Genomic DNA, 55,751 nt, shown 5'->3' with positions numbered 1-55,751 from the left:
GCGCTCGTTCTCCAGCACCTCCTGCCGGGCCTTGAGCGCCTGGTTGACCGCGCCGCGGGCCTGGCCGACGCGCTTGCCGGCCTCCGCCTTCGCGTGCGGCGGCAGCGCGCCGATCTCACGGTTGGCCAGGGCGAGCGGCGAGCGGTCCCCGGTGTGGGCCACCTTGACCTCGCGCAGCGCGTCAAGGTCGGCGGCCTCGGCGATCGCGGCGAGCGCCTCGTCGCGCCGGCGCTCGATCTCTTCCGGTTTCAGTGCCTCGACCTCGACAGGGTCGTACGACTTGTTCGGTGCCGACATTTCTTCCCGTTCCGATGTGGGTGATGGCGTGGCCGACCTGCCTGCCCGACCGCTGAATGCCAAGGGTCGAGTCTATCGGGGCCACGGGGAGCGGCTGGTCACGCCCGTCGGGGCCGGTGGATCACCACGCGATGCTCAGGCCGTGAAGGCCGGCGCCCCGACGGGCAGGATAAATCGGAACTGGGCGCCCTTGCCGGGCGCGCGGCCCACGGTGATCGTGCCGCCGTGGGCCTCGACGATGCCCTTGACGATGTACAGCCCCAGGCCCGTGCCACCGCGTTTGCTGCCCCGCCAGAAGCGGGTGAAGACGCGGTTCATGGACTCCTCCGGGATGCCGGGGCCCTCGTCGCTCACGGTCACTGCCGTTCCGGACCATCCGCGCTCGCGCGGCGACGACGAGGGTGCTACGTCAATGGTGACAGTTCCCTCGCCGTGGCGCACGGCGTTTTCCAGCAGGTTGCCCAGGATCTGGTCGACCTTGTCGGGGTCGGCCCACAGCGAGGGCAGTGACTGCGTCACCCGTACGGCGAAGCGGTCCGCGGGCTGTCCGGCGGCGACGAGGGCGTCCACGTGGCGCCGCACCGCGGCGGCGATGTCGACCGGCTGGCGGCGTACCTCCAGGCGGCCGGAGTCGATGCGGGAGATGTCGAGCAGCTCGGCGATCAGCCGGGTGACGCGGCCCGCGTCGGCGTGCACGGTCTCCAGCATGAGCTTCTTCTGGTCCTCGGTGAAGCGTTCCCACTTTGCCAGCAGGGTGGCGGTGAAGCCCTTCACGGAGGTGAGCGGGGAGCGCAGCTCGTGCGCGACGGTGGCGATCAGCTCGGCATGGCTGCGCTCGGTGCGCCGCCGCGCCTCGGTGCCGCGCAGCGCGACGACCAGCCGGCGCACCGGGCCGGTGGGGTCGTCGCGGACGTACCTGGCGGAGACCAGCACCTCGCGGCCGCCGGGGAGCAGCAGGTTACGCTCGGGCTGCCCGGTGCGGGTGGCCAGGCCCTCGTAGGGGTCGGTGAGCTGCCACCAGCGGCGTCCGTCCAGGTCCTCCAGGGGAAGTGCCTGCTCGATGGGGCGGCCGACGACGTCGGCGGGGTCGAGCGCGGTGATCCGGGCGGCGGCCGCGTTGAAGCAGAGCACGAGGCCGTGCTCGTCGGCGACGACGAGGCCGTCCGGGAGCTCGTCGGGTGTGATGCCGAAGTGGGTCAGGACAGTCGGCCAGCCCTCCGGCGCGCTCGGCGGCGTGCCGCCGGTCGTCCTGACGTCCATCCCCGTAACCCCCTCTCCAGGGCGGTCCCCGAGGGCGTCACATTACTAGCTCATGGTTACCGTGCGGCACCCTCCGGGAGCGCGCTGCGCGCGGGCGGAGGCGTAGAGGCACACGGCGGCTGCCGTGGCGAGGTTGAGGCTCTCGGCACGACCGTGGATGGGCACGCGCACCACCTCGTCCGCGAGTGCGCGGGTCTCCTCCGGCAGGCCCCAGGCCTCGTTGCCGAAGATCCAGGCGGTGGGGCCGCCCATCGTGCCCTCGTCCAGTTCGGCGTCCAGGTCGCGCTCCCCCGCGCCGTCGGCGGCGAGCAGCCGTACGCCGGCCCCGCGCAGGCCGTCGACCACGGTCTCCATGGGGACGCCGACGGCGACGGGAAGGTGGAAGAGACTGCCGACGGACGCCCGGACGGCCTTGGGGTTGTACAGGTCGACGGAGGCGTCGGTGAGGACGACCGCCTCCGCCCCGGCGGCGTCCGCGCAGCGCAGCACGGTGCCGGCGTTGCCGGGGTCGCGCACGTGGGCCAGCACGGCGACGAGCTTCGGCCGGGCGCGCAGGACCTCCTCGAACGGGGTGTCCAGGAAGCGGCACAGGCCGATGACACCCTGCGGGGTGACGGTGTCCGACATCTCGGCGACGACCTCGTCGGTCGCGGTGAACACGGGCACCCGGGCGGCGCGGGCCGCGGCGACGATGTCGGCGTGCCGGGCGGCGGCCTCGGGGGTGACGTAGACCTCGACCAGGTGGGCCATGGCCTCGCGCACGGCCTGCGGGCCCTCGGCGAGGAAGCGCCGCTCCTTGCCGCGGAAGCTGCGCCTGGCCAGCCGCCGGGCGGCCACGACGCGGGGGGATCGCAGGGAGGTCAGCTCGGGGCCGGGCATGGGGGTGCACTCACTTCGGTCGGGGTCCGGCCGGACGCGCGGCGCGGCGCTCCGGAACACAGCACGGACCCGCAGGCACACGGGCCTGCGGGTCCGGAAGAGCGTGGGTCAGGCCGCCTTGGGGGCGTTGACGTCGCTCGGCAGGGCCTTCTGGGCCACCTCGACCAGCGCGGCGAACGCGTTGGCGTCGTTCACGGCCAGCTCGGCAAGGATCTTGCGGTCCACCTCGACGTTGGCGGCCTTCAGACCCTGGATGAAGCGGTTGTAGGTGATGCCGTTGGCGCGGGCAGCGGCGTTGATGCGCTGGATCCACAGCTGACGGAAGTCGCCCTTGCGCTTCTTGCGGTCGTTGTAGTTGTAGACGAGGGAGTGGGTGACCTGCTCCTTCGCCTTGCGGTACAGGCGGGAACGCTGGCCGCGGTAACCGCTGGCCTGCTCGAGGATCGCCCGGCGCTTCTTCTGGGCGTTGACTGCCCGCTTGACGCGTGCCACTAGATAACTCCTTCTGGGGGGCCGTGGGGGTGCTCACACGGCCCGAAAACGAATGGGTCCCGGTCCAGCATCGCGCCCCCTGGTCGAAGGGGGCGTGCCGTCACTTGCCGAGAAGCTTCTTGATCTTCTTGGCGTCGGGCTTGGCCAGGACGACAGTGCCGGTGAGGGCACGGGTCTTCGTCGACGGCTTGTGCTCAAGCAGGTGGCGCTTGCCGGCGCGCTCGCGGATCACCTTGCCGGAGCCGGTGATCTTGAATCGCTTGCTCGCACCGCTGTGGGTCTTGTTCTTCGGCATGCGCCGTAGTCTCCTCGTCGCTGGCCCTCCCGTCCGCCCTGGAGCGGACGGAGAGCGTCAGTCCTTCATTGCGTTACCCGGAGCGGGACTCCGGGTCCTGGCAACGCCGTCAGACGGCGTCAGCTGGCGTCGGCGGGAGCGTCCTGCTCGTGCTCCTGCTCCTGCTCATCGGGGTCCTTCGGCAGGCGACCGGCCTTGCGGGCGGCCTGCGCCTCGCGGGCCTCGGCCATCGCCTCGGTCTTCTTCTTGTGCGGACCGAGAACCATGATCATGTTGCGGCCGTCCTGCTTCGGCGAGGACTCCACGAAGCCCAGGTCCTGGACGTCGTCGGCAAGCCGCTGCAGCAGTCGGAAACCCAGCTCCGGGCGCGACTGCTCACGACCGCGGAACATGATCGTGATCTTGACCTTGTCGCCCTGCTTGAGGAACCGGACGACATGACCCTTCTTGGTGTCATAGTCGTGCGGATCGATCTTCGGCCGGAGCTTCATCTCCTTGATGACCGTGTGCGCCTGGTTCTTGCGCGCCTCACGGGCCTTCATGGCCGACTCGTACTTGAACTTGCCGTAGTCCATGAGCTTGCAGACCGGCGGACGTGCGGTCGCCGCCACCTCGACCAGGTCGAGGTCGTACTCCTGCGCAAGCTCCAGTGCCTTGGCAAGCGGCACGATGCCGACCTGCTCGCCACTGGGACCGACGAGTCGCACCTCGGGGACGCGAATCCGGTCGTTGATGCGGGGCTCGGCGCTGATGGGGCCTCCTCGGTAGCACCACGCGACTGACTGGATTGACAGCCGCGTAACGTCTGAAACTTGGTCCGGCCCGTGAGGAGGCGTGAAAAACGCCCCGTACGGGTCACAGGCGGATGCTCCTCACAACCGGGAGCACCGCCGCGGAATTCCCGCGGGGCGCGTCGGGAGCCGCGTCCTCGTCCGGGGACACGGCACCTGACCGGTGACCCGCCGGCCTGCTGGGGCCGGCTAGGTGGGAGATCGGAGCCTCCACTTGTGGGCTGGAGCGCTCCGTTTCCATGACGTCCACGGGGTGTCCAGCCGGTCGATCGTCAAGCATACCAGTCTCCGCCCGCAGACCGTAATCGGCCGACGTGGCCCTATCGTGTGAGGTATGAGTGACGCCAGCCCCCAGCACGAGTCCCCCTCCGCCGACCGCCCCGACTTCGACACGCTGACCCGCGACATCGCGGACGTCCCGGCGGTCGAGGTGATCACCACGGTCGCGGTGCACCTGATGAGCGCGGCGGCGGTGAACCTCGGCCTCGCGGAGGACGGCGAGCGGCACAAGGACCTCGACGAGGCACGCAAGCTGATCACCGCGCTGGCCGGCCTGGTCACCGCCGGCGCGACCGAGATCGGCTCCTACCACGCCGCTCCGCTGCGGGACGGACTGAAGTCGCTGCAGCTCGCCTTCCGCGAGGAGTCCGTCGTCCCCGACGCGCCGGGCGAGGGCCCGGGCGAGAAGTTCACCGGCCCCGTCCACGGCTAGGACCCCGCCCCGCGACGGCGCCGCCCCGACGGGCGGCGCCGTCAGCGCGTGAAGAGCGGTTCGCCGGGGAGCCGGGTGTCAGCGGGGAGCAGCGCCAGCTCGATGCCGCGTACGAGCGCGCCGCGCAGCACCTCGTCCGCCGCGAGCGTCGCCGAGACGCGCTGCGCGACCTGACGCACGTCGGCGCCCGGGTCCAGGACCAGTCCCAGGGTGCCGTCGGAGCCGGCGGAGGGGACGAGGTGCGCACGGACCACCTCCGGCGCCGTCCTGACCGCGGCCCGCAGCGCCTCGCGGACCGCGGGGTCGGACAGCGGGTCCGCGCCCGCCCGGCCCGAGGCGACGGCGCGCAGCGCGGCGCCGTTCAGGGCGTACGGCACGGGCCCGGCCAGGTCGATCAGGAGGGTGTCGGCCTCCTCGTGCGCCAGCGCCTGCAGTGCCTGGCCCAGCGGCACGGCGACCGGCCGCGCGTCCGGCCGCCAGCGCGCGAGGGCCTCGGTGGAGGTGAACGCGGGCAGCGCCTTGCGCCCGTCGGCCGCCTGGATGGTGGGCACCGCCATGTCGCTGGTCTTCTCGCGGCGCAGCCCGTCCGGGCCCTCCTCGACCTCGCCGAGCAGCGCCACCACCGGCACCAGGAAGCGCGCGCCCGGAAGGGCCGCCAGTACGCCGGGTTCGGCCGACGGGTCGGCGTCGTACGCGGCGAGCGCCGCCGTGAGCCGGGGGTCGGCGGTGCCGTCGTCGTCGGAGAAGCCGGGGTCGGGGATGTTCTTGAGAGCCACCTCCCGAGGGTATCGGGGATGCCGGGCGGCGATTTCCTCGGCCGGCCGCAGCGGAGTACGACCGGGCTGTGGGACATCAACAGCGTCGGGCGGGTCCGGGCGGGCGGCCGGACCTACCCGGTCGCCGTGGTGTCGCGCGGCAGTACGACCCAGGCCGCGGGTATCACGCTGGTGGAACGGGCCGGACGCGCGGCGGTGGACGCGTTCAGCCGCTCCGCTGGCCGCTCGGGGAGTTCCTGAGCCGGGGCCGCAGCCACAACAGGGCCGCCGCCGCGACCAGTCCGGTGCCGGCGATCACGAAGGCCACGGCGATGCCGTCGCCCAGGGCGTCGCCGTCGGCGGCCGCGGCCGCCTTGGGCGCGTCGGGACCGGCACCGAAGTACTTGCGCGTGTAGGGGACGGCGCTGGGCACGGTGCCCTCGGGCTTGAGCTTCGCCGCCGCCTTCAGCGCGGCCTCGGGGTCCACCAGGCCGTGACCGACGGCGTCGTCGCGGCCGCCCGCCGGGGTGCCCCGGGCGGTGTCCTCCAGCAGCCGCTTCACCTGGGCGGGGCTGAGCCGGGGGTAGGCGGCGCGGACGAGCGCGGCGGTGCCCGACGCATAGGCGGAGGCGGTGCTGGTGCCCCAGCCCTCGTAGTAACGGCGGCTGGGGTCGGCGATCACGACGTCGACACCGGGCGCGGCGACCGTCGCGTACCAGCGGCGGGTGGAGAAGGCGGCGCGGGAGCCGTAGCGGTCGACGGCCGCCACCGCGATGACGCCCGGGTACGCCGCGGGATAGGACACCCGGTTGCCCTGCTCGCCGCCGTTGCCCGCGGAGGCGACGACGACCACGCCCTTGCGGAGGGCGTACTGGATCGCCTCGTCCTCCTGCGCCTCGGGGTGGGCGGTGCGGCTGTCGTCGCCGAGGGAGAGGTTGATGACGTCGGCGCCGTGGTCGGCGGCCCAGCGGATGCCGTCGGCCAGCGCGCTGCCGCGCGTGGTGCGGGCCTTCTTCCGCTGCGGGTCCTTGTCCTCCAGGATCACCCGCACCGGCAGGATCCTGGCCTCCGGGGCGATGCCCAGCACACCCTCGGAACCCCCGGGGCCGTGGCCGTGGCCGGCGATGATCCCGGCCATGCCGGTGCCGTGCCGGGCCCAGGCGGGGTCACCGCGGCGGGCCCCGAAGCCGACCATGTCCTTGCCCTCGAGGACCTGCCCGGTCAGATCCGGGTGGGTGCCGTCCACACCGGTGTCGAGGACGGCGACGGTGACGCCCGCGCCCTTCGTCCGCTGCCACGCCTCCTGCGCGTGCAGGGCGTCAAGCGCCCAGTCCGCGTCGCGTACGGCGTCGGCGTGAGCCGGAAGGACGGGCAGCAGGGCGAGGGCCGCGGCGGCCATGCCGGTGGCCAGCCGCCTCATCCCGCACCTCCCGTCGGGCCGGCGGTCAGCGAGCGCGCGGCGCTGTGGGCCCGGCTGTCGACGGCGTCGGCCAGGGCATCGGCCTCGTGGCCCAGTCCGGCCTGGGCGGGCGCGGCCGTGGCGCCCGCGGTGACAGCCGAGGCGGCGGGCTGCGGAACGGCGATCTCGCGGTCGTCGGCGAAGCCGCTCACCGCGTACACGACGACGGGCAGGTCGGCGGCGACCGTGACCGTCCAGCTGGCGCGCTGGCGGTTGCCGAAACCGGCCGAGACGGTGCCCGGGAAGGCGACCGGACGGGGCATCAGATCGGCGCGGGCGCCGAGGCGTTCGGTTCTCCAGCGGTCGCGCAGCTTGCGCATCGTGGGGGCGTCGGCCTTGGTGACGAGCAGTCCGACCGTGGTCACGGCGCTCGACGTCGCGTCGGTGTAGGTGGCCCGCAGCAGCTTCACGCAGCCCGCGGGGCGCAGCACCCTCGCGAGCAGCGGGTCGAAGGCCTCCCGGCAGTCGCCGGCCGGAGCCACGCCGATCCGCGTCCAGGTGCGTTCGGCGCCTCCCGGGCCGAGGCCCTCGCCGTGCAGGGTGGGCGGGAAGAGCGTGTCGACGGGCGTGCTGTGCCACAGTCCGCGGGCGAGCGCGAAGTCGCGCCTGCTCGCCTCGGCCGCCGTGGGGGTGGGCGCGGCCGGGTCGTGGTTGATCCACACCCCGGCACCGGCGCCGCCGAGCAGGCCGAGGCCCAGCACCAGGCACAGGGCGGCGGCGGCCGTCCGGGGCCGCACCTGGGCGGCGTGCGAGGGCGCCTGCGACGGCCGGGGAGGGTACGGGGGCGGCGCGGAGGGCGGCGCGGGCGAGGACCAGGCCGCGGCCGGCGCATGCCGGGGCGCGGGCGGCATCCCGGGAACGGCGGCGGGCGGCGGGGGCGGTACGGGGCCGGCGGGGTAGGCGACGCCGACGGGGCCCCGCTCGCCCGCGGGCCGCGGGTGCGGGGGCGCCGGCATGGGGGGCGTCCCGTACAGCTCCTGGGGCAGCCCGCCCTCCGGTTCGCCGGCCGCGGGCGGGCCCGCGGCGGCCCACGGCGCGGACGTCCTGCCGGGGGCGGCGGTGGCGGCCCAGTGGGCCGGGGCGGAGGTGTGCGGGGCGGTGCCCGGGGGAGGCGGTATCGGGCGCGGAGGGGACCAGCTCGGCCGGGGGGTCGCTCCCCCGCTGTCGAAACCGGCGCTCACCCGGTGCCCCCTCACGGCCGCACGGCGGTCGGCCCGTTCACACAATGGACTGCGGCGTCACTCTACTGGGCGCGGCGACGTCACGACGTGTCAGTACGGATCACTTGCCCCTACCGCTCGGTAAGGGCATTCTGGCAAGCTTCGCGCATGTCTGATCGCGGAGCAGCTCGCGCCCGGTACGACCGGGCCACCGCCCACCTCGACGCGCCGGTGGCGATCGTGGACCTGGAGGCGTTCGACGCCAACGCGGACGACCTGGTCCGCAGGGCGGGCGGCAAACCGGTCCGGGTCGCGTCCAAGTCGGTGCGCTGCCGCGCGCTCCTGGAGCGGGTGCTGGAGCGGGACGGCTTCGAGGGGATCATGTCGTTCACCCTCGCCGAGTCGCTGTGGCTGGCACGCTCGGGCTTCGACGACGTCCTGCTGGCGTACCCGTCGGCGGATCGTTCCTGCTACGCGGAGCTGGCCGCGGACCCGAAGCTGGCGGCCGCGGTGACGGTCATGGTCGACGACGTGGCGCAGCTCGACCTCATCGACTCCTCGCGCGCGGGCGGCTCCGAGATCGTCCGGGTCTGCCTGGAACTGGACACCTCGCTGAAGATGCTGGGGGGCCGGCTCCGCATCGGGGCGCTGCGCTCCCCGCTCCACCAGCCGGACCAGATGGCCGCGCTGGCCCGCGAGGTGTCCCGGCGGCCCGGGTTCAGGCTGGTGGGGATCATGGCGTACGAGGGCCATGTGGCCGGCGTCGGGGACGCGGTCACCGGCCGGCCGCTGCGCTCGCGCGCGGTGCGGCTGATGCAGGCGACGGCCCGCCGGGAGCTGGCGGCGCGGCGCGCGGAGGTCGTACGGGCGGTGCGGGAGGTGGCGCCCGGACTGGAGTTCGTCAACGGCGGCGGTACGGGCAGCGTGCAGAGCACGGCGGCCGAGGACGCGGTGACCGAGATCGCCGCCGGGTCGGGCCTGTACGTGCCGCGGCTGTTCGACAACTACACCTCCTTCCGGGGCCGTCCGGCGGCGCTGTTCGCGCAGCCCGTGGTGCGGCGCCCGGGCGTGGGCGTCGTCACCGTCCTCGGCGGCGGCTACCCGGCCTCGGGCGCGGCGGGCCGGGACCGGCTACCGGTGCCGCACCTGCCGGAGGGGCTGCGCTACGACCCCCAGGAGGGGCCGGGCGAGGTGCAGACGCCGCTGATCGGGACGGCCGCCGACGACCTGCTGATCGGCGACAAGGTGTGGTTCCGGCACGCCAAGGCCGGCGAACTGTGCGAGCGCTTCGACACGCTGCAACTCATCGAGGGAGACCGGGTGGTGCGGGCCGTGCCGACCTACCGCGGCGAGGGCAAGACGTTCCTTTGACGCGCGGGCACCCCGGCCGGCGGACCGGACCGGGGCGCCCTCGTGCGGGGACGGGGGTCACACGCCGGTGCCGCCCGCGGAGCCCGAGGCCTTGATGCCCTTGGTGATCTCGTCCATCACGGCGAGGCCGGGCGCCTTGGGGTTGACGTCGAAGCCGTAGCGGACCAGCACGAGCTTGCCGGGGTCCTTGGGCGAGGGGAAGACCAGCGACTGCACGTGGCCGTCGTCGCCGTTCTTCGTCACGACCTTCCAGCGGACGTAGTAGCCCTTCTGCCCGGCCACGGTGACCGCGCCGGAGCCGGTCACCTCGTGCGAGGTGATGGCGCCGTAGATCTCGTCGCCGTAGGACTCCGCGGCGTTCCTGGCGATGTCCTCGGTCGCGGCGGCCTTCGGGGTGGTCGCCTTGATGCCCGCGGCGTAGGCGGGCTCCGTGGTGACGCCGCCGCGCACGCAGGTGCGGGAGGAGTCGCCGGGGCAGGCGTAGGGGCCGACGGTCAGGGCGGCACGGCCGTAGCGGTCCGTCGTGCCCTGCCAGCCGTCCGGCACCGGGACGCTGATGCCGTCGAGGGCGTCCACGGCGAAGCCCGGCTCGCTGTCGGGCGCCGGGGAGGGGCCGCCGCCGGGACCGCCGTCCGGGCCGCCGTCGCCGGAGTCGGGGTGGGGCGCGGACGCCGAGGGGCCGGGGGCCGCCGCGGGCGCGTCACCGCCGCGGTTCAGCGCGACGACGCCGCCGATCACCGCGCCCACCACCACGAGCGCGGCGACGACGGCTATCGCGATCACACCACCGCGCCGCCCGCCGCCGCCCCCGCCGGACAGGACGTCGGCGGGGTACGGCGGGGCGCCCGGCGTGCCGGGCGCACCGAACGCGGGGGCGGGGGGCTGGGCGGTGCGGGTGTACTCGGTCCACTCGGTCCCGTCCCACCAGCGCTCCAGAGCGGGCCCGTTGCCTGTCTGCCCGGGTTCTGGGTACCAGCCGGGCGGGGTCGTCATGGTCACGGCGTCACCCTAAGGCCCGGGCCTTAAGATTCCCGTCAGTCAGCCGGTCACAGAGGGGTCACGTACGCCCCCGCGATGCCCCCGTCCACCAGGAACTCCGCTCCTGTGATGAAGGACGCGTCGTCGCTGGCGAGGAAGGCGACGGCCGCGGCGATCTCCTCCGCCTCCGCGAAGCGGCCCACCGGGATGTGGACCAGGCGCCGCGCGGCGCGCTCCGGGTCCTTGGCGAACAGCTCCCGCAGCAGCGGGGTGTTCACCGGCCCCGGGCACAGCGCGTTGACGCGGATGCCCTCCCGGGCGAACTGCACGCCCAGTTCGCGGGACATCGCCAGCACGCCGCCCTTGGACGCCGTGTACGAGATCTGCGAGGTCGCCGCGCCCATGACGGCCACGAAGCTCGCGGTGTTGATGATCGAGCCCTTGCCCTGGCGCCGCATGTAGGGCAGCGCCGCCTTGCAGCACAGGTACACCGACGTGAGGTTGACCTCCTGGACGCGGCGCCAGGCGTCGATGCCGGTGGTGAGGATCGAGTCGTCGTCGGGGGGCGAGATGCCCGCGTTGTTGAAGGCGACGTCGACCGAGCCGTAGGTGTCGTACGCCGCCTGGAACAGCGCCTCCACCTGTTCGGCGTCGGTCACGTCGACCTCGAAGAACAGGCCGCCGGCCTCCTCGGCGGCCGCCTTGCCCGCGGCCTCGTCGATGTCGGCGCACACGACGTTCGCGCCCTCGGAGGCGAGCCGCCGCGCCGCGGCGAGCCCGATGCCGCTGCCGGCGCCGGTGACCACCGCCGTCCGGCCCACCAGGCGGCGGCACACCACTGCTTCTGCTTGCGTCATTGCCGGGATCACTCCTCCGTGCTGATGAAGACGTTCTTGGTCTCGGTGAAGGCGGCCAGCGCGTCCGGGCCGAGCTCGCGGCCGAGCCCCGACTGCTTGAACCCGCCGAACGGCGTCCAGTAGCGCACCGAACTATGGGAGTTGACCGACAGGTTGCCGGCGGCGGTGCCCCGGGCCAGCCGCAGGGCGCGGCCGACGTCCCGGGTCCAGATCGAGCCGGACAGGCCGTACGGGGTGGCGTTGGCCAGGCGCAGCGCGTCGGCCTCGTCCTCGAAGGGCAGCACGACGGCGACCGGGCCGAAGACCTCCTCGACCGCGACGCGTTCGGCCGGGTCGGCGGGGGTCAGCACGGTCGGCGGGTACCAGAAGCCCTTGCCCTCCGGGGCCGTGCCACGGATCGCGACGGGCGCGCCGGGGGCCACGTACGAGCGGACGCGGTCGCGCTGCACGGCGGAGATGAGCGGGCCCATGTCGGTCGCGGGGTCGGCGGGATCGCCGACCCCGACGGCCAGCACGGCGGGCTCCAGCAGTTCCATGAAACGGTCGTACGCCTGGCGCTGGACCAGCACGCGGGTGCGGGCGCAGCAGTCCTGCCCGGCGTTGTCCAGGAAGGCCATCGGGGCCGTCGCCGCGGCCTTCTCGAGGTCCGCGTCGGCGAAGACGATGTTCGGCGACTTGCCGCCGAGTTCCAGGGTGACCCGTTTGAGCGTGCCGGCGCAGGTGGCCATGATCTGCTTGCCGACGCGGGTCGACCCGGTGAACACGATCTTCGCCACGCCCGGGTGCTCGACGAGGGCCGCCCCCGCGACGGGGCCCTCGCCCGGCAGCACCTGGAAGAGGTGCTCGGGCAGCCCCGCCTCCAGCGCCAGAGCCGCCAGGCGCAGCGCGGTCAGCGGGGTGGTCTCGGCGGGCTTGAGGATCACCGCGTTGCCCGCCGCGAGCGCCGGGGCGGTCCCCCAGGCGGCAATGGGCATGGGGAAGTTCCAGGGCGCGATGACGCCGACGACACCGAGCGGTTCGAGGAAGGTGACGTCGATGCCGCCGGGCACCGGGATCTGCCGGCCGCTGAGCCGTTCGACGCCGCCCGCCGCGTAGTCGAGCAGGTCGCGGACGTTGCCGGCCTCCCAGCGGGCGTTGCCTACGGTGTGCCCGGCCTCACGCATCTCCAGGACGGCCAGTTCGCCGGCGTGGGCGTCCACGGCGGAGGCGAAGCGGCGCAGCAGCCGTGCCCGGTCGGCCGGGGCCAGTGCCGCCCAGGCGGTCTGGGCACGGGCCGCGCGGGCCACGGCCGCGTCGACGTCCTCCTGGCGCGCCGCGGGGACGGTGGCGATCACCTCCTCGGTGGCCGGGTTGAGCACGTCCAGCGCTTCGAGCGGTTCGGGTGCTTCGGGCACGCGCTGCCTCACATGCGTTCGAAGGAGCGGTAGCGCTCCCAGTCGGTCACGGCGGTGTCGTACGCGTCCTGTTCGACGCGGGCCATGTTCAGGTAGTGCTCGACGACCTCGTCACCGAAGGCCGCCCGGGCGATCGGGCTGGCCTCCCACAGCCCGGCGGCCTCGCGCAGCGTGGCCGGCACATGGTCCACGCCGTCGCTGACGTAGGCGTTGCCCGTGACGGCCTCGGGAAGCGTCAGTTTCTGCTCGACGCCGTGCAGCCCGGCCGCGATCATCCCGGCGACGGCGAGGTAGGGGTTGACGTCGCCGCCCGGCACCCGGTTCTCCAGGCGCAGCGCGGACGGGGAGTGCCCGACCACGCGCAGCGCGCAGGTGCGGTTGTCCGGGCCCCAGGCGACGGCGGTGGGGGCGAAGGAGCCGGGGCGGAACCGCTTGTAGGAGTTGATGTTGGGCGCGTACAGCAGGGAGAAGTCGCGCAGCGCGGCGAGCTGCCCGGCCAGGAAGTGCCGCATCGTCTCCGACATGCCGCCGGGATCGTCGCCCGCGAAGACCGGCTGCCCCTCCTCGTCGCGCAGCGAGAGGTGGATGTGGCAGGAGTTGCCCTCGCGTTCGTTGTACTTCGCCATGAACGTCAGGGAGTAGCCCTCCTGCGCGGCGATCGTCTTGGCGCCGGTCTTGTAGACGCTGTGCTGGTCGCAGGTGACCAGGGCCTCGTCGTAGCGGAAGGCGATCTCGTGCTGGCCGAGGTTGCACTCGCCCTTGGCGGACTCCACGCGCATCCCGGCGGCGCCCATCTCGTTGCGGATGCGGCGCAGCAGCGGCTCGACGCGGCCGGTGCCGAGCAGGGAGTAGTCGACGTTGTACTGGTTGGCGGGGGTCAGGTCGCGGTAGCCGTTCGTCCAGGCCTGCTCGTAGGTGTCCTTGAAGACGATGAACTCCAGCTCGGTACCGGCGTACGCGGACCAGCCGCGCTCGGCGAGCCGCTCGGTCTGGCGGCGCAGGATCTGCCGCGGCGAGGGGGCGACCGGGGTCGAGCCGTGGTCGAGCAGCCGCAGGTCGGCGATGACGAGCGCGGTGGCCGCGTCCCAGGCGGTGATCCGCAGGGTGCCGAGGTCGGGGTGCATGGCGAAGTCGCCGTAGCCCCGCTCCCAGGAGGACAGGGCGTAGCCGTCCACGGTGTTCATGTCGGCGTCGACGGCGAGCAGGTAGTTGCAGCCCTCGGTGCCGTGCTCCAGGACGTCGTCGAGGAAGTGCCGGGCGGCGAAGCGCTTGCCCTGGAGGCGCCCCTGCATGTCGGTGAAGGCGACGACCACCGTGTCGATCTCTCCGGAGTCGACACGCCGTCGCAGGTCGTCGGTGCTGAGCGGGGCTGTTCGGTGCACCACGGGTGATCACCTCTCCTACCGGCCGACAGGTGATCCAAAAGTACGGGCCCGGGGCCCGGTTGGGTACGGTGCAGGAAGAAATCCGCGCGTCGCTGGGAGGCTCCCGTGGCCCGTCCGCTGATCGGTGTCAGCACCTACTGGGTCGACTCGGCCCGCTGGGGCGGCTGGGAGCTGCCGGCCGCCCTGCTGCCGGCCGGCTATCCGCTGCTCGTACGGCGCTCCGGCGGCCTCGCCGCGCTGCTGCCGCCGGACGACCCCGCCCACGCCGCGGACGCCGTGGCCCGGCTGGACGGCCTGGTGATCTCCGGCGGCCCTGACGTCGAGCCCGTACGGTACGGGGCCGAGCCCGACCCGCGCACCGACCCGCCCGCGAGCGAGCGCGACGCCTGGGAGCTCGCCCTCGTCGAGGCCGCCCTCGCCGCCGGGGTGCCCCTGCTCGGCATCTGCCGGGGCATGCAGCTGCTCAACGTCGCCCTCGGCGGCACCCTGGTGCAGCACATCGACGGTCACCGCGGCCCCGCCGGCGGCGTCTTCGGCGGCCACACCGTCAAGCCGGTCCCCGGCACGCGCTACGCGGACGCGGTGCCGGAGGCGATGGAGGTGCCCACCTACCACCACCAGGCGGTCGACGCCCTCGGCCGCGGACTGCTGGTCGGCGCCCACGCCGAGGACGGCACGCCGGAGGCCGTCGAGCTGCCCGGCGACCATTTCGTGCTGGGAGTGCAGTGGCACCCGGAGATGGACGAGGACGAGCGGGTGATGCGGGCGCTGATCAGAGCTGCAGCTTGAACCCGACGTGCGAGGCGGTGAAGCCGAGCCGCTCGTAGAAGCGGTGCGCGTCGGCGCGGGCCCGGTCCGAGGTGAGCTGCACCAGGGTGCACCCCAGTCGGCGTGACTCCTCCACCGCCCACTCGATCATCAGCGTCCCGAGGCCGCCGCCTCGGGCGTCGCGGTGCACCCGTACGGCCTCGATGATCGAGCGCGTCGTCCCGCGCCGTGACAGCCCCGGTATCACCGACAGTTGCAGCACCCCGACGAGCGCGCCGTCCCGTTCCGCGACGACCACGTGCTGCCCGGGGTCGGCGGCGACGCGTTCGTACGCCGCGTAGTACGGCTCCAGGTCGTCCGGGGTCTCACGGCCCCGGCCGAGGCCGTCGTCGGCGAACATCGCGACGACGGCGGGGATGTCGGTGCGGGTGACGGGGCGGAAGTGGACATCGCTCATGCCCGCAGCCTAGGACGCAGCCTGGTACGCAGCCACGACAGGGCCGCCTCCCCCTGCGCCCGCTGGAAGGCCCGCAAGGTGGGCAGACCCGGGGGCGCCGGCCGGCGGGCGTGGACCAGGAACATCCCGGTGAGCGCCGCCAGCGCCGCGTCCACCGCCTCCGGGTCCACGTCGCGCGCCGGCGGATGTGCCTTGAAGAGCCCCTCCGGTGCGGGGCCGCCCTGCATCACGATGCTCGGCAGCATGCAGAGCAGGTCGAACCACGGGGTGGACGTGCAGGCCCACGGCCAGTCCACGAACACGACCCGGCCGTCCGGGGTCAGCAGGATGTTGTCCGCCCGCAGGTCGCCGTGGGCCAGCGTGTCGCCGGCCAGCGCCCGCAGCCAGCCCGACTCCAGGGCGACGAGCTCGTCCAGATGCGCCGCCGCCCAGGGGTCGAGGTCACGCAGGTCGTCGGTCCCGGCGTCCCGGTCCGCGGCCAGTTCCGCCCAGCAGTCGAAGGTCCCCGCGAGGCGCTCGGCGGCCGGGGGCGCCGCGACCGGGCTCGGCGTCAACCGGACGGCCAGGTCGTCCAGCGCGTCCATGACGCGGCGCAGTTCCCCGGCGTCCCAGGGATCGGCCGGGGTACGGCCGGGCACGTCCTCGAAGGCCAGCACGACCCATCCGTCCTGCTCGAAGGAGTGCAGCAGGCGCGGTGCCGGGATGTCCTCGGGCAGGTCCGCGGCGATCCGCGCCTCGGCCCGATGGATGTGCGGGGAATCCGGGTTCTGCTCCGGGCTCACGGCCTTGACGAAAGCGCGGCGGCCGTCGGTGAGGGTGAGGCGGACGGCCACGCCCGGGGAGAAGCCCCCCGTCTGGTCCTCGGCGCGGGCCACGGGGCCGCCGCGCAGGCGTGCCTCCACGGTGGCGGCGAGCTCGCGGGGCAGGGCCGCCCAGGGCAGGCGTGCGCGGGGCCGGGGTGTGCGGGGCCGGGGTGTGCGGGACGCGGCTGTCATCCCCCGAGCATCGCGGGCCTCGCCCGCGGGGGCCAAGGGGTTTTGGGCGTGCGGGTGGGGTGCCGCACGCGCACGACGGGCGACCGTGAACTGCTCGGCCGGGCCCTGCCCGTGATGCGCAACGTCGCCGACTACATCTCCTCGGCGGTGGACGACCGAGGCCTGGCCGCCGACTGCCCGGCGGCAGCGGCGCGTACCTGCACGGCATCATCGACTGGCCGTCCCCGATGCGGTACGGCTACGTCACCGACGGCAATGTGAACCGCACCGTCGTCAATGCCCTCGGCGTCGGCGCGATGCGGTCGGTCGCCGAGGCCGCCGACGCGCTCGGCGACCACGCCACCCGGGACGCCTACGAAGACCGTGCGGCGAAGCTGACGGCGGCGATGCGGGACGGCGGCACCGGGCTGTGGTCGGACGGGCTGTCCACCGGCGGCGCCCTGATCGCGCACCAGAGCGAGCACGCGCAGAGCTTCCCGGTCGCCTACGGCGTCGCGCGGCCCTCCGAGTACCCCGCGCTGGGCGCGGAGCTGTCCCGGCAAGGGATGCGGCAGGGGCCGATGACGCTGCGGACCCTGCTGGAGGCGCTGCGGGTCGCGGACCGGCCGGACACCCTGGTGCGGATCCTCACCGATCCCGCCGCCGACGGGCCCGCGCAGGTCCTGGCCGAGGGCGGCACCTTCCTGTGGGTGCAGTGGACGCCGGGTTGCGCGAGCAGTGACTGCTCACCCGGCCAGGTCTCGCAGAGCAGCAGCGAGAGCATGTCGCACGGCTGGGGCGGCGCGGGTGTCGTCGGGGTGCTGGAGGGCGTCCTCGGCCTCACGGTGACCAGCCCGGGCGGAGCGACGGTGCGGATCGCCCCGGCGGACGCCGGCGTGCGCCGCGCCTCGGGCAGCCAGTGGACCGGGCGCGGCACCGTCGGCGTCGACTGGCGGCGGAACCGGCACGGGGTGGACACGACGGTCGAGGTGCCGGTCAACGTGACCGCGACGGTCGCGCTGCCCGTGGTGGCGGGCGGCCGTTACATCGCGGCCGGGAGCCACGCCACGTACCTGGGCGTGCAGGACGGCCGGGCGGTCTACCGGGTCGGTTCGGGCCGGACCGTCTTCACGGCCGTCCCGCGCGGCTGATCAGGTCCTCCCCGGCGTACGTGACGGCCACGGGCCCGCGTGCGCCGGGGAGCGTCCGCGACGCGGGCCTCGCGGTCACCGGCCGCGCCGGACGGAGCCGGGTCCTGCCGGGGCCGGTGGGGCGAGGGCGGCGGCGAGTACGGCCGGCGCCTCGGCCAGGGACGGGCCGTACCAGGTGAGGTGACGGCCGCTGACCAGGGCCGCGGGTATGTCCGGGAACGCCTCGGGCCCGTCGTCCGCCGTGAACCGGTACGGCTCGTCCGGGAGCACGACGAGATCCGCCCCGCTGCCGGTGAGTTCGCCGATGGGCACCCGGGGATAGCGCTCCTGGTGGTTCCCGTAAACGTTCTCGACACCCAGCCGGGCGAGCAGGTCGCCGGCGAAGGTGTCCCGGCCGAGCACCATCCAGGGGCGGCGCCAGACGGGCACGAGGGCCTTGCGGGGGTGGGCGGGGGGACTCAGGGACCCCCAGGTCTTCTCCGCGGCGTCGAGCCAGGCCGGGCGCGGCAGGCCGCAGGCCTCGACGACCACGCGGTGCAGTTCCCGGAAGGCCTGCGGAAGGCTGCGCACCTCCGTGACCAGTACCGTCAGCCCCGCCGCGCGCAGCGCTGCGAGGTCGGGTCCGCGGTTCTCCTCCTCGTTGGCGATCACCAGGTCGGGCGCGAGCCGGACGATCTCCGCGATGTCGGGGTTCTTCGTGCCCCGCACCCGCGTGACGCGCAGGTCGGCCGGGTGCTCGCACCAGTCAGTCGCGCCCACGAGCAGGGCGGGCGCGGTGGTCGCCACCGCCTCGGTGAGCGAGGGGACGAGGGAGACCACACGCCGTGCGGGGCCGGAGTCGCGAGGGGTCATGCCCCCACCGTATCCATCCCGCCGGACGGGGAGGGCCGGACGGCGCGGCTCCGGCACCGGGGGAGGGGAAATGCCGGGCGCCGCGCCGTCCGGGGCCGGGAGGCCGGTCAGCCGACCGGGGCGAGCCGGTCCGTCAGCCCGGGGTGGGCGTCGAGCCAGTCGCGGACGCCGTCCTGTTCGTGGCCCTGGCCGGCCTTGTGCACGGCGCCCTCCAGCCCCGTCAGCTCCTTCTCGCTCAGCCGGAAGTCCTCGAGCCACTTGGCGACCTTCGGCTCGTCGCCGGCGAAGCCGTGGCGGGCGAGAGTGTGGATGCCGTCGCCCTTGCCCCAGGCGCCGAGCGGGTCCTTCAGCTTCTTCAGGCTGTGTTCGCTGTAGGCCCAGTGCGGGGACCACAGGGTGACGACGACGGGATCCTTCGCCTTGATGGAGCGGTCGAGCTGGGCGAGCATGCTCGCCGTCGAGCCGGTGGTGACCTTGTACTCGCCCTCCAGGCCGTACTTCTCCAGGACGGTGTCGTTGAGCATCTTCATCATCCCGGCGCCGGGCTCGATGCCGATGATCCGGCCGCCGAACTGGCTGCCCTTGCCCTTGAGGTCGGCCAGGGAGTCGATGCCCTTGACGTAGGACGGCACCGTCAGTTCGAGCGAGGTGGGGCCGTACCAGGAACCGTAGTCGTCCAGCTCGTTCTTGTACTTCGCCCAGTACGACCGGTGCGTGACGGGCAGCCAGGAGTCGGTCTCGAAGTCGACCCGTCCCGCGGACATGCCGGTGTACAGCGCGCCGACGTCGTACTGGGTGACCTTCGGCCGGTAGCCGCGCCGCTCCAGCAGCTCCTTCCACAGGTAGGTGGAGGCGACGCCCTCGTCCCAGGGGATGTAGCCGATGTCGACCCGGCGGCCCTTGCCGACGTCGTAGGCCCCGGGGACGGTGGCGCCCTCGTCGCCGCCGGCGAAGACGCCCATCCCGCCGGCGACGAGGGCCAGGGCGACGATGCCGACGACGGCGACGGAGGTCTGCGGGCGGTACTTCCACAGCCGCAGGCCGCGCGGGGAGGCGGCCGCGGCCATGGCGCGGCGGCCCAGCGGGGAGACCCGGGTGCCGAGGGCGCCGGTGACACGGTCGAGGTACATGGCGAGGATGACCACGGACAGGCCCGCCTCGAAGCCGAGGCCGATGTCGACCTGGCTGATGGCGGTGAAGACGGAGGCGCCGAGGCCGCCGCCGCCGACCATGCCGGAGATGACGACCATGGACAGGGCCAGCATGATGACCTGGTTGACGCCCGCCATGATCGTGGGGAGCGCGAGCGGCAACTGCACCCGCAGCAGGGTGCTGCGCGGGGCGGTGCCGAAGGCCTCCGCGGCCTCGACCAGTTCGTCGTCGACCTGCCGGATGCCGAGCTCGGTCATGCGGACGCCCGGGGGCAGCGAGAAGACGATGGTGGCGATGATGCCGGGCACCTGGCCGACGCCGAAGAAGAAGATGCCGGGGATCAGATAGACGAAGGCCGGCATCGTCTGCATGAAGTCGAGCACCGGCCGCAGGGCGGCGGAGACGGTGCGGTTGCGCGCCGACCAGATGCCGAGCGGCACGGCGAGCACGATGGTGATCACGGTGGCGACCAGCACCAGGGACAAAGTGTCCATGGCCTCGTCCCACTGCTGCACGCAGACCACGAGGGCCAGGCCCGCGAAGGCGAGCACGCCCGCCGTCAGGCCGCGCAGCCACAGGGCCAGGACCGCGAGGATGCCGGCGAGCAGCAGCGGCTCGGGGGCCCGCAGGACGGCGTCCAGGCCGTCGTACATGCCGGAGACGACGGCGCTGATGACGTCGAAGAGCGGACCGAAGTGGTCGCGCAGGTAGGTGACGGCGTCGTCGGTCCAGTCGCCGAGAGGCAGCCTAGGCACGCGCCGCCTCCTTCCGCGGCAGGCCCGGCACCCTGGGCGCGGCGCCCTTCGCGGGCGCGGGGCCGACGGCCCGGGCCGTATCCTCGGTGCACGGCGTCACCGGTCCTTCGTGGTCGCCGAGCGCGGCCAGCAGCCGGTCCTTGGCGATGACGCCGACCACGTCCCCGGCCTTGTCGCGGACGGCGACGGGGTGCGGAACCCGCGCACTGACCGGCAGGACGTCGGCGAGCGCGGTGCGCGGGGTGACCGTCTCGCAACGGCAGTCGCCCGCGTCGGGGCGGCTCGGCGCCTCCATGACGGTTCCGGCGGTCAGCACGCGGGAGCGGTCGACGTCGTGCACGAAGGAGCTGACGTAGTCGTCGGCCGGGCGCAGCAGGATGTCCTCGGGGGTCCCGGTCTGGACGATGCGGCCGTCGCGCATGACGGCGACGCGGTCGCCGAGGCGCATGGCCTCGTTGAGGTCGTGGGTGATGAAGACGATGGTCTTCTTCAGGTTGCGCTGGAGTTCGAGCAGCTGGTCCTGCATGTCGCGGCGGATCAGCGGGTCGAGCGCGCTGAAGGACTCGTCCATGAGCAGCACGTCGGCGTCGGTGGCGAGCGCGCGGGCCAGGCCCACGCGCTGCTGCATTCCGCCGGAGAGCTCGTCGGGCCAGGAGTCGCCCCAGCCGGACAGGCCGGTGAGTTCCAGGGCCCGCGCGGCGCGCTGCTCGCGCTCCTTGCGGCCGACGCCCTGCACCTCCAGGCCGTAGGCGGCGTTCTGGAGCACGCTGCGGTGTGGGAAGAGCGCGAAGTGCTGGAAGACCATGCTGATGCCGTGCGAGCGCACGCGGCGCAGCTCGCGGGGGCTGAGCGCGGTGAGGTCGCGGCCGTCGAAGAGCACCCGTCCCGCGGTGGGCGGATTGAGTCCGTTGAGCGTGCGCAGCAGGGTGGACTTGCCCGATCCGGACAGGCCCATGACGACGAAGATCTCGCCCTCGCGGACGTCGAAGCTCGCGTCGATCACCGCGGCGGTCGTACCGCTCTCGCGCAGCTCGTCGCGTCCGGCTCCGGCCTGCAAACGGCGCACGCCGTCCTCGGGGTCGGTACCGAACACCTTGTACAGATGCTCTGCCTGCAGCCTGTACACATACACCTCACGTGTCGTGGGGAGGACGACCGGCTGCCCCCGCACGCAGGTCGCGGAGCGCTCCTGTCCCGCTCCGGGACGGCGGCTGCCCCGACCCAAGCGGAGCAAACCGTTCCGTGACGGAGGTCACGGTGTCGGCGGCGTGCGGCATCATCGGCTTGTGACTCGACGCCTGATGCTCCTGGACACCGCCAGCCTCTACTTCCGCGCGTACTTCGGCGTGCCCGACTCGGTGCGCGCGCCGGACGGCACGCCGGTCAACGCCGTGCGCGGGCTGCTGGACTTCATCGCCCGCCTGGTCGCCGACCACTCCCCCGACGACCTGGTGGCCTGCATGGACGCGGACTGGCGGCCGCAGTGGCGGGTGGAGCTGATCCCCTCGTACAAGGCGCACCGCGTCGCCGAGGAGGTGCCCGGCGGCTCGGACGTCGAGGAGGTCCCGGACACCCTGTCGCCCCAGGTCCCGGTGATCGAGGCGGTGCTGGACGCGCTGGGCATCGCCCGGGTGGGTGTCGCCGGGTACGAGGCGGACGACGTGATCGGCACCCTGACGGGGCTGGCGCCGGGCCCGGTGGACATCGTCACGGGCGACCGCGACCTGTTCCAGCTGGTGGACGATGCCCGCGGGGTGCGGGTGCTGTACCCGGTCAAGGGCGTGGGCGCGCTCGACGCGGTGGACGAGGCCTGGCTGCGCGCCAAGTACGGCGTGGACGGCCCCGGCTACGCGGACCTGGCGCTGCTGCGCGGCGACCCGAGCGACGGCCTGCCGGGGGTGCCGGGCATCGGTGAGAAGACGGCGGCGAAGCTGCTGGAGGCGTACGGCGACCTCGCCGGGATCATGGCCGCCGCCCACGACCCCGCGTCGAAGGTCACCCCGGCGCAGCGCAAGCGGCTGCAGGAGGCGGGGGCCTACGTGGCCGTCGCGCCCAAGGTGGTACGGGTCGCCTCCGACGTGCCGCTGCCGGAGTTCAGGCCGGAGCTGCCGGGCGAGCCGCGCCATCCGCAGGAGCTGGCCGCGCTGGCCGAGCGCTGGGGGCTGGGCGGCTCGCTGCAGCGGCTGCTCAGTGTGCTGGGGCCGGAACGGGCCGGGTGACGGCGAGCACGTCGCGGTCGGGCTGGAGGGTGAGGCCGACGGTGGGGCGGACCTCCTCGTCGCCGGTGTCCAGGTGGAAGCGGCTGCCGAGCGTGGCCAGCACGATCACCGCCTCGACCATAGCGAAGCGCGCCCCGAGGCAGGCCCGGGTGCCCCCGCCGAAGGGGAACCAGGTGTGGTCGGTGATCGCGTCGGGCGCCCCGTCCAGCCAGCGCTCGGGGCGGAACTCCTCGGGCTCCGGCCACCAGCGCGGGTCGCGGTGGGTGGCCCAGGGGCTGATCCAGACCTGGGTGCCGGCCGGGACGGGCTCGCCGCCCAGGGTGGCGCCCTCCTCCGCGACGGCCAGGTTGAGCCAGACCGTGGGCCGCACGCGCAGGGTCTCCTTCACGACGGCCTCGGTCCAGCGCAGTTGCGTGTAGTCGTCGAAACCGGGGGTGCGGCCGCCGAGGACCCGGTCCAGTTCCTCGGTGAGGGCCGCGCGCGCCCGCGGGTTGCGGGACAGCAGGTACCAGGCCCAGGTGAGGGTGGTGGCGGTGGTCTCATGGCCGGCGTTGTAGAGGGTGACGGTCTCGTCCCGGATCTCCTTGCCGGTGAGCGGGAGGCCCTCTTCGTCGACGGCTGCCAGCAACCGGCTGAGCAGGTCGTCGCGTTCGGCGCCCGCCTCGCGGCGGGCGGCGACGATCCGGGCGACCTCGGCGTCGAGGGTGTCGACGGCGGCCTTGAAGCGGATCCGGCCCGGGGTGCGGAACCAGTCGGGCAGCATCGCGCCCAGTCCGCGGAACTCGGCGCCCATCTGCTGCTGGGCGATGTCCATGCAGCGGCCGATGACCTCCTCGCGGACGGCGGCGTCGGTGCCGAACACGGTCCGCACGGCGATGCGCTGGGTGAGGCCGGTCATCTCGCGGCGGATGTCGATCCGTTCGCCCCCGCTCCAGCGCCCGGCGAGCTCCCGTGCGCAGTCGGCCATGGTCGCCGCGTACGCGCGCACCTGCCTGGGCCGTACCGAGGGCTGGACGAGGGACCGTTTGCGGCGCCAGTCGGCGCCCTTGGCCACCACGACCCCCTCGCCCATCAGGTAGCGGAAGGACCAGCCGAGGTCGGGCAGGGAGAAGGTGGACTCGCGGGCCGAGAGCAGTTCCCCGATGAGTGCGGGATCATTGAGGAAGCGCGCGGGGGTGCGGCCCATGGCCCAGGTGACCTGTCCGGTCCCGCGTTCGCGGAGCGCGGTGAAGAAGGCGAGCGGGTCCTTGGCGAACTGCGGGAGATTCCCCAGCAGCGGCACCCCGCGGGGTCCCGCGCCGATCGCGGTGTCGGTGTCGGGTCCCATGTGCGCCCTCCGGGGTGGCGTCTGATCACGTCCGTCCCATCAAAATCGGAGAACCGCGGACCGGAACCGGTGTTCGAGAATCTCGTGATCTTTCCGAGACCGAGGCTGCACAGGACGGGACAGATGAGTTAGGCTTGCCTAACTTGATGCGAGGAGTGTGCTCATGGCAGACCGTCCGGTGCGCAGGAAGCCGCAGCTCAACCGGGCGTGGGTGCAGCACGTGGAACGGCTGACCCCGCACATGATCCGCGTGGTGCTCGGCGGTGAGGGCCTCACGGGGTTCCCCGTGGGCGAGTACAGCGACCACTACATCAAGCTGCTCTTCCCGGCCGAGGGCGTGCGCTACCCCGAGCCGTTCGACATCCAGCGGATCCGCGCCGATTTCCCCCGCGAGCAGTGGCCGCGTATCCGGACGTACACGGTGCGCCGGTGGAACGCGGAGGCGCGCGAGCTGACGGTCGACTTCGTGTACCACGGCGACGAGGGCCTGGCCGGCCCGTGGGCCGCGCGCGTCCAGCCCGGCGAGGAGGTGCTCTTCCTCGGCCCCGGCGGCGCCTACGCCCCCGACTCCACGGCCGACTGGCATCTGCTCGTGGGCGACGAGAGCGCGCTGCCGGCGATCGCCGCCTCGCTGGAGCGGCTGCCCGAGGGCGCTCCCGCCCGGGTGTTCCTCGAGGTCTCCGGACCGGAGGAGGAGCAGAAACTCTCCACTCCCGGCGACGCGGAGGTCACCTGGGTGCACCGCGGCTCCGGCCGGGTGGGCGAGGCCCTGGTCCACCTCGTGGCCGGCCTGGAGTTCCCGCCGGGTGACGTACAGGCCTTCGTGCACGGCGAGGCGGGCTTCGTCAAGCAGCTCCGCCGCCTGCTGCGCGTCGAACTCGGCGTACCGCGCGAGCGGCTGTCGATCTCGGGCTACTGGCGCACCGGTCACGACGAGGACGGCTGGCAGGCCTCCAAGCCCGAGTGGAACCGCCGCATCGAGGAGGAGCAGGAGACGCCGCGGGCGCTCGCTTCCTGACGTCGCGTACGACGGCGAGGCGTGACCCCGCCGCCGGGTCACACCTCGCCGTCGTACCGTCCCGGCCGGGTCCGGCCCGGACCGGACCGGTCTCGAAACGGACTTCTGGTACGAGCGGAAGGTCCAGGTCGACAGCCGGACGGCGGCGACCGCGACCAGCAGCAGCGCGCCGCCGCGGATGAGGCGGCACCGGCCACCGGCCACGGTGTTCGGCGCTGCCACACTGGCCGTATGGCCGAAACCGCGCCCGAGCCGTCACCCCTGCCCGGCCTGTCGGCCGACGGGCAGCCGCCGCAGGAGCGCCCGATCGTGCTCTGCGCCGACTGCCACCGGCCTCTCACCGCGCACGACGCCCGGCTGTGGGGCCGGGGCCGCGGCTGCCGGCGGAAACACGGACTCGACACGGCACCACGGATCGGACGCTTCGACGTCGAGCAGGAACAGCTGCCGGGGATGTGAACATCCCGGCGCCCCCGCCGGACATCCGACAAGGTCATCTCCCCGGCCGCCCGGGGCTATGCCGCAGGAACGAACGACTTCTTGCACACGAGGCAGATCATCTTCCGCTGCCACTCCTCGTCCGCGCGCTTCGCGGCCTCCACCCTGTCCCGCTCCCGCAGGCCCCACACGACGCCGACGACGGCCACCAGCAGCCCGGCGAGGACCGCGCCGGACACGAGCAGCGCCAACCCCGACAGGAGCAGTCCCAGCGGCCAAGCGAAGGCGCCCTCGGCCTTCGGCGGCCGTCCGAGATCAGCCTTCAACGGTGAACCCGGCTCGACCGTCGCCTCGAACAGCTGCAGGCTCTGCACCCGCGTCGACCCGCACGACTCGTTCGTGCACCGCAACTCCGCCATCAACGCCCCCGATCCCACCGACAGATGACGGAAGCGTGCGGCTCACCGGCACATGGTCACAATCCGTCAGGCGTCGGGTGTGAGACGATTCACTATTCGTCGACAAAGAGACAGGACGCCTCGACGCACCGGACCGTCCTCGCCGTGGGTCCCGGATCGGGAACGGGAAGTGACACACCATGGGGAATCGGCCGCGGGCGCGATCGCCGGGCCGGCCGTCGGCGACGCGCCCCGGCGCGCCCTTCGAGTTCGGACCCAAGGGCGCGTGCGGGGCGCGACCGTGGAGACCGAGGTGTGAGAACTCCCCGACTCCCCCGACGGCCCCCGCCGTGCCCCGGCCGCGCTCCCCCACCCCTTGGCCTCCGGGGGGATCCGGCCGGGCGCGCCGCGGCGGTCAGCCCACCGAGGAGTAGGCCACGACGCCGCGGAGCAGTCCGTCGACGGCCTTGCGGGCGTTGCGGCGCACCGGGCTGGCGTCGGGGGCGGCGTCGGCGATCTGGCCGAGGACGTCGATGAGTTGCTTCGTCCAGCGCACGAAGTCACCCGCCGGCATGTCGGCGTCGCGCAGCACCGCGTCCAGGCCGTGCCCCGAGGCCCAGCGGTGGGCCGCCCAGGCGAAACCGAGGTCGGGTTCGCGCTGGCCGACGCCTTCGGCCTGGTTGATGCGGTGGTCCTCCTCCAGTGCGTCGAGGCGGCCCCAGATACGGACCATCTCGCCGAGCGCCTGCTTGGCGTTGCCGGAGGGCAGCCGCGGCGGCAGGGCGTCGTCCGCGGAGCGGGACTCGTAGACCAGCGCGGACGCGCAGGCGGCGAGGTCCGCGGGGCCGAGGCCGTCCCAGACGCCGTCCCGCAGGCACTCGCTGGCCAGGAGGTCGAGTTCGCCGTAGAGCCGGGCCAGCCGGCGGCCGTCGGCGGTGACCTGGTCGCCCTTGAGGTAGCCGAGGTCGGTCAGCAGGGCGCAGATGCGGTCGAAGGTGCGGGCGATGGTGTTGGTGCGGCCTTCGATGCGGCGCTCGAGCTGCTTGGTGTCGCGCTGCAGCCGCTGGTAGCGCTCGGCCCAGCGGGCGTGGTCCTCGCGGTCGTCGCAGCCGTGGCAGGGGTGCGCGCGGATCTCGGTGCGCAGCCGGGCGATCTCGGTGTCGTCCGCGGCGGCCGAGCGCTGGCGGCGCTGCCGCTGCGGCGCGATGCCGGCCGTGCCGGCCTTGGAGCGCATGGCCGAGGCCAGGTCCCGCCGGGACTGGGGGCTGCGCGGGTTGAAGGACTTGGGGATGCGCATCCGGTCCAGGGCCTCGACCGGCACCGGGAAGTCGATCTGCGCGAGCCGCTTGACCTGCCGCTCCGCGGTGAGCACCAGCGGGCGGGGGCCGTCGTGGTGGAACTGGTCGTGCCGGTTGTGGTGGGCGGGACTGCGGCCGGCGGGCACGCCCGGGTCGAGGACGAGGGCCAGACCCGCGAACTTGCCCGCCGGGACGTGGATGATGTCGCCCGGGCGGAGCTTCTCCAGCGCGTCGGCGGCGGCCGCCCGGCGCTGGTTCGCGCCCTGCCGGGACAGCTCGGCCTCGCGGTCCTTCAGCTGCCTGCGCAGCGACATGTACTCGTCGAAGTCACCGAGGTGGCAGGTCATGGAGGACCGGTAGCCCTCCAGGCCCTCCTCGTTGCGCTGCACCTGGCGGGAGATACCGACCACCGAGCGGTCGGCCTGGAACTGCGCGAACGAGGTCTCCAGCAGCTCCCGGGAGCGGTGCCGCCCGAACTGGCCGACGAGGTTCACGGCCATGTTGTACGAGGGCTTGAAGGAGGAGCGCAGCGGATAGGTGCGCGTGCCCGCCAGGCCCGCCAGGTGGGCCGGGTCGAAGCCGCGCTGCCACAGCACGACCGCGTGGCCCTCGACGTCGATGCCCCGGCGTCCGGCGCGGCCGGTCAGCTGCGTGTACTCGCCGGGGGTGACGTCGGCGTGGGTCTCGCCGTTCCACTTGACGAGCTTCTCCAGGACCACGGAGCGGGCGGGCATGTTGATGCCCAGCGCCAGGGTCTCGGTGGCGAAGACGGCCTTGACCAGGCCCTTGACGAAGAGCTCCTCGACGACCTCCTTGAAGGTCGGCAGCATGCCGGCGTGGTGCGCGGCGATGCCCCGCTCCAGGCCCTCCAGCCACTCGAAGTAGCCGAGGACGTTCAGGTCCTCGTCGGGGATGGACTTGGTGCGCTCCTCGACGATGGCGCGGACCTTGGCCCGGTTCTCGTCGTTGTTGAGCCGCAGGCCCGCGTAGAGGCACTGCTGCACCGCCGACTCGCAGCCCGCCCGGCTGAAGATGAACGTGATCGCGGGCAGCAGCCCCTCCGCGTCCAGCCGCTCGATGACCTCGACACGGCTGGGCGTCCAGATCCTGCGCTGCTGGCGGCGCTCCCGCTCGCGGTCGGCCTCGCGCATCTTGCCGCCGCGCCGGTCGCGGCCGTTGAAGGCGCGCTGGTTCTCCATGCGGGCCAGCCGCACCAGGTCGGGGTTGACGGCGCGCTGCGTGCCCGGGCCCGTCCCCTGCTCCTCCTCGAACAGGTCGTGCATCCGGCGGCCGGCCAGGACGTGCTGCCACAGCGGCACCGGGCGGTGCTCGGAGACGATGACCTGCGTGTCGCCGCGGACGGTGTCGAGCCAGTCGCCGAACTCCTCGGCGTTGGAGACGGTCGCGGAGAGCGAGACCAGGGTCACGGACTGCGGGAGGTGGATGATGACCTCCTCCCAGACCGCGCCGCGGAAGCGGTCGGAGAGGTAGTGCACCTCGTCCATGACCACGTAGCCGAGGCCGTCGAGCGCCTGGGAGCCCGCGTACAGCATGTTGCGGAGCACCTCGGTGGTCATGACCACGATCGGCGCGTCACCGTTGACGCTGTTGTCACCGGTCAGCAGGCCGACCCGCTCGGCGCCGTAGCGCTTGACGAGGTCGGTGAACTTCTGGTTCGACAGCGCCTTGATGGGGGTGGTGTAGAAGCACTTGCGGCCCTCGCGCAGGGCCAGGTGGACCGCGAACTCGCCCACGATGGTCTTGCCGGAACCGGTGGGCGCCGCGACCAGCACGCCCTTGCCGGCCTCGAGGGCCTGACAGGCCTCGATCTGGAAGGGGTCCAGGCCGAAGTCGTACAGCTCGCGAAAGCCCGCGAGTGCGGTGACCTGCTCCGCGGCCCGGAGCCGGGACGCGGCGTACCGCTCGGCGGGAGACATCTCGTCGTTCATCTTGAAAACGAGACTACCGGGCCGCGCTGACAGTCGACATGATCTTTTTGCCGAAGCAAAACCCACGGCACGGGGGCCGGGCGTGTCGCGTCCGCCCGCCCCCGTGCCACCCGCGATGTGCCACGCGCCGGGGACCTCACAGGATGGCGAGGTACTTCTCCAGCACCGGGGCCCTGAAGGCGTCCCTCACCCCGGCCAGACCGCCGGGCACGCCCTGCGCCGGCTTGACGATGTAGCTCTGGGTCGCGCTCGGCCGCCACGGGTCGGAGAAGTCCAGGACCGGGCCCAGCCCGGGGTCGAACCGCTTCTGGCGGCGGTGCGCCGCGATGATGCCCGCCCTGCTGAGGTCCTTGGCCTCGCAGGCCGACTTCAGGTCCTGGACGGCGACGGCCATCGTGTTGTGCCCGGTCTCCAGTCCCTGGTCCAGCGGGTCCCCCGGGTAGCGGCGCCGGTAGTCGGCGACGAGCTTCCTGACCTCGGCGGTGTCGCTGGTCATCGCCGGGGTGGGGGCGACGAGCTGCAGCATCTTCAGCAGCGCCGGCGCCGCGGGGGTCTCCAGCAGCCGCGGGTCGTAGCCGACGGCGCTGCCGAGGAACGGCACGTCGAGCCCGCCCGCGGCCGCGGCGCCGACCGCCGACGCGGTCTGCGGGGGGCTGGTGCTGATCAGGACGGCCTTCACGCCGGCCTCGCCGAGTTCCCGCACCTCCTCGGAGAGGTCCTTGCGGGTCGGCCCGACCTTCTTCTCGACGAGGGTCATGCCGCGCTCGTCGGCGACGAACCTGGCCCCGCGCCGTGCGTTGTTCCCGTAGTCGCCCTCGAGGTAGATGAAGCCGATCCGGTCGCCCCGCCGCAGGCCCTGGGTGTCCGCCAGGTACGAGAATCCGTTGATCATGTCGACGTCGTAGGTGGCGTCGATGATCGTCAGGGCGGGCTGACCGAGCAGGGCCGAGGAGTAGCCCAGCGACGTCGTCATCAGGTCGTCGATCTCGATGCTGTCGAGCAGGGCGTTGATGATCGTCGAGCCGAGGAGGCCCGGCATCGCGGCGACCTTCGGCTCCATCTCCCGGTACTGGCCGACGGCCGTCTCGACGTCGTAGCCGTGGTCGCGGACGAGCAGCTTGAGCTTGCGGCCGCACACCCCTCCCCTGGCGTTGACCTGGTCGGCGTAGAGCCTCTCGGCCTGCAGCACGGAGCGGCCCAGCGGGCCGTACGGGCCGGACAGGTCGGTCAGGACGCCCAGGGTGATGGTGGAGTCGGTCACGCCGGGCCCGGTCCGCACGCCGTTGGCGTCGACCGGGCCGTCGCCCGCGGAACTGCCCGTGTCCCCGCCGCAGGCCGTGAGGACGCAGGCCAGGGCGGCGGTGAGGACGACGGCGGACCTGAGGCGCTGTTTCGGGGTCACGGTGTGCTTGCTCCTGGAGGGGTGGGACCGCGGGGGGCCGCCGTGGGCGTCGGCCGGGGGCCGTCGTCCGGGGCACACCGTCCGGGGCCGGCGGTGCGGAGCTCCATGGGAAGAGATGACGGGCGGTCCTGCGAGGGGCGGGGGCGTTTCTGGTCGCGGCTCCCAACGGCCGCCGGCCCCGGCTGTGCGGTGGCACCGCCGGCACCTCCCGCACGGTCGCGTGTTCGGTGATGTGTGGGTTCTGTCCGGATTGCGGTCACGTTTACGTCAACTGTCTTCCAAGGCCGGGCTACCAGCCGGTAGGAATGCCCGTACCGGTGCCCACACCGGGCTTGGCGCCCGGAGAGCCGAGAGGAACACCGATGGCCACCCCCGCGACGACGCGTGCGGTGCGCACCGCGGGCATCGCGGGCGCCACCGGGCGAGAGCACGGCGAGGTGCTCAGGGCAGCCGCGCTGCAGGTGCGCGGGCAGGTGGCGCCGGTGGCGGCGCACATCGTCGAGCGGATCCGGGACCGGCACCCGGCCTACCGGGAGCCCGCGCTGGCTCCGTCCGGGTTCCTGGCGGAGACCGAGGGGTCCGTTGCCGCCGTCCTCGACTCGCTCGCCGACCCCGGGCGTTCCGCGGTGTCCGCCGAGTACCTGTCGTGGGTCGGGGAACGCCGGGCGTGGCAGGGCTTCCCGCTGGAGCCGATGATGGGCGCCTGCCGTACGGCCGGGGACGTGCTGTGGCTGGCGCTGGTCCGGGCCTGGGAGGCCCAGAGGCCCGGGGGGACACAACTGATCGCCCGCGCCGCCGCGGAGGTCTGGGACCTGTTCGAGCGGGACAGCCGGCTGATGGCCGACGCCTATCTGCGGGCCCGGGGCGAGGTGACGTTCCACCAGCAGCGCGGCCGCAGGGCACTGGAGGGGCTGCTCGCCGGACGAGTGGACACACCCGGCCTCGCGGAGGCGGCGGACGCCCTCGGCCTGCCCGAGTACGGCCGCTTCGCGGTCGCCGTCGTACGCGGCGCGACAGGGTCCCCGCTGCCGGTACGGCGGCGGACCGGGGTGCCCGCCGGGGTGCGGGTGCACCGGGCCTTCCCGGTCGGCTGCGAGGTGCTCCTGGCCGACCTGGGCGACCTGGCGCTCGGCGACTTCGCCGCCGCGCTGGAGGTGCCCGCCGGGACACGGGCGGGCCTGAGCCCGGAGGTGGACCGGCTGGGCGCGGTCGGGCACGCCAGGGAACGCGCCGAGCTCGCGCTGCGCACCTGCACCCGCGACGGCGAGGTGGCCGTCCTCGACCGCCGCTACCCGGCCGGGCTGCTCACCCGCCGTCCGGACGTCGCGACCGAGGTCGCCGCCGGCGTCCTGGGCGCACTGCGGGACGTGGAGGCCGCGGAGGCCGCCGTGCTCCTGGAGACCCTGGAGGCCTGGCTGGACGCCAGCGGCTCCGCCGAGAAGGCCTCCGCCGCCCTGTTCTGCCACCCCAACACCGTGCGCAGGCGACTGCGCCGGCTGGAGGAAGTCACCGGCCGCTCCACGTCGCGACCACGCGACGTCGTGCACCTGGCACTGGCCCTGGACGCTGAACGCGTCACCGCGGCACACATCCCCGGGACTCCCCGATGACGGACCGGGCGCTGCCACGGGACGAAGCCACCCGCGAACTGCTGCGCACCACGGCGCTGCGGATGAAGGACCGGGTCGGCGAGCTGTCGGAGCGGGTCATGGCCCGGCTGCACACCGAGGCGCCCGGCTTCGTGGACCACGTCGACGACCCCGACTGGTCCCTCGACGGCTTCGCGACCATGATCACCATGCACCTGGACCGGCTCGTCGCCCCGGAGCGCGACGCGGACGCGGCCCGGTACCTGCGCGAGGCCGGCCGCCGCCAGGCCGGGCAGGGCATGCCGCTGGAACTGCTGACGCACGTCTTCGCCGTCGGTGGCGCGGTCGTGTGGCAGGAGCTCGTCGACACCGTCGCCGCGCACCGCCCCGGCGACATCCCTCTCATGGTGCGGATCGCCCCGCGGATGTGGGGGTTCCGCGAGCGTACGGCGGCGATCCTGGCCGACGCCTACCGCGCGACGCTGGGCGAGGGCGTGGCCGGCGACGGCAGGCGGGCGGCCCGCGTGCTGGACGCGCTGCTCGACGGACGCACCGACAGCCTCGGCGTACGCGCCGCCGCCCAGGCCCTGGGCGTGCCGGGCGACGGCCGCTTCGTCGTCGCGGTGACCAGCGTGCGCGCCTCGGTCTGCGGCACGCCCGGCGACGACGCCTTCCCGGTGGGCGTCGGCAGCCGGGTGCTGCGGGTGCCCCGCGGCGTCGGCGAGGTCCTGGTCGTCCTGCTCGGCGACCGCTCCCCCGGGGCGCTCGCCGCGCTGCTGGGCGCCGTGCCCGGACTGCGGGCGGGCGTCAGCCCGGTCGTACACGGCCTGGCCGGACTTCACCGGGCCCTGACCCTGGCCGAACTCGCGCTGCCCGCGTGCTCTCGCGACGGCGAGGTGGCGCTGTGGGAGGAGCGGATGCCGGCGGTCGTGGCCGCCGCTGACCGGCAGCTCGCCGACGAGCTGGCCGAGCGCGTCCTCGGCCCGCTGCGGGGGCTGCCCGACGAGGAACGCGAGTCCCTGCTGGGTACTTTCGCCACGTGGATGGGGTGCGACGGCTCCCCGCGCGCCGCCGCCGCGCGCTTGGGCTGCCACCGCAACACGGTCCTCAACCGCCTGCGCCGCCTCGAACTGCTCACCGGCCGCCGCCTCACGCACCCGCGCGAGCTGGTCGACCTCGCCCTCGCCGTCGACGCCCTCCGCTCCGCCGGGGCCGCCTGAGCCCCCCCCTCGGCTCCCCCCGTCACCGATGCCGGCGGCCTCCGCCGAGCGGGGTGCGTACCCCGCGGCTGCGCGCGCCGGGGTGCGGGTGCCACGCGTACCCCGGGCGTGAGGGAGGCGGACGGTCGCCGCCGGGCCGGCCTGGGCCGACGCGCCACGGCCCCCCGACCAGCGCGACCACCGGAGTGCGGGCCCGCGGGAATCCCCGGGCGTCAGGGAGCGGGTCGTGCCGGGCCAGGCGACCGGCCGCGATCGAGGGGCTCACCGGGCGCGGGCGGAGAGCCGCTGCGAACCGGTGACCGGCCGCCCGCCGACCGCGCCTGCCCGGTGCGCCGGGGCCGAGGCGGCCTGCCGCGCCGCGCGCGACGGCGTGGGCGCGACGCGCTCGACGCTCGCTACCGCGGCACGAGCAGCCGCAGCGCCCGCGGTACGGTCCGCGCGGTCAGGGGCAGGGGGCCGAGGGGCTCCCCGTCGGCGTACCCGGTGATGCCGTCGGCGGCGAGGGTGATCGCGGCGGCGCGGTGCACGGTCACCACCGGGTGTCCGAGGTGGGTGCCGCGGTAGACCCGGGGGAAGACGCGCAGCAGCGTGCTGCGGCTGCACGGGCCGACCACGCAGACGTCGAAGCGCCCGTCGTCGAGTTCGGCTCCGGCGCAGATCCGCATGCCACCGCCGTACGAGGTGCCGTTGCCGACGGCGACGAGGGTCGCCTCGATCTCCGTCTCGGCGCCGTCGTCGAGGGTGATCCGGTACGGGATGGGGCGCAGGGCGGCCAGTTCCGCCAGCATCGCCACGTCGTAGCGGAGCCGCCCGCTGGGCCAGCGCAGCCGGTTGCCGCGGTCGTTGACCCGGGAGTCGAAGCCGGAGGCGAGGACCGTGCCGAACCAGCGTCCGCCGACGCGGCCGAGGTCGATCTCGCGGACGCGCCCCTCCTTCAGTGCCCGCGCGACGGCCTCCCCGGCCGCGGCTGGCTCGCGGATCGGCAGTCCGGTCGCCCGCGCGAAGTCGTTGCCCGTCCCGACGGCGACGACGCCGAGCGGCGTGCCGGTGCCGGCCACGGCCTGCAGGGCCAGCGACACCATGCCGTCGCCGCCGACCGCGACCAGCGCGTCGGTGCCGTCCGCCACGGCCTCGCGGGCCCGCGCGAGGGCGTCCGCCGCGTCGGTGCCGACGACGGTGCGCACGCCGAAGCCCGCGCGGCGCAGCGCGTCCGCGGCCGGTCCCGCGGCGCGCGCGCCCCGTCCGCGGCCCGCGGTGGGGTTGGCGACGAGGGTGATCTCGCTGGTCACGGGCGGACCCTACCGCGCGGTAGCCGAGCCGTCGAGATCACCGGCACCGCCTCTTCCCGAGGGGTCCTGATCATCCTGCGGGCCTACGGAAGGGCACGTCCCGGCCAGGAAGGATCCCGGCCCGGGACGGGTTTCCGACGGCTGACGGCCGCCTGCGCCCCATGACGCCGGGGCCCCGCCCGGATGGTCCGGGCGGGGCCGCGGCGGGGTTCCGCGGCGTCAGGTCGCGTCGTCGAAGTCGCCGGAGCGGCGTCCGTCCTCGACGGGTCCTGCCTGCTCGGGCACGGAGGCCGAGACGCGCTCGCCGGGGTCGATCGATTCCGGGGTGAGGTCCAGCTCGGAGGCCTCGTCGTCGGAAAGGTCGGCGTCGGGGTTGCGCCAGCGCCGGCGCCGGTCGTTGACCAGGGAGAAGGCGACCGCGCCGAAGTAGAGGACGACGATGGGACCGGACAGGGCGATCATGCTGACCGGGTCGGTGGTCGGCGTCGCGACGGCGCCGAAGACGAAGACGCCCATGACCACGCCCCGCCACCAGCCCGCCATGCGGCGGCCGCTGACCATGCCGACCAGGTTGAGCATCACCAGGAGCAGTGGCAGTTCGAAGGCGAGGCCGAAGACCAGCACCATGCGGATGGTGAAGTCCAGCACCCCGTCGAGCTTCAGGAGGTTGGAGGAGCCCTCGGGCGTGAAGCTGATCAGCACCTTGATGCTGACCGGCATGATCTTGTACGCGAGGAAGGCGCCGCCCAGGAAGAGCGGGAGCGCCGCGCCCACGAACATGTAGGTGTACTTGCGCTCGTGCCGGTGCAGGCCGGGGGCGATGAAGGCCCACAGCTGGTACAGCCAGACCGGGCTGGCGCCGATGACGCCGGCCATGAAGCAGACCTGCATCGTGAGCGCGAACGGCGCCGTCAGCGAGTCGAACGTGACGATGGCGCAGTTGCCGCCGCTGCTGACGACCCCCGGACCGCACTTGGGTACCGGGGAGGCCAGGAACTCCAGGAGTTGCTGGCTGTAGAAGGCGGCCACTATCGCCACGACGACGATGGCGAGCACACTCTTGGCGAGCCGGTTGCGCAGCTCGCGCAGGTGCTCCACGAGGGGCATACGCCCCTCGGGGTCCTTCGACGGCTTACTGCGGGCAGACTTGAGCAACCCAGGTCCTCATCTCACGCGGTGGCCGGCGTCCCCGCCGGCGGCCCGTACCTGTGCCGTCGTGTCAGCTCTGCGTCTGGCGGGGCTGCTGGGTCTCGGAGACCGGGCGGGCGCTGTTGACGTCACCGGGCGCGGCCTGGATGGTCTTCGGCGCGGTCTGGGCGTCGGCGGGCGCGTCGGCCGGCGCCTGCGGGGCCGCCGCGTCGTCCGACTTCATGGCCTTCGCCTCGCTCTTCAGGATGCGCATCGACTTCCCAAGGCCGCGGGCCATGTCCGGAAGACGCTTGGCCCCGAACAGCAGCAGAACGACGACAAGGATGAGGATGATCTCAGGGGCGCCGAGCCTGCCGAACATAAGCTTTACCTTCTCACCGAGGCGGCATGGGTTCTTGAGCAGCGGGCTCCGGGTCCGTGGACACGGTGTCCGCTCTGCCAGCGATCGTAACCTGCGGGGGTAAACGCCTGGCAATCCCCCGGCGTCCTTGCCGTTGCCGCCCCCGCCGCGCTCTCCTGGGGCCGCGTCAGCAGCGTACCTTCCCGGACGGGTGAGGACGAGGGTGCGCCGAAGGGCGCCTACCCGGCGTTTTGGGGCACCGCCGGCGGGACGGCGCCCTCAGCGCGACAGCTCGCCGGCGCCGCGCGCCAGTGGCTCCGCGGCGCGCCGCAGCTCCTGCGAAGCCTGCCGCAGCCGGTCGCCGCTGCGCCCGACCTGCCGGGCGAGGCCGCGCACCTCGGCGTACACGCGGACGGCGAGGACACCAAGGACGAGCAGGCCGGCGGTCGCGAGGCCGACGTACAGGTAGAGCCACCACATGGCAGCCGAGCGTAGCGGCTCAGCCGATGTGCAGCCGCATCGTGCGGACCCCGCCGTCGGTGAGCAACTCCACGATGCGGTCACCGGCCGGCTTGCGGACGGAGGAGCCACAGTCGGGGCAGGTGAAGGAGTAGAAGGTCGTCCGGTGGCTGCCGCCGATGGCCAGCCTCAGGGCGTCGGCCGACAGCTCGAAGCTGGTCCGGCACTCCGGGCAGGAGGCCCTGAAGATCACCTCGGGCGGTGTCGCCGGGGCGCCGGGGCCGCCGCCGGTGCCAAAGGTGTCCACGGTGTCCAGGTTGTCCAGGGTGTCGAGGTCGTCCAAGGCGGCGCTCCCCTCACTCGCCGTAGGCCGAGAGGGCCTGGGCGGCGGCGTCGCGGGCGCTGCCGGCCAGATCGGCCGGGGACACGATCCGCCCGTCGCGGCCGAGCCGCAGCGCGAGACGGCGCAGCGAACCGGGGTCGGGGGTGCGCAAAGTGATCCGAAGCCCGCCGTCGGGGAGTTCCTCGGCGAGGTCGTGCGGGTAGTACTCGGCCACCCAGCGGCCGCCGGGGCCGACCTCGATCACGACCTCGGGGTCGTCGCCGGCCGGCTGCACCAGCCCCTGGGACAGGTCGCGCGGCTCGACGCGCGGCGGGTCGCTGGGCGTGTCCAGCAGCCGGATCTCGGCGACCCGGTCCAGCCGGAAGGTGCGCCGGTCCTCCGACAGGTAGCACCAGCCCTCGAAGTAGGTGTGGCCGACCGCGAACAGGCGGATCGGGTCGACCTCGCGTTCGGTGAGCTCGTCCCGGGACGGCGAGTAGTAGCGGATCCACAGCCGGCGCCGCTCCGCGATGGCGCGGTCGACGTCGGCGAAGACGCTGCCCTCGGACTCGAAGGTGACCGACAGCCGGGACGAGGCGCCGGCGGCCTCTCCGGCCGCGCCCTCGATCTTCGCGGTGGCGCGCAGCAGCGCCTGCCGGTCGCTGTCCCGCAGCCCGGGCAGGTTGGCGACGGCGCGGGCGGCGACCAGCAGCGCGGCGGCCTCGTCGGCCGCCAGCCGCAGCGGCTGCGCGACGTCGTCCACGTTGTGCCACCAGATCCGCTCGCCGTCGGTGTCGATGTCGAGCAGGTCGCCGCCCCGGAAGCTCGTGCCGCACAACGGCAGCACGTTCAGGTCGCCGATCAGCTCGGCCTCGGTCACCCCGAAGGCGCGGGCCACATCGCTCACGCGGGCGCCGGGGCGCTCGCGCAGATACGTCACCAGGGACAGCATCCGGCGCGTCTGGTCGATCGCGTTGGCCATCTCTCCGTACTCCCCCGCTCAGCCCTTGGCGACGGCGCGCAGCCGGTCCACGACGTCGGCCCGCAGCTCGTCGGGCCCCAGTACGACCACGTCCGGGCCGAACTCCACCAGCCAGGCGTCCAGTCCGTGCCCGTACGGGATCTCCAGCTCGTCCCAGTCGGCGTCGACCGGAAGTGTCTCCACCGCCCGGGCCCGCAGCGGGTACCCCGAATCGCGGCGCAGCCGGATCCTGGCGGTCGCGGTCGCGCCCTCGCCGGCCCAGCTGGCGACGGCGGCGCGCACGTCGACGTGGTCGGGCACCTCGGTGGTGAAGGCGCCGCCGCGGCTGCGGACCCGGCCGGTGATCCGGGAGAGCCGGAAGACCCGCACGGCGGACCGGTCGCGGTCCCAGCCGGCCAGGTACCAGTGGCCGCGCCAGCACTCCAGCGCCCAGGGCTCGACCTGGCGGGGCTCGGGGCGCACCGCGTTGGCCTTGCGGTAGTCGAAGGAGACGGGGCGGCGCTCGCGGGCGGCGACCATCAGCGGCTCGAACGCCGGCTCGGGGGTGGGGATGCGGGGCTCCAGGGCGCTGTGCCCCGCCGCCTCCCGCACGCCGTCGTCACCCTCGTCGTGGAAGGGCACGCCGGCGGCCCGTAGTTTCTGCAGTGCGCCGCTGGCGGCCTCGGCGAAGCGCGCCTGCTGCCACACCTTCGCGGCCAGACTCAGCGCCGCGGCCTCCTCGGCGTCCAGGGCGATCTCGGGAAGTCGGTTGCGGTCGCGGCGGGCGAGATAGCCGATCTCACCGTCGAGGCTCTCCACCGTCTCGATGACCATGCCGAGCTCGCGCAGATCGTCCTTGTCCCGCTCGAACATGCGGTTGAAGGCCTCGTCGGAGCCGATCTCGTGGTACGCCTCGATGGACGCGCGCAGCTCCCGCTTGCTGACCGGGCGCCGGGTGTTCATCAGGCACAGCGCCAGGTTCATCAGCCGCTCGGCCTTGGCAATCGCCACTCGAAGCAACCTTCTTCCGTGTTCAGCTCTCCGTCGAGACCCTATCGCGGCCGGGCCGCGCGGCTGAAGCGAAGGCCGGTTCCGGTGCCGGTCCCCCGCGGGCCCGGGCACGACGGAGCCCCCGCCGGGCCGGCGGTGCCGGTCGGCGGGGGCTCCGGGGCGTGGTCGGGCCGGACGGGCCGGTCAGACGGACAGCAGGTCCACCACGAAGATCAGCGTCTCGCCCGGCTTGATGAGCGGGCTCGGGCTCTGGTTGCCGTAGGCGAGGTGCGCGGGGATGGTCAGCTCGCGACGACCGCCGACCCTCATGCCCTGCACGCCCTGGTCCCAGCCCTTGATGACCCGGCCACCACCCAGCGGGAAGGTGAAGGGCGAGTTGCGGTTCCAGCTCGCGTCGAACTCCTCGCCGGTGCTGAAGGCGACACCGACGTAGTGGACGGTGACGTTCTGGCCCGCCTTCGCCTCGGCGCCCTCGCCCTCCCAGATGTCCCTGATCACCAGTTCGGCAGGCGGCTCGCCGCCGGGGAAGTCGATCTCGGGCTTCTCGATGCTCACGTACGTGCTCCTAAAGAGGTGCGGACAACCTGCCTAGTCTTACATCACCGCGAGGATGTCGAGGCTGAACACCAGCGTGGACTTGGCCGGGATGCCCGGCTGCGCCTTGTCGCCGTAGCCGAGGTCCGGCGGCACCACGAGCATCACGCGGCTGCCGACCTTCTTGCCCACGAGTCCCTCCTGCCAGCCCTTGATCAGCTGCTGCAGCGGGAACTGGGCCAACTGGCCGTTCTTGTAGCTGGAGTCGAACTCCTTGCCGCCGTCCCACACCACGCCCTTGTACTGCAGCAGCAGGGTGTCGGTGGGCTTGACCGCCGCGCCGTCGCCCTCCAGCACGTAGTTGGCGACCAGCTTCGCCGGGGCGGCCGTCCTGGGCACCTCGATGGAGGGCGCCTTGCCGTCGGTGTTGGTGCCGACCTTGGGCAGCTTGGCGTCGTTCTGCGGGACCGCCTTGCCCTTGGCGGAGCTCTTGGCGCTGAAGGTGTCGACCACGTCGACGACGAACACCAGCGTGTCGGTGCCCTTGATGCCGGCGTCCGGCTGGCCCTGCTCGCCGTAGCCCAGGTTCGGGGGGATCGCCAGCTCGACCCGGTCGCCGACCTTCTTGCCCACCAGGGCCTTGTCCCAGCCCGGGATGACTCGTCCGACGCCGATCGGGAAGATGGCCGGCGCACCCCGGTCCCAGGAGTTGTCGAAGACCTTGGCCGTGTCCCAGATCTGGCCGAGGTAGTTCGCCTGGAGGTAGTCACCCGCGGCGACGGTGGCGCCGTTGCCCTGGATCAGCGTCTTGACCGCCAGGTCCTTGCTCGGCCGACCCGGACCCTTGGCGACGGTCGGCTTCTCGCCGAACTTCGTACCGGCCGTGACGTCCGGAAGCGGACCCTCCACGATCTTCACCGACGCGGACGCGGAACCCGACGGGCTGACGCTGGTCGCGGACTTGCCGGACTTGTCGTCACCGCAGCCGGCGAGGGTGAGCAGGCCGGCAGGGACGGCGAAGAGAAGAGAGCGTCGGCGCACGGGGATCCCCATCAGGTCGATCTTGCGTTGTCGGGCGTGCGCGCCACTCTACGGCGTGCGCGGGGCCCGGTACGAACACCTACGGGGCCCCCGCGTCGTCCACGCCACCGCCGCTACATGCCGGCGATGAGCTTCTCCACCCGGTCGTCCACCGACCGGAACGGGTCCTTGCACAGCACGGTGCGCTGCGCCTGGTCGTTGAGCTTCAGGTGCACCCAGTCGACGGTGAAGTCGCGCCGCTGCTCCTGGGCGCGGCGGATGAAGTCGCCGCGCAGCCGCGCCCGCGTCGTCTGCGGGGGCACGGACTTGGCCTCGAAGATCTTCAGGTCGTTGCAGATCCGCTTGGCCTGACCCCGCTTCTCCAGCAGGTAGTACAACCCGCGGCGGCGGTGGATGTCGTGGTACGCGAGGTCTATCTGCGCGATGCGCGGGTGCGACATCGTGATGTTGTCCCGCGCCCGGTAACGCTCGATCAGGCGGTACTTCATCACCCAGTCGATCTCGGTGCCGATCTTGTCCAGGTCACCGCTGGCGATCGACTCCAGGGCCCGGCCCCACAGTTCGAGGACCTGCTCGATGACACCGCTGCGGATGCCGCGCCGGTCGCAGAAGTCCACCGCCTTGGAGTAGTACTCCTCCTGGATCTCCAGGGCCGAGGCCTCCCGGCCCGAGGCGAGACGGACCTTGCGCTGGCCCGTTATGTCGTGCGACACCTCGCGGATCGCCCGGATCGGGTTCTCCAGCGTCAGGTCCCGCATCACGGTGCCCGCCTCGATCATGCGCAGCACCAGGTCGGTCGCGCCGACCTTCAGCAGCATGGTCGTCTCGGACATGTTGGAGTCACCCACGATGACGTGCAGCCGCCGGTAGCGCTCGGCGTCCGCGTGCGGCTCGTCCCGGGTGTTGATGATCGGCCGGGAACGGGTCGTCGCGGAACTGACGCCCTCCCAGATGTGCTCCGCGCGCTGGCTGACGCAGTAGACCGCGCCACGCGGGGTCTGCAGCACCTTTCCGGCGCCGCACAGCAGCTGCCGGGTGACCAGGAACGGGATGAGGATGTCCGCGAGGCGGGAGAACTCCCCGTGCCGGGCGACGAGGTAGTTCTCGTGGCACCCGTAGGAGTTCCCGGCGGAGTCGGTGTTGTTCTTGAAGAGGTAGACGTCGCCCGCGATGCCCTCCTCGTGCAGGCGCCGTTCGGCGTCCACCAGGAGGCCCTCGAGGATGCGCTCCCCCGCCTTGTCGTGGGTGACCAGTTCCGTCACGTTGTCGCACTCGGGAGTGGCGTACTCCGGGTGCGAACCCACGTCGAGGTAGAGACGGGCGCCGTTGCGGAGGAAGACGTTGCTGCTGCGACCCCATGACACGACACGGCGGAAGAGGTACCGCGCCACCTCGTCAGGGGACAGACGCCGCTGTCCCCTGAACGTGCACGTGACACCGTACTCGTTCTCCAGCCCGAAAATGCGGCGGTCCATGATGAGACCTTACGCCTGATGCGTGGACCTCAAACCGGGTTCGACCACGGCGATTCGATCTTTTTCCGTCCCGGTTGCCGGCTCCGGTGGCGTGAGGTAGCGCCCACTGGCCAGCAGGACCACCAGCGCCACCACCCCGCCGGCCCCCGCCACGCCGAAGGCCGCCGCCGCCCCACCGTACTGCGCGGCCGGCCCCGCGGCCGCCGTCCCCACCGCCGCGCCCACCCCGAACGTCGTGACGATCCATGAGAACGCCTCCGTCACCGTGCCCACCGGGGCGTGCCGGTCGACCACCACGAACGCGCAGGCCAGCGAGGGCGCGAGGAACAGCCCCGCCAGCACCGCGAGGCCGGACATCAACGCGACACCCGGCGCCAGCGCCAGCGGCAGGTAGCACACGGCCAGTCCCGCCATCAGCAGCCGCAGCCGCCGCTCCGGCACCCCGCCCCACTGCCGCGCCCCGTAGACCACCCCGCCCGCCAGCGCCCCGGCGCCGATCCCCGACAGCACATAACTGGACACCATCCCGCCGCCGTACTCGTCGGCGTACGCCACCGCCGCCACCGCGATCGAGCCCAGCGCCAGCCCCACGAAGAAGAACGAACCGACCAGCGCCCGCAGGCCCGGCGCGCGCAGCGGCCCCAGCCAGTCCGGAGTACGCGGCCGCGTGCGCCACGCCCTCGACGGCGGCGCCGTGACCACGCTCAGCGCGCCCGCCACACCCACCGCCGCGATCCACAGCAACGCCGCCGACTCCGAGAACGCCGCCACCAGCAGCGTCACCAGCAGCGGCCCGACCGCGAACATGACCTCCTGCGCGGCCGCGTCCAGCGCGTAGGCGGCGTGGATCCGGTCCTCACCCTTGAGCACGCTCGGCCACAGCGCCCGCAGCCCGCCCTCCAGCGGCGGGGTGAAGAAACCCGCCACGAGCATCGCGGCGTACGCCAACGGCAGCGGACGGGGCCCGGAGAGGGCGAAGACTGCCATGCCCGCGGCCGAGACCACCGCCGCCGGGAACATCACCCTCGGCTGCCCCAGGCGGTCCACCGCCCGGCCCAGCAGCGGCTGCCCCACGGCGTTGGCGAGGCCGTAGACGGCCGACAGCGCCCCCGCGAGCGCGAAGTCGCCGCCCTGCGCCCGGGTGAGCAGCACGATGCCCAGGGCCGCCGTGGCGTTCGGCAGCCGGCCGATCAGAGTGCCGGACAGCAGCCGCACCGCGTGCCGGGCCCGCAACAGGTCGCCGTAACCGGTCCCCATGGCCGCCCCTTCGCCAGTTGTACGTATAACGTCGTGGGTCATACGTACCATGAGCCCAGCCCACCGGTCCAGCCGCGCACCCCGCGCCGCCACCCGCCCAGCCACCCGAAAAGAGGCCCACGGTGACCGACACAGCGCGCCCGACCTCACGCGACGTCGCACGCGCCGCCGGCGTCTCCCAGGCCACCGTCTCCCTCGTCCTCGGCGACAAATGGCGCGGCCGCGTCTCCGAACGCACCGCCGACACCGTCCGCACCGCCGCCCGCGCCCTCGGCTACCGGCCCAACCTCGCCGCCCGCAACCTCCGCCTCGGCCGCACCCGCACCGCGCTCCTGGTCGTCCCGACCATCACCAACGAATACTTCGCCCGCGTCTACACCGGCGCCGCCCGCGTCGCCGACGCCCACGGCTTCGGCGTCGTCCTCTACCCCTCCCCCGAAGGCGTCGGCCCCGCCCGCGACCCCTTCGGCTCCGCCCGCGCCGCCCTCGACGGCATCATCGCCTCCTCCATGGCCGCCGACGCCCTCGCCGCCATCGGCGACGGCGGCCTCCCCCTCGTCATGCTCGACGCCGACCCCGCGGAACCGGGCCCCGCCGCCACCGTCAACCTCGCCATCGCCGACGGCATGCGCCAGATCGCCCGGCACCTCCTCGGCCTCGGCCACCACCCCCGCGACATCGCCCACCTCGCCGCCGACATCGACACCTGGACCTTCCGCGAACGCGCCCAGTCCCTCACCGGCACCCTCGGCACCACCCCGCCCGCCGAACGCTCCCCACTCACCTACGAGGACGCCCGCCACGCCACCGAACGCCTCCTCGCCCGCCCCGGGACCCCACCCACCGCCATCGTCTGCGACGACGACGTCCTCGCCGTCGGCGCCTGCAAGGCACTGCGCCGCCACGGACTACGCGTCCCCACCGACATCTCCGTCACCGGCTACGACGACTCCGCCCTCGCCACCGCCGTCGAACCCGAACTCACCACCGTCGCCCTCCCCGCCGACGCCGTCGGCGCCCACGGCATGACCGCACTCCTCGACACCCTCGCCGGCCACCCCGCCACCGGCACCGAACTCCCCGTCCGCCTCGTCGTACGCGGCTCCACCGCCCCACCACGCCACCCCTGAAAAAACCGACGCCCCGGCCGCCGGAAAGGCGACCGAGGCGTCGGGAACGGGCCGGAACCCGTCACACGTCCTCGTCAAGCTCCGGAAGATCGTCATCCCCCTCGGCCGCGGCAGCCGGCGAAGCCGGCTTCTCCGCCTTCTCCACCGAGGGCGGAGCCCCCTCCGCCTCCAGCAACCGCGACAACTGCCGGCCCAGGATCCGCTTGAACTTACGCTGCTGCGGCCGCGTGCGGTCCAGCACCGCGACCTCCAGCTGCTCCGCCGTGAGCTGCCGGTCACCACCGTTGGTGTCGCGGCTCAACGACTCCACCGCCAGCTTCAGCGCCTCCGCCAGCGTCATACCGTCACGATGCCGCTGATCCAGATAACTGCCGATCTGATCCGAGTTGCCACCGACCGCCACCGCACCATGCTCGTCGACGATCGAACCATCGTGCGGCAGCCGGTAGATCTGGTCCTCCGAGGAGTCCGCACCCACCTCCGCGACGATCAACTCCACCTCGTAGGGCTTCTCCCCCACACTCGAGAAGATCGTGCCGAGCGTCTGCGCGTACACGTTCGCCAGTCCGCGCGCCGTCACATCGTCCCGGTCATAGGTGTAACCCCGCAGATCGGCATAGCGCACCCCGCCGATCCGCAGATTCTCGAACTCGTTGTACTTCCCCACCGCCGCGAAGGCGATCCGGTCGTAGATCTCACTGACCTTGTGCAGGGCACGGGACGGGTTCTCGGCGATGAAGACGATGCCGTCGGTGTACTGCAGCACGACGACGCTGCGCCCGCGCGCGATGCCCTTGCGGGCGAACTCGGCACGGTCGGCCATGGCCTGCTGGGGTGAGACATAGAACGGCGTCGACACCGGCTATCCGTCCCTTTCTGTCAGTAGCGAGTGCATCTCGGACGACCGTGTCACAGCAGCTCGGCCCGCGGGCCGTCCGGCAGCTCCAGCCGCCGCTCGTGGACGGCCCGGACGATCTCCGACGTCTCGGCCTCGGTCAGCTTGCGGAAGCCCTCGTCGGTGATCACCGTCACGATCGGGTAGATCCGCCGCCCCAGATCCGGGCCACCGGTCGCCGAGTCGTCGTCCGCCGCGTCGTACAGCGCCTGGATCACCAGGGTCACCGTCTGCGACTCCGTGAGGTCCGGCTTGTACAGCTTCTTCATCGAACCCCGCGCGAACACCGAGCCCGAACCGGTCGCCGCGAAACCGTGCTCCTCGGAACGGCCGCCCGTCACGTCGTACGAGAAGATCCGCCCCTTCTCCCGGTCCGTGTCGTAGCCGGCGAACAGCGGCACCACCGCCAGCCCCTGCAGCGCCATCCCCAGGTTCCCCCGGATCATGGTCGACAGGCGGTTCGCCTTGCCCTCCAGCGAGAGCGTCGCGCCCTCGATCTTCTCGTAGTGCTCCAGCTCCAGCTGGAACAGCTTCACCATCTCCACCGCCAGGCCCGCCGTGCCCGCGATGCCGACCGCCGAGTACTCGTCGGCCGGGAAGACCTTCTCGATGTCCCGCTGCGCGATGACATTGCCCATCGTGGCCCGCCGGTCACCGGCGAGCACCACGCCGCCGGGGAAGGCAGCGGCCACGATGGTCGTACCGTGCGGCAGCTCGACGGCCCCCTTCACGGCGGGCAGGGTGCGATTGCCCGGGAGCATCTCCGGCGCGTGCGCCCCCAGGAAGTCCACGAACGAGGACGAGCCAGGCGTCAGGAAGGCAGCTGGTAGACGCCCGGTGCTACGAGTGTTGGCTTCCACACGTTTCCTTCCACGTATGCGGCCGCCCGCCGTATGACGTCGGGCCGATCCTTGAACTGCCCCAGCGCGGCGTTGCAGCTGAAGCACAGTACGCCACGGACCCTACCCGTCCCGTGGTCGTGATCCACATGTTCGGCCGGGGCGTCCAGACAAATACAGCAGATACCGAACTGCTCACTGACCATGGCGTCCCGCTGGGCCTCGGTCATCCCGTACTTGTTTCTGAGGTGCCGCGCCCTGCCCTCCACCGCCCGGCATGCCTTGCAGTACGTGGTCAAGCCGTCAGCCGCACTGCTATTGCGAGTCCACTCGGAGTGCGGCTTGATCTCTCCGCACCGTGGACAACGCTTGTGACCCAACGGCACGTCATGCTTCTCGCGAACAGTGCGCCCCAGGGCCTCCTGGCGCTGCCGGTAGTACTCCGCTGAGCACTCCCGGCAGTACGCCTGGAGCCCGTCCCGCATGGACTTATTGCCGGCGAAGGCTTCCCTCGGCAACATCCGCTTGCATCGCGAGCACTTTTTCGCTTGATGCAATTCGGACATTTAGAGACTACTCGCCGCCTTTTTGAACAAAGCTTCGGACGAAATCCTCGGCATTCTCTTCGAGGACGTCGTCGATCTCGTCCAGCACGGAGTCCACGTCGTCCGACAGCTTCTCGTGCCGCTCCTTGAGGTCCGAGGCCTCCTGCGCGTCCTGCGCGGTCTCCTCGACCTCCTCGGTCGAACGCGTGGCCTTCTGCTGCCCGCCGCCGGTGTCCTTGGTAGCCATGTGTCCCTCACCCCGCTCGGTGTCCATGTCCTACAAGATCAGACCCTACAAGGAGGGTCTGACTTCGGCCCCCGGTATTGCCCAACGTCCGGGGGCCACCCCGATGATTCCCGGTTCGGACGGATTTCAGCCCTGATCAGCCGCCCGACAGGATCCGCACCAGCTCCTCCGCGCTGCGGCAGCGGTCCAGCAGCTCCTTGACGTGGTTGCGGGTGCCCCGCAGCGGCTCCAGCGTGGGGACGCGCTGCAGGGAGTCCCGGCCGGGGAGGTCGAAGATCACGGAGTCCCAGGAGGCCGCCGCGACGTCGTCCGCGTACTGCTCCAGGCAGCGGCCGCGGAAGTAGGCCCGGGTGTCCTCCGGGGGCTTGCTCATGGCCCGTACGACCTCGTCCTCGGTCACCAGGCGCTGGATGCGGCCGCGGGCCTCCAGACGGTTGTAGAGGCCCTTCTCGGGGCGCACGTCGGCGTACTGGAGGTCGACGAGGTGGAGCCGCGCGGCGTCCCAGTCCAGGCAGTCGCGGCGCCGGTAGCCCTCGAGGAGTTCGCGCTTGGCGATCCAGTCCAGTTCGCGGGCGAGGCTCATGGGGTCGCTCTCGAGGCGGTTGAGTACGTCCTCCCAGCGTCCGAGGACGTCCTTGGTCTGCTCGTCGGCGTCGGTGCCGAAGCGGTCCTCGACGTACTTGCGGGCCAGCTCGCAGTACTCCATCTGGAGCTGGACGGCGGTCAGTGTCCGGCCGCTGCGCAGGGTGATCAGCCTGCGCAGCGTGGGGTCGTGGCTGACCTGGTGGAGGGTGCGTACGGGCTGGTCGACGGCGAGGTCGACGTTGATGAACCCGTCCTCGATCATCGACAGGACCAGGGCGGTGGTGCCGAGCTTGAGGTAGGTGGAGATCTCGGAGAGGTTCGCGTCGCCGATGATCACGTGCAGCCGGCGGTACTTCTCGGCGTCGGCGTGGGGCTCGTCGCGGGTGTTGATGATGGGCCGTTTGAGGGTGGTCTCGAGTCCGACCTCGACCTCGAAGTAGTCGGCGCGCTGGCTGATCTGGAAGCCGTGTTCGTGGCCGTCCTGGCCGATTCCGACGCGGCCGGCGCCGGTGACGACCTGGCGGGAGACGAAGAAGGGCGTGAGGTGGCGCACGATGTCCGAGAAGGGGGTCTCCCGCTTCATCAGGTAGTTCTCGTGGGTGCCGTAGGACGCGCCCTTGTTGTCGGTGTTGTTCTTGTAGAGGTGGATGGGCTGGGCGCCGGGGAGCTGGGCGGCGCGCTCGGCGGCCTCGGCCATGATGCGCTCGCCGGCCTTGTCCCACAGGACGGCGTCGCGGGGGTTGGTGACCTCCGGGGCGCTGTACTCGGGGTGGGCGTGGTCGACGTAGAGCCTGGCTCCGTTGGTGAGGATGACATTGGCCAGGCCGATGTCCTCGTCGGTGAGCTGGCTGGAGTCCGCGGCTTCTCGGGCGAGGTCGAAGCCGCGGGCGTCCCGCAGTGGGTTCTCCTCCTCGAAGTCCCAGCGGGCGCGGCGCGCCCGGTGCATCGCCGCCGCGTAGGCGTTGACGACCTGGGACGAGGTGAGCATGGCATTGGCGTTCGGGTGGCCCGGAACGGAGATCCCGTACTCCGTCTCGATGCCCATTACTCGCCGTACGGTCATGCGGCCCTCCTTGCCCGGCTGCGGCCCGTGCTGGGCCGGTCGCTCAAGTACCGCTTCGCGATTGGCCCTCGTGCGATACCGCTGAGCCTAGAACGCGATGGCGGTGGTGGGGAGATCATTACGCGGTTTCCTGGGTGGTGCCGGGGTGAAATGCTCCGGCTGCGGGTGCCCCTGCGTGGGCACCCGCAGCCGGAGGGTGGTCGCGTGTTACAGGTACTGGCCCGTGTTGGCGACGGTGTCGATGGAGCGACCGGTGTCGGCGCCCTGCTTGCCGGTGACGAGGGTGCGGATGAAGACGATCCGCTCGCCCTTCTTGCCGGAGATGCGGGCCCAGTCGTCCGGGTTGGTGGTGTTGGGCAGGTCCTCGTTCTCCTTGAACTCGTCCACGCAGGCGGCGAGCAGGTGGGAGACGCGCAAGCCCCGCTGGTTGTGGTCGAGGAAGGCCTTGATCGCCATCTTCTTGGCCCGGTCCACGATGTTCTGGATCATGGCGCCGGAGTTGAAGTCCTTGAAGTAGAGGACTTCCTTGTCACCGTTGGCGTAGGTGACCTCCAGGAAGCGGTTCTCCTCGGATTCCGAGTACATCCGCTCCACGACCGACTGGATCATGGCGTCGACGGTGGCCGCCGCCGATCCGCCGTGCTCGGAGAGGTCCTCGCCGTGCAGCGGCAGGGTGTCCACGAGGTACTTGGAGAAGATGTCCTTGGCCGCCTCTGCGTCCGGCCGCTCGATCTTGATCTTCACGTCCAGGCGGCCGGGCCGCAGGATCGCGGGGTCGATCATGTCCTCGCGGTTGGAGGCGCCGATGACGATGACGTTCTCCAGGCCTTCGACGCCGTCGATCTCGGCGAGCAGCTGGGGGACGATGGTGTTCTCCACGTCCGAGCTGACGCCGGAGCCGCGGGTCCGGAAGAGGGATTCCATCTCGTCGAAGAAGACGATGACGGGGGTGCCCTCCCCGGCCTTCTCGCGTGCGCGCTGGAAGACCAGCCGGATCTGCCGCTCGGTTTCGCCGACGTACTTGTTGAGCAGCTCGGGACCCTTGATGTTCAGGAAGTAGCTTTTTCCCTGGGGCTGTCCGGTGACTTCGGCGACCTTCTTGGCAAGGGAGTTGGCGACGGCCTTGGCGATGAGCGTCTTGCCGCAGCCGGGGGGGCCGTAGAGGAGCACGCCCTTGGGCGGGCGGAGCTCGTACTCCTTGAACAGCTCGGCGTGCAGGTAGGGCAGTTCGACGGCGTCGCGGATCTGCTCGATCTGGTTGCTGAGGCCGCCGATCTGGCGGTAGTCGATGTCGGGGACCTCTTCGAGGACGAGCTCTTCGACCTCGCTCTTGGGGACCCGTTCGTAGACGTATCCGGAGCGCGGTTCGAGCAGCAGCGCGTCGCCGGCGCGGAGGGTGCCGTCCAGCAGCGGCTCGGCGAGCCGCACCACCCGCTCCTCGTCCGTGTGCCCGATGACCAGGGCCCGCTCGCCGTCCTCGAGGATCTCCTTGAGGGTGACGATGTCTCCGATGCGCTCGAACTCCATGGCCTCGACCACGTTGAGCGCCTCGTTGAGCATGACTTCCTGGCCGCGCCGGAGGTCGTCCAGCTCGACGGACGGGCTGACGTTCACCCGCAGCTTGCGGCCGCCGGTGAAGATGTCGGCCGTTCCGTCGTCGTTCGCCTGCAGGAACACACCGAATCCGGCAGGGGGCTGCGCGAGGCGGTCCACCTCCTCCTTGAGGGCCACGATCTGGTCGCGGGCCTCGCGGAGGGTGTTCGCCAGCCGCTCGTTCTGAGCGGACACGCCTGCCAGGTTGGTCTGCAGCTCGACGATCCGCTCCTCGAGAATCCTCGTGTGCCGCGGAGAGTCGGCGAGCTTACGTCGCAGGACGGCGATCTCCTGCTCAAGAAAGGCGACCTGGCTCATGGGGTCTTCCGATCCACGAGCGGGTCGGCCGCCACGGTTGATGTCGTCGTCGTGGGCCGCCACGGTCCTCACCTCCTCCAAGGGGAGCTGGACGCTTCCAGACCCTACCTGGGCCAGTAGGGGTTGAAACCCCTAGATCACAAAGACGTCCTGGGTGTGTCCGATCTTCACCCTTGCGCACGTCCTCCCGCCAGGGAGATACCCAGCCATCACCATCCGAAAGCGGCCGGTTGTATCGTCGGTTCGGTCAACGCCCGTCATGGGCTGTCCCTTCCCGAACGATGAACGGCAGGCGAGGTACCGGTGAGCGAGGAAGTCGTCGAGGCGCTTGAGGTCTGGATCGATCAGGACCTGTGCACCGGGGACGGCATCTGTGTGCAGTACGCGCCCGAGGTCTTCGAGCTGGACATCGACGGCCTCGCCTACGTGAAGGGCGACGACGCCGAACTCCGTCAGGAACCCGGGGCCACGGTCCCGGTTCCCCTGCCGTTGTTGACCGATGTGGTGGATTCGGCCAGGGACTGCCCTGGCGACTGTATTCATGTGCGTCGGGTTTCGGACAGTGTAGAGCTGTACGGACCCGACGCGGAGTGATCTGTCACACGCTGTTCGCGAGCGCTCCGGGGATCTCGTAGTAGGTGCCGGACCGCCATTCCCAGCTGTAGTCACGCTGCTGGTCGGGGCAGCACCGGGGGACGTCGTCGGTGGAGTAGCCGAGGACGGTGGCCCGCACGGTGCGGCCGTCGATCCGCAGTCCCTTGAAACTGCGCTGCTCCTTGGGGTCGACGAGCGTCTCGACGATGCGCGGGGCGGCGGCCCCCGGGTCCGCGGACAGCACGTACAGGCCACTGGGCGGGGTGCCGGTCTCGGAGTGGCAGCGGACGACGGCGACGGTCTCGGGGCGGCCGTCCCCGTCGAGGTCTCCCGACGCCTGGTCCACGACGTCCACGGGGGCCCCGGCGCATGCCAGAGGGTAGTGGGCGGCGCGGGCGTCCGGGGGCGGCGTGACGGCGGGCGTGGGCTTGCCGGCCTTGGCGTCGGCGGCGGGCCTGCCCGTGGAGGCTCCGGCGGGCTGCACGAGTGCGGCGCTGCCTATGACGGCGGCGATCACCGCGGCGGTCGTGATCCAGTGCACCGAGCGGGCTCGGGTGTGCGGGAGGGCCGGCCCTGCGGATGGCTGCACGCGCCTGTCTCCTGTGGAGTTGGTCGAGCGGGGTGGCCAGCATCGTGCCACAGGTCACGGTCGGTTGGTACGACCGGGGCCCGTGTTTCGGGAGATGTCCGCGGGGTGTGGCGAAGCGCCGCCGCCGGTGTGTCCGGCGGCGGCGCTTCGGGGTCGGGTGGTTACGCTCCGCCGTTGGTCGGCTTTCCGCCGCCCGGGCCGGTGTAGTCCTCGCCGTACGCGCCGGGCGCGGGGCGCCTGCGCCGCACGGGGGGCTCGACGCCGTCGGCGAGACGGCGGGCGGTGAGCAGGAAGCCGGTGTGCCCGATCATGCGGTGGTCGGGGCGTACGGCCAGGCCCTCGATGTGCCAGGTGCGGACCATGGTCTCCCAGGCGGACGGCTCGTTGAACGTGCCGTGCTCGCGGATCGCCTCGACGGTGCGGGCGAGCTGGGTGGTGGTTGCCACGTAGGCGCAGAGGATGCCGCCGGGGACCAGCGCCTTGGAGACGGCCTCCAGGCATTCCCAGGGGGCGAGCATGTCGAGGATGACGCGGTCGACGTCGGTGTCGCTGAGGTTGTCCTGCAGGTCGCCGACGGTGAGCTGCCACGCGGGGTGCGGGCCGCCGAAGTACCGCTCCACGTTCTGGGTGGCGATCTCGGCGAAGTCGGCGCGGCGCTCGTAGGAGTGCAGCATCCCCTGGTCGCCGACGGCGCGCAGCAGGAACATGCTGAGCGAGCCGGAGCCGACGCCCGCCTCCACGACGCGTGCGCCGGGGAAGATGTCGGCCATCGACAGGATCTGCCCGGCGTCCTTGGGGTAGACCACGGCGGCGCCGCGGGGCATGGACAGGACGTAGTCGGGGAGCAGGGGGCGCAGCGCGAGGTAGGCGACGTTTCCCGTGGTACGGACCACACTGCCCTCGGGGGCGCCGATCAGCTCGTCGTGGGGGAAGGAACCCTTGTGGGTGTGGAAGTTCTTCCCGGCCTCGAGCGTGAACGTGTAGTGGCGTCCCTTGGGATCGGTGAGCTGGACCTGGTCCCCGACCTTGAAGGGCCCGCGACGGCGGGCGGCACCGGTCGGTTCGGACATGCCGTTAAGCCTACCGTTCATTTTCAGGGGCTCGGTTCGTCTCCGGGGCGCCCCTTGCACCTGCGGGGGCACCTCCCAGCCGCCAGGCTGGGAGGAGGTCGACCATGCTCGGCTCCTCGTCCCTCGGAGCGTCCGCGTGCTCTCCCTTTCGACAGGCGCGCGCCCCTTCGGCTCACTCGCGGGGCGTGCGTGGGCGCCGTCCATGCCTACCGGGCGAGCGCGGACGCCAACGATTCGCGCCGGTGCACATCCGGTTGCTGCTCGGCGAGTGAGCCGAAGGGGCGCGGACGGTGTCGAAAGGGTGGGGGCACCGCCCGGCGGTAGCCGGGGGAGCGCGGAGGTCGCGAGGAACGAGTGACCGAGCACGGTCGACCGTCGACACCGTCTTGAGCGCCCCGGAGGCGAACCGAGCCTTTGAAAAAAGGGGCGCCCCGGAGGCGAACCGAGCCCTTAAGAAGGCCTGGCCATGGCTGCGAGGAAGGCCTTCTCGACGTCGGCGGTGGACAGGACGCCGTAGACCTCGCCGGAGTTCTCGATGACGAGGTACTCCGTGGCGGGGGTGGCACGCAGGGTGTCGAGGAGGTCCTCGCCGGCGAGTTCCGCGGAGACCTTCATGCCGGGCTTGATGTCCTGGGCGAGGCCGGAGACGGCGACCCAGGGTCGGCGGTGCTCGGGGACGCCGACGATGGCGGCCTCGCGGACGACCGCGGTGGGGGCGCCCTGGCCGTCGACGACGACGAGGGCGCGGGCGCCGGCCTCGTTGGCCCGGCGCAGGGCCTCGGACAGCGGGGTGTCGGAGGTCACCGGGAGGGCGCGCCGGGTGAGGGTACGGGCCTGCAGTTCGGGCAGGTGCTCGCGCAGGCGCGCCATGCGCAGGCTGTTGCCGGCGCCGGTCCAGATGATGGCGGCGAGGATGGCCGCGAGCAGCGCGTCGGTGAGGGAGTCGAAGCCCGTGGCGCCCTCGCCGCCGTCGCTCATGCCGCCCGCGTAGGACAGCAGGGGCAGGCCGACGAGGACGGCGATGGCCAGGGCGCGGCCGGTCCAGGCGGCGGCGATGGTGCCGGTCATGGCCTTGCCGCTGAGCTTCCAGATGACGGCGCGGAGCATCCGGCCGCCGTCGAGCGGGAGGCCGGGGAGCAGGTTGAAGACGGCCACGAGCAGGTTGCTGATCATGAGTCCGGCGAGCAGGACGCCGGGCACGGTGTCGGGGTCGACGCCGTACATGCCGAGGTAGAAGACGCCCGCGAGGACGAGGGAGAGCAGCGGGCCGACGAAGGCGAGGACGAATTCACGCCCGGGGGTCTCGGACTCCTTCTCGATCTCGGAGACGCCGCCGAAGAACTGCAGCTGGATGCGGCGCACGGGCAGGTCGAAGCGGAGTGCCGCGACGGTGTGGGCGAGTTCGTGGACGAGCACGGAGGCGTAGAAGGCGACCGCGAAGAAGAGCGAGACGAGGTAGCGGGCGCCGCCGAGCCCGGGCAGGACGCGGTCGAGCTGCCCGCCGAACACCCAGGTGATGAGGGCCGCGACGAGGAACCAGCTGGGCGCGACGTAGACGGGCACGCCGAAGAAGCGGCCCATGAGGATGCCGCCGCCGGGACCCGGGGGACGTTTGGCGGGCCCGTCGTCGGGTCCGGGAGTCCTCGCGCCGCCCGGCGGCGGCTGCTGGCTCTCGCTCACTGGTTCCCCTCATGTCGCTGACGCTCCGACGTCGATGGTATTGCCCGGTTGCGGGGACCCGACACCGGCTGTCGGTGCCACCCCGTAGGGTCCTGCCATGGGCACCACCACCGAAGCCGTTCCTCCGAGGCCGCCGTCATCCCTCTCGCCGTCGCGCGCCGCCGACTTCATGCGCTGCCCGCTGCTGTACCGGCTGCGGGTGATCGACAAGTTGCCGGAGAAGCCGAGCCAGGCCGCCACCCGGGGCACCGTGGTGCACGCGGTGCTGGAGCGTCTCTTCGACGTGCCGGCGGCGGAGCGGACGGCAGACCGGGCCCGGGGGATGGTGCCGGGACAGTGGCAGCGGCTGCTGGAGGAGCGTCCGGAGCTGTCGGAGCTGTTCACCGCGGCTGACGGGCCGGGGCTCGCGGAGTGGCTGGAGGAGGCGGCCCGGCTGGTCGAGCGGTGGTTCTCGCTGGAGGACCCGACGCGGCTGGAGCCGGCCGAGCGCGAGCTGTACGTGGAGACGGAGCTGGAGTCCGGGCTGACGTTGCGCGGTTACATCGACCGTCTGGACGTCGCGCCGGCCTCGGGCGACCTGCGCGTGGTGGACTACAAGACCGGCAAGGCGCCGCGCCCGGAGTACGCGGACGAGGCGCTGTTCCAGATGAAGTTCTACGCGCTGGTGCTGTGGCGGCTGCGGGGCGTGGTGCCGCGCCGGCTGCAGCTGGTCTACCTGGGCAGCGGTGAGGTGCTGACGTACGACCCGTCGGAGGGTGAGCTGCGGGCGGTGGCCCGGAAGCTGGAGGCGCTGTGGGAGGCGATCACGCGGGCGACGGAGTCGGGTGACTGGCGGCCGCGGCCGAGCCGTTTGTGCGACTGGTGCGACCACCAGGCGGTGTGCCCCTCTTTCGGGGGGACTCCCCCACCGTATCCGCTGCCCGTCGTGGGGAAGAATGGGGAGTCCTGAGGGCGAAGGAGATCTTGTGGCTATTCGCGTCCTGTTGGTGGACGACCAGCCGCTGCTGCGCACGGGCTTCCGGATGATCCTGGAGGCCGAGGGCGATCTGGCGGTGGTCGGCGAGGCGGGGGACGGCCAGCAGGCCCTGGAGCAGGTGCGGGCGCTGCAGCCCGATGTGGTGCTGATGGACATCCGCATGCCGCGGATGGACGGGGTGGAGGCGACCCGGCAGATCACCGGGCCGGGCCGGGACGGTCCGGCGAAGGTGCTGGTGCTGACCACGTTCGATCTCGACGAGTACGTGGTGGAGGCGCTGCGTGCGGGTGCGAGCGGTTTCCTGCTGAAGGACGCTCCGGCGCACGAGCTGGTGCAGGCGATCCGGGTGGTCGCGGCGGGTGAGGCGATGCTCGCACCGAGCATCACGCGGCGGCTGCTGGACAAGTACGCGGGGCGGCTGCCGTCGGGGGAGGAGCCGGTGCCGCAGGCGCTGCACACTCTCACCGAACGGGAGGTCGAGGTGCTGAAGCTGGTGGCGCGGGGGCTGTCGAACGCGGAGATCGCCGCGGAGCTGTTCGTGAGTGAGACGACGGTGAAGACCCATGTGGGGCATGTGCTGACGAAGCTGGCGCTGCGCGACCGGGTGCAGGCGGCGGTATACGCGTACGAGAGTGGACTGGTGCGCCCCGGGGCGCAGTAGCCCCCCGGGGCGTTCTCGTCCGGACGTGGTCCGGGCCGGCCGGCCCGGCCCGGGTGCCCGCTAGGAGGTCTTGACG

General features: G+C 72.6%; 56 protein-coding genes (1 of these 56 running past the window's edge). 14 read left to right on the top strand and 42 right to left on the bottom strand.

The features are described 5' to 3' along the window. The 6 genes from pheS to infC form a co-directional block, all read right to left on the bottom strand. Positions 1-297 carry the start of a phenylalanine--tRNA ligase subunit alpha gene (gene pheS / locus ACRWNP_RS08945; RefSeq protein ID WP_431960499.1) on the bottom strand. The gene continues 837 nt to the left of window position 1, outside the view, so only the first 297 of its 1,134 coding nucleotides appear in the window; it begins with the start codon at positions 295-297; its stop codon lies off the left edge, out of view. Positions 298-432: 135 nt separating this feature from the next. After that, positions 433-1,557: an ATP-binding protein gene (locus ACRWNP_RS08940; RefSeq protein ID WP_431960498.1), complete on the bottom strand. Its 1,125-nt coding sequence runs from the start codon at positions 1,555-1,557 to the stop codon at positions 433-435. A 45-nt stretch (positions 1,558-1,602) separates the two neighbouring features. Further along, entirely contained in the window at positions 1,603-2,436 is an 834-nt protein-coding gene (locus ACRWNP_RS08935; RefSeq protein ID WP_431960496.1) for a TrmH family RNA methyltransferase, read from the bottom strand. A 108-nt stretch (positions 2,437-2,544) separates the two neighbouring features. After that, positions 2,545-2,928, bottom strand: coding sequence for a 50S ribosomal protein L20 (gene rplT / locus ACRWNP_RS08930; RefSeq protein WP_018564305.1), 384 nt, complete (start codon positions 2,926-2,928; stop codon positions 2,545-2,547). Between the two features lie 100 nt (positions 2,929-3,028). Beyond that, on the bottom strand, positions 3,029-3,223 hold the full coding sequence (rpmI, locus tag ACRWNP_RS08925) for a 50S ribosomal protein L35 (protein WP_018564306.1): 195 nt from the start codon (positions 3,221-3,223) through the stop codon (positions 3,029-3,031). Between the two features lie 119 nt (positions 3,224-3,342). Continuing rightward, positions 3,343-4,011: a translation initiation factor IF-3 gene (gene infC, locus ACRWNP_RS08920; RefSeq protein ID WP_431960636.1), complete on the bottom strand. Its 669-nt coding sequence runs from the start codon at positions 4,009-4,011 to the stop codon at positions 3,343-3,345. A 337-nt stretch (positions 4,012-4,348) separates the two neighbouring features. On the opposite strand from infC, the gene ACRWNP_RS08915 reads away from it, so the two are divergent. Beyond that, positions 4,349-4,726, top strand: coding sequence for a DUF1844 domain-containing protein (locus tag ACRWNP_RS08915; protein ID WP_431960495.1), 378 nt, complete (start codon positions 4,349-4,351; stop codon positions 4,724-4,726). A gap of 41 nt (positions 4,727-4,767) precedes the next feature. Here the strand turns inward: ACRWNP_RS08915 and ACRWNP_RS08910 are convergent, their stop codons facing one another. Further along, complete coding sequence (locus ACRWNP_RS08910; protein ID WP_431960494.1) at positions 4,768-5,502, bottom strand: SseB family protein; 735 nt, start codon at positions 5,500-5,502, stop codon at positions 4,768-4,770. An 18-nt stretch (positions 5,503-5,520) separates the two neighbouring features. Here ACRWNP_RS08910 and ACRWNP_RS08905 point away from each other — a divergent pair, with 18 nt between their 5' ends. After that, positions 5,521-5,742 carry a hypothetical protein gene (locus ACRWNP_RS08905; protein WP_431960493.1) on the top strand — a complete coding sequence of 74 codons (222 nt, stop codon included), beginning with the start codon at positions 5,521-5,523 and terminating at the stop codon, positions 5,740-5,742. On the opposite strand, the gene mycP is transcribed toward ACRWNP_RS08905, so the two are convergent. Next, on the bottom strand, positions 5,708-6,901 hold the full coding sequence (gene mycP, locus ACRWNP_RS08900; RefSeq protein ID WP_431960492.1) for a type VII secretion-associated serine protease mycosin: 1,194 nt from the start codon (positions 6,899-6,901) through the stop codon (positions 5,708-5,710). The two genes, ACRWNP_RS08905 and mycP, sit on opposite strands and share 35 nt — an antisense overlap. Continuing rightward, entirely contained in the window at positions 6,898-8,121 is a 1,224-nt protein-coding gene (locus ACRWNP_RS08895; RefSeq protein WP_431960491.1) for a hypothetical protein, read from the bottom strand. The genes mycP and ACRWNP_RS08895 overlap by 4 nt, the downstream gene beginning before the upstream one ends. Positions 8,122-8,268: 147 nt before the next feature. On the opposite strand from ACRWNP_RS08895, the gene ACRWNP_RS08890 reads away from it, so the two are divergent. Further along, on the top strand, positions 8,269-9,471 hold the full coding sequence (locus ACRWNP_RS08890) for an amino acid deaminase/aldolase (RefSeq protein ID WP_431960490.1): 1,203 nt from the start codon (positions 8,269-8,271) through the stop codon (positions 9,469-9,471). 57 nt (positions 9,472-9,528) lie between these two features. On the opposite strand, the gene ACRWNP_RS08885 is transcribed toward ACRWNP_RS08890, so the two are convergent. From ACRWNP_RS08885 to ACRWNP_RS08870, 4 genes are read right to left on the bottom strand one after another with little or no spacing between them, the layout of a single operon-like run. Then, complete coding sequence (locus ACRWNP_RS08885) at positions 9,529-10,464, bottom strand: DUF2510 domain-containing protein (protein WP_431960635.1); 936 nt, start codon at positions 10,462-10,464, stop codon at positions 9,529-9,531. Between the two features lie 53 nt (positions 10,465-10,517). Then, on the bottom strand, positions 10,518-11,306 hold the full coding sequence (locus ACRWNP_RS08880) for a 3-oxoacyl-ACP reductase (protein WP_431960489.1): 789 nt from the start codon (positions 11,304-11,306) through the stop codon (positions 10,518-10,520). Positions 11,307-11,314: 8 nt separating this feature from the next. Beyond that, complete coding sequence (locus ACRWNP_RS08875; protein ID WP_431960488.1) at positions 11,315-12,700, bottom strand: aldehyde dehydrogenase family protein; 1,386 nt, start codon at positions 12,698-12,700, stop codon at positions 11,315-11,317. An 8-nt stretch (positions 12,701-12,708) separates the two neighbouring features. Next, positions 12,709-14,085 (bottom strand): glutamine synthetase family protein, encoded by a 1,377-nt coding sequence (locus tag ACRWNP_RS08870; protein WP_431960487.1) that lies wholly within the window; start codon positions 14,083-14,085, stop codon positions 12,709-12,711. 105 nt (positions 14,086-14,190) lie between these two features. Here ACRWNP_RS08870 and ACRWNP_RS08865 point away from each other — a divergent pair, with 105 nt between their 5' ends. Then, a complete protein-coding gene (locus ACRWNP_RS08865) occupies positions 14,191-14,874 on the top strand; it encodes a gamma-glutamyl-gamma-aminobutyrate hydrolase family protein (RefSeq protein ID WP_431960486.1) in 684 nt (227 codons plus the stop codon). Here ACRWNP_RS08865 and ACRWNP_RS08860 read toward each other — a convergent pair. Next, positions 14,858-15,310, bottom strand: a complete 453-nt coding sequence (locus ACRWNP_RS08860; RefSeq protein WP_431960485.1) for an N-acetyltransferase family protein — start codon at positions 15,308-15,310, stop codon at positions 14,858-14,860. The two genes, ACRWNP_RS08865 and ACRWNP_RS08860, sit on opposite strands and share 17 nt — an antisense overlap. Continuing rightward, on the bottom strand, positions 15,307-16,305 hold the full coding sequence (locus tag ACRWNP_RS08855; protein ID WP_431960484.1) for an aminoglycoside phosphotransferase family protein: 999 nt from the start codon (positions 16,303-16,305) through the stop codon (positions 15,307-15,309). The genes ACRWNP_RS08860 and ACRWNP_RS08855 overlap by 4 nt, the downstream gene beginning before the upstream one ends. Positions 16,306-16,478: 173 nt before the next feature. On the opposite strand from ACRWNP_RS08855, the gene ACRWNP_RS08850 reads away from it, so the two are divergent. After that, positions 16,479-17,435: an alpha-L-rhamnosidase C-terminal domain-containing protein gene (locus ACRWNP_RS08850; RefSeq protein WP_431960634.1), complete on the top strand. Its 957-nt coding sequence runs from the start codon at positions 16,479-16,481 to the stop codon at positions 17,433-17,435. 75 nt (positions 17,436-17,510) lie between these two features. Here the strand turns inward: ACRWNP_RS08850 and ACRWNP_RS08845 are convergent, their stop codons facing one another. The 3 genes from ACRWNP_RS08845 to ACRWNP_RS08835 form a co-directional block, all read right to left on the bottom strand. Further along, positions 17,511-18,287 (bottom strand): helical backbone metal receptor, encoded by a 777-nt coding sequence (locus ACRWNP_RS08845; protein ID WP_431960483.1) that lies wholly within the window; start codon positions 18,285-18,287, stop codon positions 17,511-17,513. A 107-nt stretch (positions 18,288-18,394) separates the two neighbouring features. After that, positions 18,395-20,194 (bottom strand): ABC transporter permease/substrate binding protein, encoded by a 1,800-nt coding sequence (locus tag ACRWNP_RS08840; protein ID WP_431960482.1) that lies wholly within the window; start codon positions 20,192-20,194, stop codon positions 18,395-18,397. Continuing rightward, a complete protein-coding gene (locus ACRWNP_RS08835) occupies positions 20,187-21,320 on the bottom strand; it encodes a quaternary amine ABC transporter ATP-binding protein (protein ID WP_431960481.1) in 1,134 nt (377 codons plus the stop codon). The genes ACRWNP_RS08840 and ACRWNP_RS08835 overlap by 8 nt, the downstream gene beginning before the upstream one ends. A 175-nt stretch (positions 21,321-21,495) precedes the next feature. On the opposite strand from ACRWNP_RS08835, the gene ACRWNP_RS08830 reads away from it, so the two are divergent. After that, the gene (locus tag ACRWNP_RS08830) at positions 21,496-22,413 is read left to right on the top strand and encodes a 5'-3' exonuclease (protein WP_431960633.1); all 918 of its coding nucleotides are present in this window, start codon (positions 21,496-21,498) and stop codon (positions 22,411-22,413) included. Here ACRWNP_RS08830 and ACRWNP_RS08825 read toward each other — a convergent pair. Next, positions 22,382-23,740 carry a cytochrome P450 gene (locus ACRWNP_RS08825; RefSeq protein ID WP_431960480.1) on the bottom strand — a complete coding sequence of 453 codons (1,359 nt, stop codon included), beginning with the start codon at positions 23,738-23,740 and terminating at the stop codon, positions 22,382-22,384. The two genes, ACRWNP_RS08830 and ACRWNP_RS08825, sit on opposite strands and share 32 nt — an antisense overlap. A 163-nt stretch (positions 23,741-23,903) precedes the next feature. On the opposite strand from ACRWNP_RS08825, the gene ACRWNP_RS08820 reads away from it, so the two are divergent. Further along, on the top strand, positions 23,904-24,758 hold the full coding sequence (locus ACRWNP_RS08820) for a siderophore-interacting protein (RefSeq protein ID WP_431960479.1): 855 nt from the start codon (positions 23,904-23,906) through the stop codon (positions 24,756-24,758). A 231-nt stretch (positions 24,759-24,989) separates the two neighbouring features. After that, positions 24,990-25,217 (top strand): DUF6011 domain-containing protein, encoded by a 228-nt coding sequence (locus tag ACRWNP_RS08815; RefSeq protein ID WP_431960477.1) that lies wholly within the window; start codon positions 24,990-24,992, stop codon positions 25,215-25,217. Between the two features lie 56 nt (positions 25,218-25,273). Here ACRWNP_RS08815 and ACRWNP_RS08810 read toward each other — a convergent pair whose 3' ends face one another. The 3 genes from ACRWNP_RS08810 to ACRWNP_RS08800 all read right to left on the bottom strand — a co-directional run bounded on the left by ACRWNP_RS08810 (position 25,274) and on the right by ACRWNP_RS08800 (position 30,243). After that, entirely contained in the window at positions 25,274-25,570 is a 297-nt protein-coding gene (locus ACRWNP_RS08810) for a hypothetical protein (protein WP_431960476.1), read from the bottom strand. A 439-nt stretch (positions 25,571-26,009) separates the two neighbouring features. Further along, positions 26,010-28,841: a DEAD/DEAH box helicase gene (locus ACRWNP_RS08805; protein ID WP_431960475.1), complete on the bottom strand. Its 2,832-nt coding sequence runs from the start codon at positions 28,839-28,841 to the stop codon at positions 26,010-26,012. Between the two features lie 136 nt (positions 28,842-28,977). Continuing rightward, positions 28,978-30,243, bottom strand: a complete 1,266-nt coding sequence (locus ACRWNP_RS08800) for an ABC transporter substrate-binding protein (protein WP_431960474.1) — start codon at positions 30,241-30,243, stop codon at positions 28,978-28,980. A 362-nt stretch (positions 30,244-30,605) separates the two neighbouring features. On the opposite strand from ACRWNP_RS08800, the gene ACRWNP_RS08795 reads away from it, so the two are divergent. Further along, positions 30,606-31,853, top strand: a complete 1,248-nt coding sequence (locus ACRWNP_RS08795; RefSeq protein ID WP_431960473.1) for a helix-turn-helix domain-containing protein — start codon at positions 30,606-30,608, stop codon at positions 31,851-31,853. Then, positions 31,850-33,052: a PucR family transcriptional regulator gene (locus tag ACRWNP_RS08790; RefSeq protein WP_431960472.1), complete on the top strand. Its 1,203-nt coding sequence runs from the start codon at positions 31,850-31,852 to the stop codon at positions 33,050-33,052. The genes ACRWNP_RS08795 and ACRWNP_RS08790 overlap by 4 nt, the downstream gene beginning before the upstream one ends. Positions 33,053-33,447: 395 nt before the next feature. Here ACRWNP_RS08790 and ACRWNP_RS08785 read toward each other — a convergent pair whose 3' ends face one another. The 11 genes from ACRWNP_RS08785 to ACRWNP_RS08735 all read right to left on the bottom strand — a co-directional run bounded on the left by ACRWNP_RS08785 (position 33,448) and on the right by ACRWNP_RS08735 (position 42,890). Next, positions 33,448-34,341: a diacylglycerol kinase gene (locus tag ACRWNP_RS08785; RefSeq protein ID WP_431960471.1), complete on the bottom strand. Its 894-nt coding sequence runs from the start codon at positions 34,339-34,341 to the stop codon at positions 33,448-33,450. 219 nt (positions 34,342-34,560) lie between these two features. After that, complete coding sequence (gene tatC / locus ACRWNP_RS08780; protein WP_431960470.1) at positions 34,561-35,448, bottom strand: twin-arginine translocase subunit TatC; 888 nt, start codon at positions 35,446-35,448, stop codon at positions 34,561-34,563. 112 nt (positions 35,449-35,560) lie between these two features. Beyond that, positions 35,561-35,851 (bottom strand): Sec-independent protein translocase subunit TatA, encoded by a 291-nt coding sequence (gene tatA, locus ACRWNP_RS08775; protein WP_431960469.1) that lies wholly within the window; start codon positions 35,849-35,851, stop codon positions 35,561-35,563. Positions 35,852-36,109: 258 nt separating this feature from the next. Next, a complete protein-coding gene (locus ACRWNP_RS08770; protein WP_431960468.1) occupies positions 36,110-36,310 on the bottom strand; it encodes a hypothetical protein in 201 nt (66 codons plus the stop codon). A 19-nt stretch (positions 36,311-36,329) separates the two neighbouring features. Next, a complete protein-coding gene (locus tag ACRWNP_RS08765; RefSeq protein ID WP_431960632.1) occupies positions 36,330-36,596 on the bottom strand; it encodes a hypothetical protein in 267 nt (88 codons plus the stop codon). Positions 36,597-36,645: 49 nt separating this feature from the next. Beyond that, positions 36,646-37,593, bottom strand: coding sequence for a helix-turn-helix transcriptional regulator (locus ACRWNP_RS08760; protein WP_431960467.1), 948 nt, complete (start codon positions 37,591-37,593; stop codon positions 36,646-36,648). Positions 37,594-37,611: 18 nt separating this feature from the next. Beyond that, complete coding sequence (locus ACRWNP_RS08755; protein WP_431960466.1) at positions 37,612-38,583, bottom strand: helix-turn-helix transcriptional regulator; 972 nt, start codon at positions 38,581-38,583, stop codon at positions 37,612-37,614. A gap of 183 nt (positions 38,584-38,766) precedes the next feature. Beyond that, positions 38,767-39,138, bottom strand: a complete 372-nt coding sequence (locus ACRWNP_RS08750; protein WP_431960465.1) for an FKBP-type peptidyl-prolyl cis-trans isomerase — start codon at positions 39,136-39,138, stop codon at positions 38,767-38,769. 39 nt (positions 39,139-39,177) lie between these two features. After that, the gene (locus ACRWNP_RS08745; RefSeq protein WP_431960631.1) at positions 39,178-40,158 is read right to left on the bottom strand and encodes an FKBP-type peptidyl-prolyl cis-trans isomerase; all 981 of its coding nucleotides are present in this window, start codon (positions 40,156-40,158) and stop codon (positions 39,178-39,180) included. 113 nt (positions 40,159-40,271) lie between these two features. Continuing rightward, positions 40,272-41,633, bottom strand: coding sequence for a Pup--protein ligase (pafA, locus tag ACRWNP_RS08740; RefSeq protein WP_431960464.1), 1,362 nt, complete (start codon positions 41,631-41,633; stop codon positions 40,272-40,274). Positions 41,634-41,642: 9 nt separating this feature from the next. Continuing rightward, positions 41,643-42,890, bottom strand: a complete 1,248-nt coding sequence (locus tag ACRWNP_RS08735; RefSeq protein WP_431960463.1) for an MFS transporter — start codon at positions 42,888-42,890, stop codon at positions 41,643-41,645. Between the two features lie 122 nt (positions 42,891-43,012). On the opposite strand from ACRWNP_RS08735, the gene ACRWNP_RS08730 reads away from it, so the two are divergent. Further along, entirely contained in the window at positions 43,013-44,020 is a 1,008-nt protein-coding gene (locus tag ACRWNP_RS08730; protein ID WP_431960462.1) for a LacI family DNA-binding transcriptional regulator, read from the top strand. A 61-nt stretch (positions 44,021-44,081) separates the two neighbouring features. Here the strand turns inward: ACRWNP_RS08730 and prcA are convergent, their stop codons facing one another. The 6 genes from prcA to arc all read right to left on the bottom strand — a co-directional run bounded on the left by prcA (position 44,082) and on the right by arc (position 50,168). After that, positions 44,082-44,879, bottom strand: coding sequence for a proteasome subunit alpha (prcA, locus tag ACRWNP_RS08725; RefSeq protein ID WP_431960461.1), 798 nt, complete (start codon positions 44,877-44,879; stop codon positions 44,082-44,084). A 50-nt stretch (positions 44,880-44,929) separates the two neighbouring features. Then, a complete protein-coding gene (gene prcB, locus ACRWNP_RS08720; RefSeq protein ID WP_431960460.1) occupies positions 44,930-45,775 on the bottom strand; it encodes a proteasome subunit beta in 846 nt (281 codons plus the stop codon). Next, entirely contained in the window at positions 45,727-45,960 is a 234-nt protein-coding gene (locus ACRWNP_RS08715; protein WP_431960630.1) for an endonuclease VII domain-containing protein, read from the bottom strand. The genes prcB and ACRWNP_RS08715 overlap by 49 nt, the downstream gene beginning before the upstream one ends. A 367-nt stretch (positions 45,961-46,327) precedes the next feature. Then, a complete protein-coding gene (locus ACRWNP_RS08710) occupies positions 46,328-46,546 on the bottom strand; it encodes a ubiquitin-like protein Pup (protein WP_319133659.1) in 219 nt (72 codons plus the stop codon). 136 nt (positions 46,547-46,682) lie between these two features. Further along, positions 46,683-48,194 (bottom strand): depupylase/deamidase Dop, encoded by a 1,512-nt coding sequence (gene dop / locus ACRWNP_RS08705; RefSeq protein ID WP_431960459.1) that lies wholly within the window; start codon positions 48,192-48,194, stop codon positions 46,683-46,685. 207 nt (positions 48,195-48,401) lie between these two features. Then, positions 48,402-50,168 carry a proteasome ATPase gene (arc, locus tag ACRWNP_RS08700; protein WP_431960458.1) on the bottom strand — a complete coding sequence of 589 codons (1,767 nt, stop codon included), beginning with the start codon at positions 50,166-50,168 and terminating at the stop codon, positions 48,402-48,404. Between the two features lie 240 nt (positions 50,169-50,408). Here arc and ACRWNP_RS08695 point away from each other — a divergent pair, with 240 nt between their 5' ends. After that, positions 50,409-50,699 carry a ferredoxin gene (locus tag ACRWNP_RS08695; RefSeq protein ID WP_431952179.1) on the top strand — a complete coding sequence of 97 codons (291 nt, stop codon included), beginning with the start codon at positions 50,409-50,411 and terminating at the stop codon, positions 50,697-50,699. A 4-nt stretch (positions 50,700-50,703) separates the two neighbouring features. Here the strand turns inward: ACRWNP_RS08695 and ACRWNP_RS08690 are convergent, their stop codons facing one another. The 3 genes from ACRWNP_RS08690 to ACRWNP_RS08680 form a co-directional block, all read right to left on the bottom strand. Further along, positions 50,704-51,288, bottom strand: coding sequence for a hypothetical protein (locus ACRWNP_RS08690; protein WP_431960457.1), 585 nt, complete (start codon positions 51,286-51,288; stop codon positions 50,704-50,706). 161 nt (positions 51,289-51,449) lie between these two features. Then, the gene (locus ACRWNP_RS08685) at positions 51,450-52,358 is read right to left on the bottom strand and encodes a tRNA (adenine-N1)-methyltransferase (protein ID WP_431960456.1); all 909 of its coding nucleotides are present in this window, start codon (positions 52,356-52,358) and stop codon (positions 51,450-51,452) included. Positions 52,359-52,808: 450 nt separating this feature from the next. Further along, positions 52,809-54,038, bottom strand: coding sequence for a site-2 protease family protein (locus tag ACRWNP_RS08680; RefSeq protein WP_431960455.1), 1,230 nt, complete (start codon positions 54,036-54,038; stop codon positions 52,809-52,811). Between the two features lie 97 nt (positions 54,039-54,135). Between ACRWNP_RS08680 and ACRWNP_RS08675 the strand changes: the two genes are divergently transcribed. Both ACRWNP_RS08675 and ACRWNP_RS08670 read left to right on the top strand, forming a co-directional pair. After that, positions 54,136-54,987 carry a RecB family exonuclease gene (locus tag ACRWNP_RS08675; RefSeq protein WP_431960454.1) on the top strand — a complete coding sequence of 284 codons (852 nt, stop codon included), beginning with the start codon at positions 54,136-54,138 and terminating at the stop codon, positions 54,985-54,987. Between the two features lie 16 nt (positions 54,988-55,003). Next, positions 55,004-55,675 (top strand): response regulator, encoded by a 672-nt coding sequence (locus ACRWNP_RS08670; protein ID WP_431960453.1) that lies wholly within the window; start codon positions 55,004-55,006, stop codon positions 55,673-55,675. Positions 55,676-55,751: the final 76 nt, after the last annotated feature.

Origin of the sequence: Actinacidiphila sp. bgisy160 (assembly GCF_965342435.1) — a bacterium.
In the GTDB taxonomy this organism is placed as follows: domain Bacteria; phylum Actinomycetota; class Actinomycetes; order Streptomycetales; family Streptomycetaceae; genus Actinacidiphila.
Note: the sequence above shows the minus strand (reverse complement) of the source record. Positions and strands in the feature narration are given on the sequence as shown.

What these genes read in the sequence shown, in the direction of transcription:
- rpmI (WP_018564306.1), bottom strand. Translation starts at nt 3,223, where the DNA reads ATGCCGAAGAACAAGACCCACAGCGGTGCGAGCAAGCGATTCAAGATC.
- ACRWNP_RS08685 (WP_431960456.1), bottom strand. Translation starts at nt 52,358, where the DNA reads ATGTCCGAACCGACCGGTGCCGCCCGCCGTCGCGGGCCCTTCAAGGTC.
- ACRWNP_RS08760 (WP_431960467.1), bottom strand. Translation starts at nt 37,593, where the DNA reads ATGGCCAACGCGATCGACCAGACGCGCCGGATGCTGTCCCTGGTGACG.
- ACRWNP_RS08710 (WP_319133659.1), bottom strand. Translation starts at nt 46,546, where the DNA reads ATGGCTACCAAGGACACCGGCGGCGGGCAGCAGAAGGCCACGCGTTCG.
- ACRWNP_RS08855 (WP_431960484.1), bottom strand. Translation starts at nt 16,305, where the DNA reads ATGACAGCCGCGTCCCGCACACCCCGGCCCCGCACACCCCGGCCCCGC.
- ACRWNP_RS08820 (WP_431960479.1), top strand. Translation starts at nt 23,904, where the DNA reads ATGGCAGACCGTCCGGTGCGCAGGAAGCCGCAGCTCAACCGGGCGTGG.
- ACRWNP_RS08905 (WP_431960493.1), top strand. Translation starts at nt 5,521, where the DNA reads ATGCCGGGCGGCGATTTCCTCGGCCGGCCGCAGCGGAGTACGACCGGG.
- ACRWNP_RS08885 (WP_431960635.1), bottom strand. Translation starts at nt 10,464, where the DNA reads ATGACGACCCCGCCCGGCTGGTACCCAGAACCCGGGCAGACAGGCAAC.
- tatC (WP_431960470.1), bottom strand. Translation starts at nt 35,448, where the DNA reads ATGCCCCTCGTGGAGCACCTGCGCGAGCTGCGCAACCGGCTCGCCAAG.
- ACRWNP_RS08805 (WP_431960475.1), bottom strand. Translation starts at nt 28,841, where the DNA reads ATGAACGACGAGATGTCTCCCGCCGAGCGGTACGCCGCGTCCCGGCTC.
- ACRWNP_RS08915 (WP_431960495.1), top strand. Translation starts at nt 4,349, where the DNA reads ATGAGTGACGCCAGCCCCCAGCACGAGTCCCCCTCCGCCGACCGCCCC.
- pafA (WP_431960464.1), bottom strand. Translation starts at nt 41,633, where the DNA reads ATGGACCGCCGCATTTTCGGGCTGGAGAACGAGTACGGTGTCACGTGC.
- ACRWNP_RS08770 (WP_431960468.1), bottom strand. Translation starts at nt 36,310, where the DNA reads ATGTGGTGGCTCTACCTGTACGTCGGCCTCGCGACCGCCGGCCTGCTC.
- ACRWNP_RS08845 (WP_431960483.1), bottom strand. Translation starts at nt 18,287, where the DNA reads ATGACCCCTCGCGACTCCGGCCCCGCACGGCGTGTGGTCTCCCTCGTC.
- ACRWNP_RS08715 (WP_431960630.1), bottom strand. Translation starts at nt 45,960, where the DNA reads ATGGTCAGTGAGCAGTTCGGTATCTGCTGTATTTGTCTGGACGCCCCG.
- ACRWNP_RS08675 (WP_431960454.1), top strand. Translation starts at nt 54,136, where the DNA reads ATGGGCACCACCACCGAAGCCGTTCCTCCGAGGCCGCCGTCATCCCTC.
- ACRWNP_RS08935 (WP_431960496.1), bottom strand. Translation starts at nt 2,436, where the DNA reads ATGCCCGGCCCCGAGCTGACCTCCCTGCGATCCCCCCGCGTCGTGGCC.
- mycP (WP_431960492.1), bottom strand. Translation starts at nt 6,901, where the DNA reads ATGAGGCGGCTGGCCACCGGCATGGCCGCCGCGGCCCTCGCCCTGCTG.
- ACRWNP_RS08890 (WP_431960490.1), top strand. Translation starts at nt 8,269, where the DNA reads ATGTCTGATCGCGGAGCAGCTCGCGCCCGGTACGACCGGGCCACCGCC.
- tatA (WP_431960469.1), bottom strand. Translation starts at nt 35,851, where the DNA reads ATGTTCGGCAGGCTCGGCGCCCCTGAGATCATCCTCATCCTTGTCGTC.
- ACRWNP_RS08830 (WP_431960633.1), top strand. Translation starts at nt 21,496, where the DNA reads ATGCTCCTGGACACCGCCAGCCTCTACTTCCGCGCGTACTTCGGCGTG.
- ACRWNP_RS08825 (WP_431960480.1), bottom strand. Translation starts at nt 23,740, where the DNA reads ATGGGACCCGACACCGACACCGCGATCGGCGCGGGACCCCGCGGGGTG.
- ACRWNP_RS08815 (WP_431960477.1), top strand. Translation starts at nt 24,990, where the DNA reads ATGGCCGAAACCGCGCCCGAGCCGTCACCCCTGCCCGGCCTGTCGGCC.
- ACRWNP_RS08940 (WP_431960498.1), bottom strand. Translation starts at nt 1,557, where the DNA reads ATGGACGTCAGGACGACCGGCGGCACGCCGCCGAGCGCGCCGGAGGGC.
- ACRWNP_RS08790 (WP_431960472.1), top strand. Translation starts at nt 31,850, where the DNA reads ATGACGGACCGGGCGCTGCCACGGGACGAAGCCACCCGCGAACTGCTG.
- ACRWNP_RS08795 (WP_431960473.1), top strand. Translation starts at nt 30,606, where the DNA reads ATGGCCACCCCCGCGACGACGCGTGCGGTGCGCACCGCGGGCATCGCG.
- ACRWNP_RS08860 (WP_431960485.1), bottom strand. Translation starts at nt 15,310, where the DNA reads ATGAGCGATGTCCACTTCCGCCCCGTCACCCGCACCGACATCCCCGCC.
- ACRWNP_RS08880 (WP_431960489.1), bottom strand. Translation starts at nt 11,306, where the DNA reads ATGACGCAAGCAGAAGCAGTGGTGTGCCGCCGCCTGGTGGGCCGGACG.
- ACRWNP_RS08735 (WP_431960463.1), bottom strand. Translation starts at nt 42,890, where the DNA reads ATGGGGACCGGTTACGGCGACCTGTTGCGGGCCCGGCACGCGGTGCGG.
- dop (WP_431960459.1), bottom strand. Translation starts at nt 48,194, where the DNA reads ATGACCGTACGGCGAGTAATGGGCATCGAGACGGAGTACGGGATCTCC.